Origin of the sequence: Rhodococcus sp. NPDC060090, from assembly GCF_042729855.1 — a bacterium.
Taxonomy (GTDB): domain Bacteria; phylum Actinomycetota; class Actinomycetes; order Mycobacteriales; family Mycobacteriaceae; genus Rhodococcus.
In genome coordinates this window covers 1-56,414 of sequence record NZ_JBHWXB010000023.1, presented here as the reverse complement: position 1 = coordinate 56,414, position 56,414 = coordinate 1, and the positions used below count along the sequence as shown (strand labels likewise).

The 56,414-nt window shown below is 66.6% G+C and carries 51 protein-coding genes and 2 pseudogenes (1 of these 53 running past the window's edge); 30 read left to right on the top strand and 23 right to left on the bottom strand.

From position 1 onward, the window contains the following. Window positions 1–561: the beginning of a winged helix-turn-helix domain-containing protein gene (locus ACFWCF_RS24320; RefSeq protein ID WP_378567145.1), read on the bottom strand. 654 nt of this gene lie to the left of the window's left edge; the window shows 561 of its 1,215 coding nt (coding positions 1–561); it begins with the start codon at window positions 559–561; its stop codon lies off the left edge, out of view. Window positions 562–633: 72 nt separating this feature from the next. Here ACFWCF_RS24320 and ACFWCF_RS24315 point away from each other — a divergent pair, with 72 nt between their 5' ends. Continuing rightward, window positions 634–801: a hypothetical protein gene (locus ACFWCF_RS24315; RefSeq protein WP_378567142.1), complete on the top strand. Its 168-nt coding sequence runs from the start codon at window positions 634–636 to the stop codon at window positions 799–801. A gap of 126 nt (window positions 802–927) precedes the next feature. Further along, window positions 928–1,473: a DUF1360 domain-containing protein gene (locus ACFWCF_RS24310; RefSeq protein ID WP_378567139.1), complete on the top strand. Its 546-nt coding sequence runs from the start codon at window positions 928–930 to the stop codon at window positions 1,471–1,473. A 79-nt stretch (window positions 1,474–1,552) separates the two neighbouring features. Here ACFWCF_RS24310 and ACFWCF_RS24305 read toward each other — a convergent pair whose 3' ends face one another. Then, entirely contained in the window at window positions 1,553–1,726 is a 174-nt protein-coding gene (locus ACFWCF_RS24305) for a hypothetical protein (protein WP_378567136.1), read from the bottom strand. A 202-nt stretch (window positions 1,727–1,928) separates the two neighbouring features. Here ACFWCF_RS24305 and ACFWCF_RS24300 point away from each other — a divergent pair, with 202 nt between their 5' ends. Continuing rightward, window positions 1,929–2,549, top strand: a complete 621-nt coding sequence (locus tag ACFWCF_RS24300) for a hypothetical protein (RefSeq protein WP_378567133.1) — start codon at window positions 1,929–1,931, stop codon at window positions 2,547–2,549. 167 nt (window positions 2,550–2,716) lie between these two features. On the opposite strand, the gene ACFWCF_RS24295 is transcribed toward ACFWCF_RS24300, so the two are convergent. Next, the gene (locus tag ACFWCF_RS24295; RefSeq protein WP_378567130.1) at window positions 2,717–3,133 is read right to left on the bottom strand and encodes a low affinity iron permease family protein; all 417 of its coding nucleotides are present in this window, start codon (window positions 3,131–3,133) and stop codon (window positions 2,717–2,719) included. 194 nt (window positions 3,134–3,327) lie between these two features. Between ACFWCF_RS24295 and ACFWCF_RS24290 the strand changes: the two genes are divergently transcribed. Next, window positions 3,328–3,753, top strand: a complete 426-nt coding sequence (locus ACFWCF_RS24290; protein WP_378567127.1) for a lipopolysaccharide assembly LapA domain-containing protein — start codon at window positions 3,328–3,330, stop codon at window positions 3,751–3,753. Between the two features lie 741 nt (window positions 3,754–4,494). Here the strand turns inward: ACFWCF_RS24290 and ACFWCF_RS24285 are convergent. Continuing rightward, entirely contained in the window at window positions 4,495–4,923 is a 429-nt protein-coding gene (locus tag ACFWCF_RS24285) for a universal stress protein (RefSeq protein WP_378567124.1), read from the bottom strand. A gap of 183 nt (window positions 4,924–5,106) precedes the next feature. Between ACFWCF_RS24285 and ACFWCF_RS24280 the strand changes: the two genes are divergently transcribed. After that, the gene (locus ACFWCF_RS24280; protein WP_378567121.1) at window positions 5,107–5,595 is read left to right on the top strand and encodes a hypothetical protein; all 489 of its coding nucleotides are present in this window, start codon (window positions 5,107–5,109) and stop codon (window positions 5,593–5,595) included. A gap of 69 nt (window positions 5,596–5,664) precedes the next feature. Here ACFWCF_RS24280 and ACFWCF_RS24275 read toward each other — a convergent pair whose 3' ends face one another. Beyond that, window positions 5,665–6,150 (bottom strand): SRPBCC domain-containing protein, encoded by a 486-nt coding sequence (locus tag ACFWCF_RS24275; protein WP_378567118.1) that lies wholly within the window; start codon window positions 6,148–6,150, stop codon window positions 5,665–5,667. A gap of 3 nt (window positions 6,151–6,153) precedes the next feature. Then, window positions 6,154–6,495 (bottom strand): ArsR/SmtB family transcription factor, encoded by a 342-nt coding sequence (locus tag ACFWCF_RS24270; RefSeq protein WP_378567115.1) that lies wholly within the window; start codon window positions 6,493–6,495, stop codon window positions 6,154–6,156. A 142-nt stretch (window positions 6,496–6,637) separates the two neighbouring features. Here ACFWCF_RS24270 and ACFWCF_RS24265 point away from each other — a divergent pair, with 142 nt between their 5' ends. From ACFWCF_RS24265 to ACFWCF_RS24255, 3 genes are all read left to right on the top strand, one after another. Next, on the top strand, window positions 6,638–6,913 hold the full coding sequence (locus tag ACFWCF_RS24265; protein ID WP_378567112.1) for a DUF2510 domain-containing protein: 276 nt from the start codon (window positions 6,638–6,640) through the stop codon (window positions 6,911–6,913). A gap of 626 nt (window positions 6,914–7,539) precedes the next feature. Further along, window positions 7,540–7,719, top strand: coding sequence for a hypothetical protein (locus ACFWCF_RS24260; RefSeq protein ID WP_378567109.1), 180 nt, complete (start codon window positions 7,540–7,542; stop codon window positions 7,717–7,719). A gap of 188 nt (window positions 7,720–7,907) precedes the next feature. Further along, window positions 7,908–8,288 carry a hypothetical protein gene (locus ACFWCF_RS24255; protein WP_378491324.1) on the top strand — a complete coding sequence of 127 codons (381 nt, stop codon included), beginning with the start codon at window positions 7,908–7,910 and terminating at the stop codon, window positions 8,286–8,288. On the opposite strand, the gene ACFWCF_RS24250 is transcribed toward ACFWCF_RS24255, so the two are convergent. The 3 genes from ACFWCF_RS24250 to ACFWCF_RS24240 all read right to left on the bottom strand — a co-directional run bounded on the left by ACFWCF_RS24250 (window position 8,289) and on the right by ACFWCF_RS24240 (window position 11,704). Next, entirely contained in the window at window positions 8,289–9,572 is a 1,284-nt protein-coding gene (locus ACFWCF_RS24250; RefSeq protein WP_378491325.1) for an RNA polymerase sigma factor, read from the bottom strand. It abuts the gene before it with no gap. Between the two features lie 3 nt (window positions 9,573–9,575). Next, window positions 9,576–10,007 carry a YciI family protein gene (locus ACFWCF_RS24245; protein ID WP_378491326.1) on the bottom strand — a complete coding sequence of 144 codons (432 nt, stop codon included), beginning with the start codon at window positions 10,005–10,007 and terminating at the stop codon, window positions 9,576–9,578. A gap of 125 nt (window positions 10,008–10,132) precedes the next feature. Next, window positions 10,133–11,704: a hypothetical protein gene (locus tag ACFWCF_RS24240; RefSeq protein WP_378567106.1), complete on the bottom strand. Its 1,572-nt coding sequence runs from the start codon at window positions 11,702–11,704 to the stop codon at window positions 10,133–10,135. Window positions 11,705–11,801: 97 nt separating this feature from the next. Here ACFWCF_RS24240 and ACFWCF_RS24235 point away from each other — a divergent pair, with 97 nt between their 5' ends. The 4 genes from ACFWCF_RS24235 to aroD all read left to right on the top strand — a co-directional run bounded on the left by ACFWCF_RS24235 (window position 11,802) and on the right by aroD (window position 15,323). After that, entirely contained in the window at window positions 11,802–12,125 is a 324-nt protein-coding gene (locus ACFWCF_RS24235; protein WP_378491328.1) for a hypothetical protein, read from the top strand. A 92-nt stretch (window positions 12,126–12,217) separates the two neighbouring features. Beyond that, a complete protein-coding gene (locus tag ACFWCF_RS24230; RefSeq protein WP_378567103.1) occupies window positions 12,218–12,850 on the top strand; it encodes a TetR family transcriptional regulator in 633 nt (210 codons plus the stop codon). Next, complete coding sequence (locus ACFWCF_RS24225) at window positions 12,847–14,490, top strand: MDR family MFS transporter (RefSeq protein WP_378567100.1); 1,644 nt, start codon at window positions 12,847–12,849, stop codon at window positions 14,488–14,490. Before ACFWCF_RS24230 ends, ACFWCF_RS24225 begins: the two co-directional genes overlap by 4 nt. A 62-nt stretch (window positions 14,491–14,552) precedes the next feature. Continuing rightward, the gene (gene aroD / locus ACFWCF_RS24220) at window positions 14,553–15,323 is read left to right on the top strand and encodes a type I 3-dehydroquinate dehydratase (protein WP_378567097.1); all 771 of its coding nucleotides are present in this window, start codon (window positions 14,553–14,555) and stop codon (window positions 15,321–15,323) included. A 2-nt stretch (window positions 15,324–15,325) separates the two neighbouring features. Here aroD and ACFWCF_RS24215 read toward each other — a convergent pair whose 3' ends face one another. Continuing rightward, window positions 15,326–16,252, bottom strand: a complete 927-nt coding sequence (locus ACFWCF_RS24215) for an alpha/beta fold hydrolase (RefSeq protein ID WP_378567094.1) — start codon at window positions 16,250–16,252, stop codon at window positions 15,326–15,328. A gap of 120 nt (window positions 16,253–16,372) precedes the next feature. On the opposite strand from ACFWCF_RS24215, the gene ACFWCF_RS24210 reads away from it, so the two are divergent. Together ACFWCF_RS24210 and ACFWCF_RS24205 are read left to right on the top strand one after the other, a co-directional pair. Next, on the top strand, window positions 16,373–17,719 hold the full coding sequence (locus ACFWCF_RS24210) for a cytochrome P450 (RefSeq protein ID WP_378491333.1): 1,347 nt from the start codon (window positions 16,373–16,375) through the stop codon (window positions 17,717–17,719). A 21-nt stretch (window positions 17,720–17,740) separates the two neighbouring features. Then, window positions 17,741–19,849 (top strand): thiamine pyrophosphate-dependent enzyme, encoded by a 2,109-nt coding sequence (locus ACFWCF_RS24205; protein WP_378567091.1) that lies wholly within the window; start codon window positions 17,741–17,743, stop codon window positions 19,847–19,849. 81 nt (window positions 19,850–19,930) lie between these two features. Here the strand turns inward: ACFWCF_RS24205 and ACFWCF_RS24200 are convergent, their stop codons facing one another. The 3 genes from ACFWCF_RS24200 to ACFWCF_RS24190 form a co-directional block, all read right to left on the bottom strand. Next, complete coding sequence (locus ACFWCF_RS24200; protein WP_378567088.1) at window positions 19,931–22,168, bottom strand: NADP-dependent isocitrate dehydrogenase; 2,238 nt, start codon at window positions 22,166–22,168, stop codon at window positions 19,931–19,933. Between the two features lie 158 nt (window positions 22,169–22,326). Further along, window positions 22,327–23,049 carry an HNH endonuclease family protein gene (locus ACFWCF_RS24195; RefSeq protein ID WP_378567085.1) on the bottom strand — a complete coding sequence of 241 codons (723 nt, stop codon included), beginning with the start codon at window positions 23,047–23,049 and terminating at the stop codon, window positions 22,327–22,329. A 3-nt stretch (window positions 23,050–23,052) separates the two neighbouring features. Next, window positions 23,053–24,075: a beta-ketoacyl-ACP synthase III gene (locus ACFWCF_RS24190; RefSeq protein ID WP_378491337.1), complete on the bottom strand. Its 1,023-nt coding sequence runs from the start codon at window positions 24,073–24,075 to the stop codon at window positions 23,053–23,055. 146 nt (window positions 24,076–24,221) lie between these two features. Here ACFWCF_RS24190 and ACFWCF_RS24185 point away from each other — a divergent pair, with 146 nt between their 5' ends. From ACFWCF_RS24185 to ACFWCF_RS24175, 3 genes and pseudogenes are all read left to right on the top strand, one after another. After that, window positions 24,222–24,830 carry a class I SAM-dependent methyltransferase gene (locus ACFWCF_RS24185; RefSeq protein WP_378567082.1) on the top strand — a complete coding sequence of 203 codons (609 nt, stop codon included), beginning with the start codon at window positions 24,222–24,224 and terminating at the stop codon, window positions 24,828–24,830. Window positions 24,831–24,925: 95 nt separating this feature from the next. Continuing rightward, window positions 24,926–26,761 carry an acyl-CoA dehydrogenase gene (locus tag ACFWCF_RS24180; protein ID WP_378567079.1) on the top strand — a complete coding sequence of 612 codons (1,836 nt, stop codon included), beginning with the start codon at window positions 24,926–24,928 and terminating at the stop codon, window positions 26,759–26,761. Between the two features lie 223 nt (window positions 26,762–26,984). Then, a pseudogene (locus ACFWCF_RS24175) lies at window positions 26,985–28,285 on the top strand (hemolysin family protein). A 7-nt stretch (window positions 28,286–28,292) separates the two neighbouring features. Here the strand turns inward: ACFWCF_RS24175 and ACFWCF_RS24170 are convergent. Together ACFWCF_RS24170 and ACFWCF_RS24165 are read right to left on the bottom strand one after the other, a co-directional pair. Next, window positions 28,293–30,497 (bottom strand): VanW family protein, encoded by a 2,205-nt coding sequence (locus tag ACFWCF_RS24170; RefSeq protein WP_378567076.1) that lies wholly within the window; start codon window positions 30,495–30,497, stop codon window positions 28,293–28,295. A 575-nt stretch (window positions 30,498–31,072) separates the two neighbouring features. Beyond that, window positions 31,073–32,413 (bottom strand): acetyl-CoA C-acetyltransferase, encoded by a 1,341-nt coding sequence (locus ACFWCF_RS24165; protein WP_378567073.1) that lies wholly within the window; start codon window positions 32,411–32,413, stop codon window positions 31,073–31,075. 108 nt (window positions 32,414–32,521) lie between these two features. Here ACFWCF_RS24165 and ACFWCF_RS24160 point away from each other — a divergent pair, with 108 nt between their 5' ends. Together ACFWCF_RS24160 and ACFWCF_RS24155 are read left to right on the top strand one after the other, a co-directional pair. After that, window positions 32,522–33,868: a 3-oxoacyl-ACP reductase gene (locus ACFWCF_RS24160; RefSeq protein ID WP_378567070.1), complete on the top strand. Its 1,347-nt coding sequence runs from the start codon at window positions 32,522–32,524 to the stop codon at window positions 33,866–33,868. Then, the gene (locus ACFWCF_RS24155) at window positions 33,868–34,725 is read left to right on the top strand and encodes a MaoC/PaaZ C-terminal domain-containing protein (RefSeq protein WP_378491343.1); all 858 of its coding nucleotides are present in this window, start codon (window positions 33,868–33,870) and stop codon (window positions 34,723–34,725) included. The genes ACFWCF_RS24160 and ACFWCF_RS24155 overlap by 1 nt, the downstream gene beginning before the upstream one ends. 61 nt (window positions 34,726–34,786) lie before the next feature. On the opposite strand, the gene ACFWCF_RS24150 is transcribed toward ACFWCF_RS24155, so the two are convergent. Together ACFWCF_RS24150 and ACFWCF_RS24145 are read right to left on the bottom strand one after the other, a co-directional pair. Beyond that, the gene (locus ACFWCF_RS24150) at window positions 34,787–35,395 is read right to left on the bottom strand and encodes a TetR/AcrR family transcriptional regulator (RefSeq protein WP_378491344.1); all 609 of its coding nucleotides are present in this window, start codon (window positions 35,393–35,395) and stop codon (window positions 34,787–34,789) included. 78 nt (window positions 35,396–35,473) lie between these two features. Then, entirely contained in the window at window positions 35,474–36,643 is a 1,170-nt protein-coding gene (locus tag ACFWCF_RS24145) for a glycoside hydrolase family 3 N-terminal domain-containing protein (RefSeq protein ID WP_378491345.1), read from the bottom strand. A 119-nt stretch (window positions 36,644–36,762) separates the two neighbouring features. Between ACFWCF_RS24145 and ACFWCF_RS24140 the strand changes: the two genes are divergently transcribed. The 4 genes from ACFWCF_RS24140 (at window position 36,763) to ACFWCF_RS24125 (ending at window position 43,030) form a co-directional block, all read left to right on the top strand. Continuing rightward, on the top strand, window positions 36,763–37,230 hold the full coding sequence (locus ACFWCF_RS24140) for a universal stress protein (protein WP_378491346.1): 468 nt from the start codon (window positions 36,763–36,765) through the stop codon (window positions 37,228–37,230). Between the two features lie 89 nt (window positions 37,231–37,319). Continuing rightward, window positions 37,320–38,402 carry an isochorismate synthase MenF gene (locus ACFWCF_RS24135; RefSeq protein ID WP_378567067.1) on the top strand — a complete coding sequence of 361 codons (1,083 nt, stop codon included), beginning with the start codon at window positions 37,320–37,322 and terminating at the stop codon, window positions 38,400–38,402. Window positions 38,403–38,499: 97 nt separating this feature from the next. Further along, window positions 38,500–38,673 (top strand): DUF2613 domain-containing protein, encoded by a 174-nt coding sequence (locus ACFWCF_RS24130; protein ID WP_378491348.1) that lies wholly within the window; start codon window positions 38,500–38,502, stop codon window positions 38,671–38,673. Between the two features lie 82 nt (window positions 38,674–38,755). After that, window positions 38,756–43,030, top strand: a complete 4,275-nt coding sequence (locus ACFWCF_RS24125) for an alpha-(1->3)-arabinofuranosyltransferase family protein (protein WP_378567171.1) — start codon at window positions 38,756–38,758, stop codon at window positions 43,028–43,030. Here ACFWCF_RS24125 and ACFWCF_RS24120 read toward each other — a convergent pair. Next, a pseudogene (locus ACFWCF_RS24120) lies at window positions 42,937–44,091 on the bottom strand (acyltransferase family protein); the annotation flags it as partial. The gene ACFWCF_RS24125 and the pseudogene ACFWCF_RS24120 sit on opposite strands and share 94 nt — an antisense overlap. Window positions 44,092–44,281: 190 nt before the next feature. Between ACFWCF_RS24120 and ACFWCF_RS24115 the strand changes: the two are divergent. Continuing rightward, window positions 44,282–45,529, top strand: coding sequence for a DUF3068 domain-containing protein (locus ACFWCF_RS24115; protein WP_378491350.1), 1,248 nt, complete (start codon window positions 44,282–44,284; stop codon window positions 45,527–45,529). 22 nt (window positions 45,530–45,551) lie between these two features. Here ACFWCF_RS24115 and ACFWCF_RS24110 read toward each other — a convergent pair whose 3' ends face one another. Further along, a complete protein-coding gene (locus ACFWCF_RS24110) occupies window positions 45,552–46,769 on the bottom strand; it encodes a polysaccharide biosynthesis protein (protein WP_378567064.1) in 1,218 nt (405 codons plus the stop codon). A 208-nt stretch (window positions 46,770–46,977) separates the two neighbouring features. Here ACFWCF_RS24110 and ACFWCF_RS24105 point away from each other — a divergent pair, with 208 nt between their 5' ends. Next, window positions 46,978–48,681, top strand: coding sequence for a hypothetical protein (locus tag ACFWCF_RS24105; protein ID WP_378567168.1), 1,704 nt, complete (start codon window positions 46,978–46,980; stop codon window positions 48,679–48,681). Here the strand turns inward: ACFWCF_RS24105 and ACFWCF_RS24100 are convergent. Beyond that, a complete protein-coding gene (locus ACFWCF_RS24100) occupies window positions 48,607–49,821 on the bottom strand; it encodes a glycosyltransferase family 4 protein (protein ID WP_378567062.1) in 1,215 nt (404 codons plus the stop codon). The two genes, ACFWCF_RS24105 and ACFWCF_RS24100, sit on opposite strands and share 75 nt — an antisense overlap. 159 nt (window positions 49,822–49,980) lie before the next feature. Between ACFWCF_RS24100 and ACFWCF_RS24095 the strand changes: the two genes are divergently transcribed. The 3 genes from ACFWCF_RS24095 (at window position 49,981) to ACFWCF_RS24085 (ending at window position 52,171) form a co-directional block, all read left to right on the top strand. Continuing rightward, the gene (locus ACFWCF_RS24095; RefSeq protein ID WP_378491362.1) at window positions 49,981–50,736 is read left to right on the top strand and encodes a class I SAM-dependent methyltransferase; all 756 of its coding nucleotides are present in this window, start codon (window positions 49,981–49,983) and stop codon (window positions 50,734–50,736) included. A gap of 17 nt (window positions 50,737–50,753) precedes the next feature. After that, complete coding sequence (locus ACFWCF_RS24090) at window positions 50,754–51,644, top strand: ROK family protein (protein WP_378567059.1); 891 nt, start codon at window positions 50,754–50,756, stop codon at window positions 51,642–51,644. A gap of 98 nt (window positions 51,645–51,742) precedes the next feature. Continuing rightward, a complete protein-coding gene (locus tag ACFWCF_RS24085; protein WP_378567056.1) occupies window positions 51,743–52,171 on the top strand; it encodes a CBS domain-containing protein in 429 nt (142 codons plus the stop codon). A gap of 18 nt (window positions 52,172–52,189) precedes the next feature. Here ACFWCF_RS24085 and ACFWCF_RS24080 read toward each other — a convergent pair whose 3' ends face one another. Next, window positions 52,190–52,540, bottom strand: a complete 351-nt coding sequence (locus ACFWCF_RS24080) for a hypothetical protein (RefSeq protein ID WP_378567053.1) — start codon at window positions 52,538–52,540, stop codon at window positions 52,190–52,192. Window positions 52,541–52,681: 141 nt separating this feature from the next. Between ACFWCF_RS24080 and ACFWCF_RS24075 the strand changes: the two genes are divergently transcribed. Next, entirely contained in the window at window positions 52,682–54,130 is a 1,449-nt protein-coding gene (locus tag ACFWCF_RS24075; RefSeq protein WP_378491356.1) for an aldehyde dehydrogenase, read from the top strand. 96 nt (window positions 54,131–54,226) lie between these two features. On the opposite strand, the gene epsC is transcribed toward ACFWCF_RS24075, so the two are convergent. Beyond that, the gene (gene epsC / locus ACFWCF_RS24070) at window positions 54,227–54,805 is read right to left on the bottom strand and encodes a serine O-acetyltransferase EpsC (protein ID WP_378491357.1); all 579 of its coding nucleotides are present in this window, start codon (window positions 54,803–54,805) and stop codon (window positions 54,227–54,229) included. 8 nt (window positions 54,806–54,813) lie between these two features. Beyond that, entirely contained in the window at window positions 54,814–55,749 is a 936-nt protein-coding gene (cysK, locus tag ACFWCF_RS24065) for a cysteine synthase A (RefSeq protein ID WP_378491358.1), read from the bottom strand. A 130-nt stretch (window positions 55,750–55,879) separates the two neighbouring features. Between cysK and ACFWCF_RS24060 the strand changes: the two genes are divergently transcribed. Further along, window positions 55,880–56,356 (top strand): VOC family protein, encoded by a 477-nt coding sequence (locus ACFWCF_RS24060; protein ID WP_378567051.1) that lies wholly within the window; start codon window positions 55,880–55,882, stop codon window positions 56,354–56,356. Window positions 56,357–56,414: the final 58 nt, after the last annotated feature.

Genomic DNA, 56,414 nt, shown 5'->3' with positions numbered 1-56,414 from the left:
CCGGTCTACCGACAGCTCCCCCACCGCGAAGAGTTGTTCGCAGACGATCTTGACGTCACTACGCCCCCACCAAGGTCCACGGCTGCCCGATGGCTCTACTTGGAGATGCTTTTCGATCTCGCCCGCCGACGCAGCACCGACCGAGGTGATCACGTCGAGGATGTCCCGGCTCATGGTCGGGTTGCGTTCGAGAACGCGTCGTTCGCCCTCCCACCGGCCCCCTTCGTAACGGTGCATACGCCATCTCATCAGCGACCAGTCTTCGACGGGGATCAGCGCAGCTTCGTGCGCCCAGTACTCGACAAGTGCGCGTGGCGTCCGTGGGCTGTGATGCCACGCCGCGGCGTCGAGGATGTCGCGGTCGTAGCCGCCGATCCTGCTGAATACCGGCATGTAGTGCGCGCGAACTGCCACGGAGACCGAGTCGATCTGCAGTAGGGCCGTCCGGTCGACGGTCTGCAGCACGCGCCGCCGAGTGGCCGGGCCTGCCGGACGCCGGCCGGTGAAGCCTTGGGCAGCAACAGCGGTGCGTCGGGCCGCCGCCGCGGTCATCTCGAACATGGGCCAACCATGCCATCCGCCCCCGACAGCACCGAGATCGGATCTCGCGGGTGCGCGTGCCATCATCTCCAGATGACGACGCAGAAGCGGTGGTATCGCAGGCCGATTGTTGGGGGCGCAATGTTCGGCCTCTTTGTAGTGATCGGAGCGTGGGCGCTCCAGCGGCTCAGCGACCGGCCTGCATTCGGCGCTGCCGAATGGGAGACAGATCCGATCGGGCGGGACGACCTGGCCGGATGAAGGAGTGTGCCCCAGACCGGAATCGGTCGGGAGGCCGAAGCCTCCACTGGTGGTTTCGGCCTCCTCGTCCCGGGTACCTGAGCCAGAGACGAGGAGGTACGGAGCCGCGTGATATGAGGAATGTAGATGGCGGATCGGACGACCACTCCGCGTGAGCTCACCGATAACTTTCGTAATATGTTGCAGGAGAATGCCAGTGCCTACAAATCTGGCGAAGACCGGCCGCTGCGCGGATACTCGACGGTGTTGGCCGCCTACAGCGTGCTGGTCACCATTGCCATCATCGCTGCCCGTGTCACCGGGAGGCACCTGCCCGACCGGCTCACCGGCCAGGATCTCGTCGTTCTCGCTCTCGGCACACACAAGCTGTCTCGCACCGTCACCAAAGATGCGGTGACCAGCCCCTTGCGTGCACCTTTCACCAGTTTCAAAGAGCACGGCGGCCCGGCCGAGGTGAACGAGGAAGCACGCGGTCCGCAAGGTCTGCGGCACAGTGTCGGCGAGCTGCTCACTTGTCCGTTCTGCTTCGATGTGTGGGTCGCGACCGCTTTCACGATCGGTATGGTCTTCGCGCCCAAGCCCACCCGGCTGGTGGCCGGATTGTTTGCCGCGCTCGCAGGCGCCGACTTTTTGCAGTTCGCCTATGCGAAGGCACAGCAGAACGCCGGCTGATCGAAGGAGTGCACGTGACAAGATCACCCCTGCGCGACGCGGGACGGCTATGTCGATCTGCGCAGCACGTGGGAAAGGATCAAATGCGGTTCATCGACATCTTCGCCGACGCCGTCCTGCCCAAGCTGGCGTGAACGCCCTCCTGGCCCGGACCCCCGCCTGCAGACCGGGCGTTCACCGCTGCCTGCATGAACGCGACAGAACTGAGAGCTCCGGCGAGGACGAGCAGCAACAAAGCGACGTTGAGAGTCATCGAATCGTCCTTCCAGAGCAGTTCGTGTAGTACCAGCTGTGATGCGGATCACGGCTACTGAGATCTTTGTACAAGACCTTCTTCGCCCGCGCTACTCGAACGTTCTCCGCCGCATCTCGCCCAGGCGACACCGAACACTGCGAGTACACCTCTGCGCTATTGGGTACGGCTTACGTCAGACCCGATAAACAGGAGCAATGCTATGCACTGGACCAACCGACCAGGGCACTGGACCAACCGACCAGGCGCTTCCCGAGATCGCCGCGCCGCGTTCATGGGTGCCCTCGCCACCGCGGCAGTGGTCGCGATCGCCGGGTGTGGTGCTGGACAAGTCACTCAGACCAGCAACCAGGAGGCCTCGATCAACGGCACCAACGCAGAAGTCGACGGGGTCGACCTGCGCAACGTCTACTTCCTGGCCGAACCCACCGACTCCGGAGAGGCCCGCTACGGACAGGTACGACTCGCCTTCACCGTGGTCAACAATTCGGCTGCCCCGGACCGGCTCGTCTCGGTCGAGTCACCGGCGGCAACGTCCATGACCATCGACGGCCCCGAAGAAGCACGCGAGATCCTTCCGGGGACCACGCTGGCTGCAGGGCAGCCCATCGAGCAGCTCGACACTGCCACCGCGCCCGATCAACCCGTGAGTGTCCGCGGCGAATTCCCCGCCGACGCGATCCGTCCCGGACTGACCTACCCGGTCACTTTCACCTTCGAACGGGTCGGCGCAGTCACGCTGAACGTGCCGTTCGATGCCTGGGTTCCCGCGGAACCCTTGCCGACCGAGCGGCCGCTGCCGCCACTGCCTGCCCATCCCTGAGCGCTGCCGCGAGTTCGATGACCGGATCCCGCGATCGAGGGCCCGCGGACCCTCTGCTCACGGCGGTCCCTCGAACGAAGGGTCGTAGCGGGTGAATCCGGGCTGCAGAATTGCAGCCGTTCAGCCGATACGCCGGGCGTTGCCTATTTCGCGAAGAAGGTGTGGGCTCATACACCTTCTTTGTCTTCGAGTCCGACCGCTTGCTGCAACTCCTCGCGGTCCTTCCGCAATTCCGGCCGCTCTTCTCCGAGCTGATACATCAGGTCGGCCAAGGCATCGGCGATGGCATTGAGTTTCTGTTGCAGAGCATCGTCGGAACGCTTCTGAGTGTTCTGCAACAGCGCTACGAGCAAGAACGTGATGATGGTCGTGGCGGTGTTGATGATCAGCTGCCAGGTATCGATGTTGCCGAGCACCAGAAACGACGGTGCCCACACCACGACGAGCACCACACAGAATGCGAAGAACCATGCGTGTGCAGCGAGGGAGCTGACTTTGGTGGCGAAACGATCGAAGACCGACAGTCGCCCTGACACCGCCGAGGGCATCTGGGCCTGCGGCTTCCCCTGAGCCGAGTTGTGCATGACTCCTCCTGCCCGATCCTTGGATCACGAGATACTTCGAGTGTGCTCCAAGAACTCGGCGGCCATCGTGCCTACCGACGGCGCTGGCAATACCGCCTCGGCATCGCCCTCTGCACCGGGCTCAGGCCGTACGCGACCGGGTCGCCGAACGGCACCGGGTATAACCGGAACGAAGTCTGGGTACTCCACCGGACATGGCAACCACATCGAGGGGCCCAGGAGATCCGAACCCCGATTCCTCGGCGTCCCCGCGCCGCAGCGACGTTCCCGCTCCCCCATCGGGCGTGGCACCGGATCCGGACGCCGTCGATGACCTGCATCCCGACCTCGCCCGAGGTAAGGGCATCAGGCGCACCCGCACCGGCGCACTCTGGACTGCCCTGGTGACCGGTGCACTCATCCTGCTGTTGCTGTTGGTGTTCATTCTGCAGAATCTCGACAGCATCACCCTCGAACTATTCGGATGGGACTTCTCGCTGCCTCTGGGCGTGGCCCTGCTGTTCGCTGCCATCGCCGGGGCGATCATCGTCGGAGCCGCCGGAGGCATACGGATTCTGCAGCTACGGCACGCCGCCAATAGACAACGTGCACTCAGCACCGGTCCGCGAGGTCGATCCTGACGATGCGGCCGACGCAATGCTCGCCCTGGCCGACGTGGTCGTCGACCGAGCTCGTCGGAGCTGGGTACGACGAACGGAGTGCCACAGCCGATTACGGCAATCGGGCTCCTGGTAGGGCAGGGACGTAAGCACGTTGCTGACCTACCAGGAGCTCGCCTGCATTCACTCGTCACACACCGACGCTGACCGAGTTCTCAGATGCATTCCGAAGACTGCCGTCCCCTGTGAACATCCTTCTGGTGTCTCTACGAACCGTATCTCTACGAACCACTGTCAGGGTGTCCACTTCCAGGGCCCGGTCTCAGGAACTCATTTTTCCGCTCACATCGGCACGACAGACAGCAACCAGGTGTAGAGCTCGACGAGCGGGGTGTGAATCGTCATGAATCCAGCTTCTACCAGTGCGCGCATGTTACTGCTCCTTGTCATCGACATCCGGGCCGACACAATTCGGCTCGGCGACGGCCTTGCACCGCCTATGGGTACTTCGGCGCCGGAACTCACCCGGATGGGTGGCAGCTCGGAGAAATCACGGGCATGATCGGTCCGGCCGCGTGCTGACGGACACCAACCCGTTCGACGACTCCGTGGTCGCCACGATCCGTCTGGCGTCTGCCGGACGTCGACGAGGCCTACACCAAGGCCCGAGAAGCGCAGAAGAAATGGGGCGCCAAGGGACCGATCTTCGGACGCGTCTGCCTTCCTCCGTTTGCGCTCCTGGAGAGTTGTTACACGGCAGGACTACGTCGTATGGACGACATAGACATCGCACGATGCGTGCGCGGCCACATCCCGCGCGATGCTTCCCAGCACGCGAACCGGCCCCTGCACTCGTCGGTTGCCGACGACGATCAAATCCGCCTCGAGGTTGTCCGCGACACGCACCAGGGCTTCCCCGGGCTTTCCTTCCTCGGCAGACGTGCTGATCCGTGCCGTCGGGATCTCTCCATGCAGGCGGGCGCTCACAGAGTCGGCGAGTTCCATGGCGCTCCGTTCGGTGGAGAGCAGGAACTCGTCACCGCCGACTTCCACTCGTTCCGCCTCGAACTTCCCGTAGGCCGACACCACCCGGAGTTCGGCGTCGAGCGCCACGGCGAGTTCGGCGGCACGCCGCGCGGCAGCAAAGGCCGACTCACTGTTGTCGACACCGGTGACGATCTGCTTGATCATGTTCAGAACTCCTGACAGCCGGAAAACGCGAATGTACTTATACGCCGAGATGATACGAAAACCTTTGCGCCTGGGCGTCCGATCGACACGCCGGCGTGTGGCTGTAATGAAATTCGTTCGCCTCTCGATATGGGGGCCATGAAGTATTCACATCGATTCACTTCAGTCGCCGCTGCCGGATTCATGGGTACTGCACTGCTCGTCGTCGCGCCCGGCATCGCCGGCGCCGCCGACCCATGCCAACTCGGGTGGTCGAATGTGGGACCACGAACCTGCGCCATGACAAACGTGCAGATGCCTCCGGTGCTGACGCTGGGGAACGGCATCTGCGCCGGCATCATGGTGCCGTCCGGAACGGCGTTCGACGGGCCTCTGGCGCAGTACTCGTCGGCTCCGGGCGCCTCCCATGCGATCGAACTCCGCATTTCGCAGGGCTTCTCACCGCTCGGCGAATGGGCACCGACCCTCTTGGCCTGCGACGTCACAGCGATCGTCGACTGGCACAACCTCGACACCGGCCGTAGTGGCTCGGTCAGTCAGTTCATTCCGGCACACCACACCAGCACGCGCCCCATGATCGTGCACGCATTCACGGGCCCGGGCCAGGTCCAACTCACCCTGCGGACCGACCGCCCGAGCATTCCGGTGTCGACTCAGGTCACCGTCCCCTGACCGCAACCACGATCGGGTGCCAGTGTCCGGCACCCGATCGTGGCGTTTCACGCTGCGTCTCGCAGTTGCTCAGGACGCCAGCAAGTCGTCGATCTGACCGATCGCCGACGACGCCCCCTCGACCACGCCCATCTCCAGCACCTTCTGCAGCGCATCGGCCGATTCGTACGTACTCACGTACGTCGCTCGGGTACCGCCGTCGTGCTCGACGAAGGTGAACACGTTCGCCGAGACTGGCAATTCCGGGTTCGGAGTGAAGTCCTCGTCGGAGAATCCGTCGGCGAATGAGAAACTCCGCGGCGGGTCGACTGCCGTGACCTGCCAGTATCCAGCGTATTTCTCGCCTTCAGGACCCGTCATGTAGTAGTTCGTCCTCCCACCCGGCCTGAGGTCGTGGTCGACCACGGTCGCCGGGTAACCCGGTGGGCCCCAGATCTTCTCCAGCTGACGTGGGTCGGCGTAGACCTGCCAGACCCGCGCCACAGGCGCGGCGAAATCGGCAGTGATGGTCAGGGTCAGGTTGTCGAGATCTTGTTCGACGTCGGTGACAGGCATGGTTCAGCCCTTCATGGTCGGGTCCGATGCGATGAGTTCGTCGATGCGCGCGATACGACCACGCCACACCTGCTCCAGCTCGGTGAGCATGGACGCCACCGATCGCACCGCTTCCACGTCGCCGCTCGCCAGTTGCTCGCGACCACTGCGTCGCTTGGTCAACAGGCCGGCTTTCTCCAGCACGGCAACGTGCTTCTGAACCGCGGCGAAACTCATCTCGTACTTCGCCGCGAGTGCGGAAACCGAGCTCTCACCCGCCAGTACCCGGCGCATGATGTCGCGTCGAGTTCGGTCGGCAAGGGCATGGAACAGGGCGTCGGCCCGGTCCTCGTCGTCTCCGTTCACGCCTCCAACATACAACCATATGGTTGTACGTTGTCAAGGTTTCGGGCCGTCCTTTTCACAGGGTGACGCACACCTCAATTTTCGGGCGTAACACCGCCTGATCCGGGCGGGATATTCAGCGGACGAAAGGACGAAGAAGCCCATGATCACGCCGCCGCCCGGCTGGTACTCCGACCCCCAGACTCCCCGTCTCATCCGCTGGTGGGACGGCGAACGGTGGACCGCGCATACCCACCTCGCCACCAGCTCCGGACCCCCAGCAGCAGTGGCGATTCAGTCGGAAGCACTGCCCACCGCCGAGGACACCCCGCGCGGCTGGTTGATCACGGCCGCAAAGATCGCGGGCGGGCTCTTCGTCATGCATCTGACCCTCGTCGCGTGCGACCGCCTCGCCCTCGGCCCACTCACTCTTCCCTGACGAACTGTCGCGCGCCCATGGTCTCCATCGAGTCACCTGTGCTCGAGGTGCCCGGCCGACCCTCAGCGGAGGCGCTCTACGCCGGAGCCGTCGACTTGGGTGATCGGGTACACGGCCGCGCGTCCGACGCGCCGTCGACCGGTTCCGTGGGTTCACGCTGTCGCTCGTGGTGGCGCAGCCGACACCGTCGATCTCCTCGTCGCCGACGAGTTCGCCTGGGAATCCGTGCAGCCGGCGTTACATCTTCGTAACACCGGGCGTAACGGGAAGGACACCGCGCCCACCGCATGTTACGGATCCCTTGCAAACCATCTGGTTTGCAACTCCCTCCTCCGACGGCGCCGCCCATGATGGACATCGGGTCGGAACCTCAGCCGCAATCGGAGGTACTTCGAATGGATGGCAGAAGAGTCCGGCGCGCAGCACTTGCTCTCGCAGCGCCGCTGGCACTACTGACGGGCTTGGCGCCGGCGGCGTCGGCGGATATCGAAACGACGGTGAGTTGGTCGGTATTCACCAAAGGGGATTCGGTGCAAGTCCGATTCAACTATCACCAAGCCCCTGACAGGAGCTCGCCCTATACGTGCGTGGCGTCGATACTGAGCGCAGGCAGCAGAAGCATCGACTTGAACACGGTCACGTACGGCGCCATCGAGTTCACGGGTGTCAGCGAAGGCACACACACCGTGAGTGCCACGTGCGAGAACAGCGATGGTAGCCAGCAAAGCGTCGGGAGGATCCTCTTCCACCTGCCCGGCCCCGACCGCTGGCACCTCGCCCGAACCCAGCACGCCGTCATCGATTGATCGTCACGGAAGTTTCCTCTCCTTCCACGGGTTTCCCCACCCACACGACCAACGGAAACCCGAACTCGGGGAGGAAACTTTCATCGGCTCGACAGAAGTCGGAGGATCGTCGGTTACGTCCGAATATCGATCGATATCGGTTCGGCGGAACCGTGGTGGAATACGCGTATCTGCGGTGGAATGGAGCGATGAACATCGCTGAAACGCCACCCACCGAACGACGCCGAAAGGCACTCCAGGCCATCAAGGACCTCGGGCGACAACGCAGCGATCATGCTGTCCTGAAAGTGCGATGCCCCAAGAGCCACACCGTTGCCGCCGTGTACAAGACCGAAGAAGGACCGGTGGTCGTGTGCGGAGTCGGACCGGGCGGCCACGGCTCCCGCGACCGTGAAGCCAACAATCGTGGCAACGATTCACTCGACGACAAGTTCATCGACACCGTCGAAGCCACCCAATTCGAGGACGACGAACTTCCGGCCGGTTGCGGTTGCGGGCCGCGCACGCTGTCCCGCAAGAAGCTGCAGGCCGCAGTCGCGGGCCACGAGCACATCGTGACCCTCACGTAGCTAATCCGGCCCGAGCGACTTCAGGTCCAGTTCATCCACCTTCGTGAGGAGGACGGCGCGTTCGCGTTCGTTCCCCGTCGCCTCGGCAGCGACGAGGAGCTCGGCCCGTGCCTCCTCGATACGCCCCAGCTGTGCAAGGAGATCACCCCGCACGCTCGGAAGGAGGTGATATCCGGCGAGCTTGCCCGACGCCACGATCTTGTCGACGTACTCGAGCGCGGGCCCCGGCCCGTACGCCATCGAGACCGCCGCCGCATGGTTGAGATCCACCACCGGTGACGGTGCCAGACGCTGTAGCGCCTCGTAGAGCAGTACGATTCGCTTCCAATCCGTATCCGAGAACTCTGCGGCACGCGCATGACACTCCGCAATCGCAGCCTGCAAACCGTAAGGTCCGCGGCCACGACCGATCGCGTCGGCGCGGTCCAGCGCCGCGAGACCGCGGGTGATCTGCCCGCGGTCCCACCTTGTGCGGTCCTGGTCCGCCAGCAGAATCGGTTCCCCCGACGCCGTGGTTCGTGCGGGGAACCGCGATGCCGTGAGCTCCATGAGTGCGACCAGTCCGTGTGCTTCCGGCTCGTTCGGGACGAGTTCGGCGAGGATCCTCGCGATCCGCAGCGCCTCCGCGCTGATGTCCGGTCGCAGCCACTCGTCGCCCGAGCCGGCCGCATACCCTTCGTTGAACACCAGATACAGCACGCCGAGCACCGCGGAGAGTCTGTGCGCGAATTCGTCGCGGCCCGGCACCTCGAACACCGCTTTCGCGGCCGTGAGCGTCTTCTTCGCGCGGACGATACGCTGCTGCACCGTCGACGTCGGTGTCAGGAACGCCCTTCCGATCTGTTCGGTCGTCAAACCGCCGACGAGACGAAGTGTCAACGCCACTTGCGCTTTCCGTCCCAGCACCGGGTGGCACGACATGAACATCAGGCGCAGGACGTCGTCGTCGATGCGGTCGGGATCCCACGACGGATCGTCGAACTGCGACGCATCATTCTCGAGTTCCCGTGCCATGCGCGCATGTCGCTCGTCGAGGCGTTCCTGCCGTCGCCAGGTGTCGATAGCGCGGCGGGTGGCGACGGAGGTCAGCCACGCCGCAGGGTTACGGGGGACCCCGGCGGCAGGCCACTGCTCGATCGCTTCGAGCAGTGCCTGCCCTGCGAGATCCTCGGCGAAGTCGAGGTCTCCGACCTTGCGGGTGAGGGTCGCGAGGATCTTCGCCGACTCGATCCGCCACACCGCGTCCACTGCGCGTCGCGCGCGAAGTGTCGCGTCTTCGGTCATCACTCAGCCGACGACCGGGCGATCGGTTCCGAGCTCGTCACGCCAGACCTGCTCTTTCTGGATGTACTCGTTGTCCTGGTCGAAGTCCTCGTTCTCGTGCACACGGCGCACCTCGAGCTTGCTGCCCGGTCCGAGGGGGCACCGCTTGGCCCACTCGGCGGCTTCCTCCTTGGTGGAGGTCTGGATGATCCAGAAGCCGTTGAACAGCTCCTTCGTCTCGCCGTACGGGCCGTCGGTGACGAGCGGTGTCTCGGAGTCGAAATCGACGACGAACCCTTCTTCCGCCTCGGCGAGCCCCTCACCGGCGAGGAGGACGCCTGCCTTGACGAGCGATTCGTTGTACCGGCCCATGGCGTTGATGATTTCGTTGAAATCCATGTTCTTCGACGCTTCGATGGCTGCGTCGGTGGCGCGCATGATCAGCATGTACTTCATGAGATTCTCCGTTCGTAGACCCTGTATCCGTGGACCGCCTTTCGGTCCCTGATGTCTACACGTCGAACAACGCAGACTCCGATCGACACGACAGAGGAAAAATCTCGAGAAAATCTTCGGAGCACTCACACGCCGCGGCGGAGGAGGCGCCGGAACACGTCGAGCACCTCGTCGGCCCACCCGAGTATCGAGAGCGCACTGTCGATGTTCTGCGGCGGACTCTGCACGAGGCTGTCCTGGCGGACGAGGCGGTCGAAGTCGACTGTCGTGTCGGTGCGCACCGTCCCGTTCGGGTGGCGGAACTCGACGCCTGTGCTCGCCATGATGCCGATGATCTCCTGCGCAAGGATTCCGTAGCCGACCGTGGTGGGGTGGACGCCGTCGAGTGAGAACAGGCCACCGGTCGCCCGTCCGCCTTCCCCGTCGGCGGTGAGGAACCGGGTGTCGGGGACGGGATCGAGCGCCGCGAGCGCAGGCGGCAGCGGATACGGCGTCCACCATGCGGGTCTGGCCTGCAGGTCGTCGCGGTAGCGGCGGGCCGCGAGGCGTTCGAGCACGCCGGCGACATCGAGCAGGTACCAGTCGCGTCCGTCGGCCCTGGCATCGGCGACGGCTTGCTGGATCGTGTTGTTGTAGTGGTCGATCGCGGTGTCGACCGCGTGTGCCTCCTCGCCGGTGATGTGTTCGTCGCGTGTCGCGTCGAAGTGCTGTTCGTCGATCCACGGGCGCGTGTAATAGGGGAAATAGCGTGAGCCGCTCTTGTCGCCGAGGCCACGTGCGATCGGGGCGATGGTGACGTGCGGGATCGTGCACAGGATGACGTGCCGCGCGGAGATCCGGCGCACCTGCGCCACGATCTCCGCGAATTCCGCGTCGAAGTGCTCGGGCCTGAAGATCGTGTAGTCGCCCTTGCGGTCGAGGTCGCGGAAATCGTCGCCGCTCCACGCGACACGCAGTTGGGTGACGGTGCCGAGCGCGTTGTTGGAACCGAGGAACACGACGAGCGTCTCGATACCGCTGTCGGTGCCGTCGTCGTGATCGTCTCCGAGGGCTGCGGCCGCGTCGAGCAACGTCATCGCTTCCTGCTCCGGCGCCCAGTGCGGGTAGACGTGCATGGCTGCGCGGTCGCCGTTGTTCTCGACGATCTGGTCGAGGAGGTTGTCGCTGGGTGTCGCGACACGTGCCTTGCAGTGCGCGGCGGTCTTCTCGAGGGCGTCGCGCAGGTCCCATCCGTAGCACGACAGATTGTGGTTGTAGGTGCCGATGATCGGCGCGATCGCGCCGGGGCCGCGTTCCCAGTAGTCCTCGACCTCGTCCATGAAGCCCCGAAGGGTGAACAGCGCGGCCGGAATCTCCCACGGCTTCAGTTGCGGGCCGTAGCGCTCTTCGAGGCGGCGCAGCATGAGTTCGACGTTCAGGGGCAGCCCGCCCGGTCCGCCGTAGCGGGGGTAGCGGAACGATTCGAGCACGCCGAGTTCGTACGCGACGATCGCGGGCACCGACACGTCGGTCCGATAGATGGCCGCGCTCTGGAAGCCCTGCAGGAGCGAGTCACCGATCGCCACGAACTTGTGTGGGGGTGTGCCGCGGGCCTCGACGTTCACCGTCACGCCGACAGTGGGATCGAATTCGGGCACACGCGGCGGCTCGGCCGCTTGTGCGACAACTTCTTTCGGTGTTCCCTCGGGAAGCCCCACCCCACGAGCGTGAGCCAGGCAGCTCACGATGTCAACGACCGGTGGGCGGGCCGCCGCCACGAGGACGGATCATGGTGTGGACACAGGAGGTGCAGACATGAGCGACGCCGACTTCGCCCACACCGATCGGGCGGAGAAGAACCGTCGGGACAAGGCCCTCGGGCTCGCACGGTTCGCGTGGCATCGGGGTATCACGGGCGCCGATCTGCTCGCGATGACCGACGACAACCGACGCCGGTTGGCACGCGCCGCCGATGCGCATCCGCCGCGGTCGATGGAGACGTGGACGCTCGTGGCGTCGCTGCTCGACGAGAAGGCCGCGTGGGCGCAGACGCATGCGGACCATCCGTCTGCGGCCCGGGATCACGTGGACGAACGGATCATGTGGGTCAAGCCTCCGACCCGATCGTGGTTCACCTGATGTCCAATTTTTGCACTCTATAGAATTCGGGTGCAATATTGCACCCCGTGAGCGAAGGTGCAATATTGTCGGGCGGTCCGCGGAGTCGGCGTATGCAACGCACCTACGACGAGCTCGTCGCGCAGGCGCGCACCCTCACGGCCGAGCGTGGGCTCGCAGGGTTCACGGTCGAGGAACTGTGCGACCGCGTCGGGATCTCGCGACGCACCTTCTTCAACTACTTCCCCACCAAGGAAGACGCGGTGTTCGGCGAATACGACACGGGTTTCCCGCAGAAGGAGCAGGACGAGTTCGTCGCACGCGGCGCGGGCGACCATGCCGGCCTCTCCCCCACTCTGCTCAGTGACATCGCGCGCCTCGTGATCACCCGAGCCCGCCACAACGACTTCACCCGGCAGCGACACCAGTTGTTCCGAGACATCGTCCGCGCCGAGCCGCATCTGATGGCGAAACTCATGGCGGTCGGCGAATCCCAGCAGCGCGACTTCGCACGACTCGTGGCGGCGCGGGAGGGATTACCTCCGGACGATCCGCTGCCGAACGCGATCGTGGGCGTCACTCTGTCGCTCACCTTCCAGACCGTCGACGAGTTCTTCAGCGACGACAACGACCATTCCTTCGAAGAACTCCTGGAACGCAACATCGCGATCGCTCGACAATTCTTCGGCCAGCCCCTGCGCCTCCCCGATCCGACAGCCCGCCCCGATCCGACAGGAAGCCCGTGACCACCACCACCGACGAACCTTTGGTTCTGACCCAGAAACGCATCTGGATCATCTTCAGCGCGCTGATCGCGGGCATGCTCCTGGCCAGCCTCGACCAGACCATCGTCTCCACCGCCATGCCGACGATCGTCGGCCAGCTCGGTGGCGTCGAGCACCAGGCGTGGATCACCACCGCGTACCTGCTCGCCACCACGATCGTCATGCCCATCTACGGCAAGCTCGGCGACGTCTTCGGTCGCCGCCACCTGTTCCTCATCGCGATCGCGATCTTCACCCTCGCCTCGGTGGGCTGCGCGTTCACCGATGACTTCTGGACCTTCGTGGTGTTCCGTGCCATGCAGGGTCTCGGCGGCGGCGGCCTGATGATCTTGTCGCAGGCGATCATCGCCGACATCGTCCCGGCCAGCGAACGCGGCAAGTACATGGGCCCGCTGGGCGCGATCTTCGGTCTCGCAGCCGTCGGCGGACCGCTGCTCGGCGGATTCTTCGTCGACCACCTGTCGTGGGAGTGGTGCTTCTACATCAACATCCCGATCGGCATCATCGCGTTCCTCATCTCGTGGTTCATGCTGACCCTGCCGGTCAAGAAGCCCACCAAGAAGATCGACATCCCCGGTATCGTGGCGCTCTCCATCGCGACGACCTGCCTGATCTTCTTCACCGACTTCGGCGGCAGCGCCGATCGCGGCTGGTCCGATCCGATGACGTGGATGTTCGGCGCCGGACTCGTCATCGCAGTGTGCCTGTTCGTGCTCATCGAGTCTCGCGTACAGGACCCGATCATTCCGCTGTCGCTGTTCCGCAACTCGATCTTCGTCAACGCCACCGCGATCGGGTTCGTCCTCGGTCTCGGGATGTTCGCGGCGATCGCGTTCATGCCGACGTTCCTGCAGATGTCGTCCGGCACGTCGGCGGCGGTGTCCGGCCTGTTGCTGCTGCCGATGATGGCCGGCCTGATGCTCACGACGATCACCTCGGGCCTTCTCATCGCGAAGACCCAGCGGTACAAGATCTATCCGATCGTCGGTACCGCCGTCACCGTGGTCGGGATGCTGTGGATGACCACGCTGCAGGGCAACACTCCACTGTGGGTCGTCTGCGCGATGCTGTTCGTCTTCGGGTTCGGTCTCGGCCTGATCATGCAGGTCGTGGTGCTCGTCGTGCAGAACGCGGTACCCGTCGACGAGATCGGCACCGCCACCAGCACCAACAACTACTTCCGCGAGGTCGGTGGCGCGCTGGGTGTCGCGATCTTCGGCACGATCTTCACCAACAATCTCTCGGAGAACCTGACCACGGTGTTCACCGAGGGCGGTGCCGACCCCGAGCAGGCCGGTCAGGCCACCGCGACCCTGGACCCCGCCGTGATGAAGCAGCTCCCCGAGCCGATCCAGGACGGCATCGTCAACGCCTACGCCGACTCGCTGGCTCCGGTGTTCTGGTACCTGGTGCCGTTCCTGATCATCGCGTTCCTGCTCGCGTGGCTCGTCAAGGAGATCCCGCTGTCCGACGAGGCGGGCATGATCGCGCGCGGTGAGGCCGTGGCGGATCCGAACAAGGCCCATGCCTCCGTTGATGCGGCGGATGCCGTGGTCTCGCAGGCCTCCGGCGATGCGGATCTACCGGACCGCAGACCCTGACGTCCCGGTTGCCTGTGATCGAATAGTGCTTCGGTCACAGGCAACCAGCACAGGAGTCGACGATGGGTGAAGCGATCACACCGGTCCGTGTCAAAGGTGTGACGATCGGCAAGGGCGCCCCCACGGTGTTCGTGCCCATCACCGGATCCACACCGGAGGCACTTCGCGACCAGGTCGACGCCCTCGACGGACGGGCCGACCTCGTCGAGTGGCGCGTCGACTTCTTCACCGCCCTCGACGATCCGGATGCCGTCGTCACGCAGGCTCGCACCCTCGCGGAACAACTCGACGGTGTGCCGCTCCTGGCCACGTTCCGCACCGCACACGAGGGCGGGGAAGCGTCGATCGACGACGAGAACTACGCCACCCTCTGTGTCGCGCTCGCCGGATCGGGAGCGGTCGACCTCGTCGACGTCGAGTACCGCCGCGACCCCGCCGCCGTGCGGCGGATCATCGAGGCCGCGCATGCTCACGGTGTCGCGGTGGTCGCGTCGAACCACGACTTCGACGGCACCCCCGCCCGCGACGACCTCGTCGCGCGGTTGCGCGCCATGCAGGAGTCAGGCGCCGACATCTGCAAGATCGCGGTGATGCCGAATTCCACCGCCGATGTCCTGACGTTGCTCGATGCCACCCGCGTCATGCACGAAGAACACGCGACAGTCCCGATCATCACCATGTCGATGGGTGGGCGCGGCGTGATCTCACGGCTGGCCGGTCAGGTGTTCGGTTCGGCCGCGACGTTCGGGATGGTGGGGACGCCGTCGGCACCCGGCCAGATCGATGCTGCCGAACTCAAGACGGTGCTCGCTCTCCTCGACCGGTCGCAGTAGCACTACTGCTGCGCGTCGGCCTGGTCCCAGAGATCCAGAACGGTCGTCAGGATCTCCTCCGACGCACCGAGACCGCCGAGGTGGCTTTCGCCGTGCAGGTGATGGAACTCCGCGTTCGGCAGCAGATCCACCATGTGCAGGCCGTGTTCGAACGGGATGATGTGGTCGGTGTCGCCGTGCCACCATCGCACCGGCACCTTCACGTCCGGCACCCGGAATCCCCAGTCGCGTGTGAACACGACGATGTCGGCGAACGGCGCGCCCATCTGCTTGCGGCTGCCGTTGAGCAGATCGTCGAGGAACATCGCCTTGAACTCGGGGCGGGCCAGCAGCCGCCGATCGGCTTCCGGCGACAGCCGCCCGTACAGATCGATGATCGGTGACGCGAACGGTTTCACGACGCGGATCGCCGCACTCGTCGCCGCGCCGATCGGTATTCCTCCCCTGGCCAACAGCGGCGCGACGAGGGCTCCGAGCTGCATCAGACCACCCGAGATCGCGTCGGGGCCGACGACGGGCGGGACCCCGCCGAGCACCGCGGCACCCATGACGCGTTCGGGCATCGCGTAGGCGGATGCGAGGGTGTAGGGACCACCGCCGGAGAGCCCGACGATGCCCATCCGATCGATGCCGAGGGTGTCGGCGACGATCCGAAGGTCGTCGGCGAACGCCAGGACATTGTCGTAGGTATGTGCTGTCGACGAGCCGATCCCGGGACGGTCCAATCCGATCAGACGCACATTTCGACGATCGGCGAACGCACGGGCCTCCATCGGGATCTGCCGACGCGCTCCCGGCGTGCCGTGCAACCAGAACACCGTGCGACCCTGCGCAGATCCGAACTCGGCGAAGCCGAGCCTGCGTCCTCCCCCGACCGCGACAGTGCCTTCCAGTTTCGGACGTGCGACGTCGACCATGCGGGCCAGCATGACATGTTCCTCACGTAACGCGCGCGACCGGGGCGACCCTCGAATTCACCCCCGATAACTGTGACTGGCATTACAGTTATCTGACAACAGGGTATGTCAGATCCAACCGTGGAGTTCACCGTGACGAAGACGCTGGCCCCCGCCCCTCCCGGGCTCACGCCGGTCCCCGGCGACAAGGGACTGCCGTACATCGGGTACGCCCTCGACTACATGCGCAACCCGTTGAAGGCATACGACAAGCGCTACCGCGAACACGGACCCGTGTCGTGGTTCCAATTCGCCGGCAACTCGTGGGTGGTGCTCATCGGGCCCGACGCGTGCGGCGCCGCGCTGCAGAACCGCGACCGCGCACTCGTCAACGGCGGCGGGTGGCGGGTACTCATCGGCCCGTTCTTCGACCGCGGCCTGATGCTGCTCGACGGGGACGAACACACCGCGCACCGGCGGATCATGTCGCAGGCCTTCACTCGCGATCGCATCGCCCGATACACCGAGTCCATGCACCCGGCGATCGAGAAGACCCTCGACACCTGGCGGCCCCGAGAAGGTTTCCGCGCGTATCCGGCCATCAAGGAACTCACCCTCGGTCTCGCCACCTCCATCTTCATGGGCGGCGCAGAGGGGTCGTCGGCGCGTGAGATGGACGAGGTCAACAAGGCATTCATCGGATGCGTCCAGGCATCGACTGCCATCCTGCGCCACCCGCTGCCCGGCACCCGATGGCGGCGAGGCGTGCAGGGCCGCGCGCGGCTCGAGGAGTTCTTCCGCCGCTATCTGCCCGCGCGGCGTGCACATGAGGGCGACGACCTGTTCTCGGTGCTGTGCCACGTCGAATCCGAAGACGGTGAACGATTCTCGGACGACGACGTCGTCAACCACATGATCTTCCTGATGATGGCAGCGCACGACACGTCGACGATCACGTTGTCCACCGCCATGCAGTACCTCGGGCAGTACCCCGAATGGCAGCAGGCGTGCCGCGACGAGTCGGAGGCACTCGGTACGAACACTCCGGCGTTCGAGCAACTCGACCAGCTCACCACACTCGATCTCGTCATCAAAGAATGCCAGCGACTCGTCACCCCGGTGCCCGGCATCGTGCGCCGCGCGGCCGCCGACACCGAGATCCTCGGGCATTTCATCCCGAAGGGCACGCTGATCAACGTCGGCCTGCACTACAGCCACCACATGGCCGATCTGTGGCCCGATCCCGAACATTTCGATCCGGGGCGTTTCTCCCCCGAGCGCCGGGAGGACCGCGTGCACAAGTACGCATGGTCGCCGTTCGGTGGCGGTGCCCACCGATGCCTCGGCATGCATTTCTCCGGAGCGGAGATCAAGACGGTGCTCCATCACCTGTTGCTGCGCTACCGCTGGCACGTGCCTGCCGACTACGTGGCGCCGATGAACTTCACCTCGTTGCCTTTCCCGAACGACGGTCAGCCGATCGACCTCCGGGTGCGGTGACACCGAGGTACAACAGAGGACATGACGGCGGAGCCGCTCGACGACCACTTCCACACGGCGATCCGGGCCCTCCGGACGGGAACCCCCGACCGCAGGATCGACGACGCACTGCTGCTCGACTGTTTCGACGCGCAACTGCAGTCGCGTCACCTCGATTTCGCGGCACGGGAGATGCAACGTCGCGGCGAGGGTTTCTACACGATCGGCTCCGCGGGCCACGAATCGAATGCCGCACTGGGGCTACTCACTCGTGTCACCGATCCCGCTCTGCTGCATTACCGTTCGGGTGGCTTCTATGCTGCGCGCGCGTCACTGAAAGACGGCACCACGCCGATCCGCGACGTACTCGCCGGGTGCGCCGCGTCGACCCTCGACCCGATCTCTGCGGGCCGTCACAAGGTGTTCGGCAATCCGGCGCTGAGCGTTCTGCCGCAGACCTCGACGATCGCGTCGCATCTTCCGCGTTCCGTCGGGCTCGCGCTGGCACTGGCCCGTATGCACAAGCTCGGACTCGACTGCACCTGGCCGTCGGATGCGGTGGTGGTGTGCAGTTTCGGCGACGCCTCGGCGAATCATTCGACGGCGGTGGGCTCGCTGAACGCCGCCGCGTACTGCACGTATCGCGGTCTGCCGGTGCCGCTGCTGCTGGTGTGCGAGGACAACGGTCTCGGAATCAGCGTGCGCAGTCCCGACGGCTGGATCGAGCAGGCACTCTCGCGGTATCCGGGCATCACGTACCGCTCGGTGGACGGCGACGACGCGGTCTCCACTCTCGTCACCACCGGTGAACTCGTCGAGCAGGTCCGCGCGACACGTTCCCCTGCGATCCTGCACCTGAAGACGGTCCGCTTCCTCGGTCATGCGGGGTCGGACGTCGAGAGCGCCTACCGCAGCCGCGACGAGATCATCGCCGACCATGCACGCGACCCGCTGCTCGCGACGGCCGCCGAACTCGTCGCCCGGGGTCGCTGCACCCCCGCCGAGATCATCGAACGCTACGAATCGGTACGCGCCGACGTCCACGAGGTCGCCGACGCACTGCGTCATCCCCCGCGGCTCGAATCCGCCGCCCAGGTGATGCGTCCGCTGCACGTCCACGGCCGGGGGCATCCAGTCGACGACACACATCCGCTGCCACCGGATCCGCTGACGCTCGCGCAGGCCGTCAACCGCACTCTCGGACACATCCTCGAGGAGTTCCCGCAGGCCTGCGTGTTCGGTGAGGACGTGGGAGTCAAGGGCGGTGTGTACGGGGTGACGCGCGGCATGCAGGAGCACTTCGGCGCGCTCCGGGTGTTCGACACACTGCTCGACGAACAGACGATCCTGGGTACCGCGCTCGGTTTCGCGGTGGCAGGGATGCTTCCGATCCCCGAGATCCAATATCTCGCCTACCTGCACAATGCGCAGGATCAAGTGCGCGGAGAGGGGGCAACACTGAAGTTCTTCTCCGACAGCAATTTCGGTAATCCGATGGTGGTGCGCATTGCAGGCCTGCCGTATCAGCGCGGCTTCGGTGGCCACTTCCACAACGACAATTCCGTGGCGGCACTGCGCGATATCCCCGGATTGGTTCTCGCGGTCCCGTCCGATCCCGCGACGGCAGGTGGTCTGCTTCGCGCCTGTATTTCCTTGGCCCGCACCGAAGGCCGCGTGTGCGTGTTCGTGGAGCCGATCGCGCTCTACCACCAACGCGATCTCTACGATGAGGACGACGGACTGTGGCAGCAGTTCCCCGACCCCGCGCCGGTCGCGCCCGGCACGGTGCGTACCTACGGGCAGGGCCGGGACGTGCTGGTGGTGACCTTCGGCAACGGTGTGCGCATGAGCCTGCGCGCCGGCCGCCGCGCGCAACGGGTCGCGGCGACGGTGCTCGATCTGCAGTGGCTCGCACCGTTGCCGCTGACCGCGCTCACCGAGCACGCGATGCAGTTCCCGCGAGTGCTGGTCGTCGACGAGACACGCCGCAGCGGATCCGTCGCGGAGTCGGTGATCGCCGCACTCGTCGACGCGGACTATCCGGGACGGATCGCCCGCGTCACGAGCCGCGACAGTTTCGTGCCGTTGGGTCCGGCAGCAGCGCATGTGCTCCTGTCGGAGGACGAGATCGTCGACGCGTTGCTCGCCTGACCAGGCCCCACGAAACGTGACACCCATCGCGAACATCGATCGTCCGCAATGGGTGTCAGAGGATTTACAGCCGGTCGGAGATCAGACCTGCACGGACGCCAATGCGTCGTTCAGCGTCTTGCTCGGGCGCATCACGGCGTCGACCTTCTCGCTGTCCAGCTGGTAGTAGCCACCGATGTCGACGGACGCGCCCTGCACCTCGAGGAGCTCGCGCACGATGGTGTCCTCGTTCTCGGCCAAGGTCTGGGCGAGCGGCGCGAAGCGTGCCGCCAGTTCCTTGTCCTCGGTCTGCGCAGCGAGTTCCTGCGCCCAGTACAGCGCGAGGTAGAACTGGCTGCCCCGGTTGTCGAGCTCGCCGGTCTTGCGGGACGGGTTCTTGTTCTCGTCCAGCAGCTTGCCGGTCGCGGCGTCGAGAGCGTCGGCCAGGATCTTGGCGTGCTGGTTGTCGTTCTTGATGCCGAGATCCTCGAGGCTGACCGCCAACGCCAGGTATTCACCGAGTGAATCCCAGCGCAGGTGGTTCTCCTCGACCAGCTGCTTGACGTGCTTGGGGGCCGAGCCGCCCGCGCCCGTCTCGTACATGCCGCCGCCTGCCATCAGCGGGACGACGGAGAGCATCTTCGCGCTGGTGCCGAGTTCCAGGATCGGGAACAGGTCGGTGAGGTAGTCGCGCAGGATGTTGCCTGTCGCGGCGATGGTGTCCTTGCCGCGGATCAGGCGCTCGAGGGTGTAGCGCATCGAACGCACCTGCGACATGATCTGGATGTCGAGGCCCTCGGTGTCGTGGTCCTGCAGGTAGAGCTCGACCTTCTTGATCAGCTCGTTCTCGTGCGGGCGGTACGGGTCGAGCCAGAACAGGACCGGCATACCGGAGTTGCGTGCCCGGGTGACGGCGAGCTTGACCCAGTCGCGGATGGGTGCATCCTTGACGGTGCACATGCGCCAGATGTCGCCGGCCTCGACCTGCTGGGTGAGCAGAACCTCACCGGTATCGGCATCGACGAAGTTGGCGGCGCCGGCCTGCGGGATTTCGAAGGTCTTGTCGTGCGAGCCGTATTCCTCGGCCTTCTGCGCCATGAGACCGACGTTGGGGACGGTGCCCATGGTGGTCGGGTCGAACGCGCCGTTGGTCTTACAGAAGTTGATGATCTCCTGGTAGATGCGCGCGAAGGTGGACTCCGGCATCACTGCCTTGGCGTCCTTGGTCCGTCCGTCGGCGCCGTACATCTTTCCGCCGAGGCGGATCATCGCGGGCATCGAGGCGTCGACGATGACGTCGCTGGGCGAATGGAAGTTCGAGATGCCGTTGGCGGAGTCGACCATCGCCAGCTCGGGACGGTGCTCGTGGCAGTTGTGCAGATCGTTGATGATCTCTTCGCGCTGCGTGCTGGGCAGCGTCTCGATCTTGTCGTAGAGGTCGACGAGGCCGTTGTTGACGTTGACGCCCAGCTCGTCGAACAGCGCCTGATGCTTGGCGAAGGCGTCCTTGTAGAAGGTCTTCACCGCGTGACCGAAGACGATGGGGTGCGAGACCTTCATCATCGTCGCCTTGACGTGCAGGGAGAACATCACGCCGGTCTTGCGCGCATCCTCCATCTGCTCCTCGTAGAACTCGAGCAGGGCCTTCTTGCTCATGAACATGCTGTCCACGATGTCGCCCGCGCCCAGCGACACCTCGGGCTTGAGAACGACCGTCTCGCCACTGTCGGTGACGAGCTCCATGCGGATCTTGCGGGCCTTGTCGAGCGTCATCGACTTCTCGCCGTGGTAGAAGTCGCCGTGCTGCATGTGCGCGACGTGACTGCGCGACGCCATCGACCACTCGCCCATGCTGTGGGGGTGCTTGCGGGCGTATTCCTTCACAGCACGGGGTGCGCGCCGGTCGGAGTTTCCTTCACGCAGGACCGGGTTGACGGCACTGCCGAGGATCTTGCCGTAGCGCTCGCGAATGTCGCGTTCTTCGTCGGTCTTGGGGTCGTCCGGGAAATCCGGAATCGCGTAGCCCTTGCCCTGCAACTCCTTGATCGCGGCGAGGAGCTGCGGTACGGACGCACTGATATTGGGCAGCTTGATGATGTTGGTCTCGGGAAGCTGCGTCAGACGCCCCAGCTCAGCGAGGGTGTCCGGCACGCGCTGCTCTTCGGTGAGGCGGTCTGCGAACGTGGCCAGGATCCGCGCCGACACCGAAATGTCGCTGGACTCGACCTCGATGCCCGCGGCACCGGCGAAGGTGCGCACGATCGGCAGGAAGGCGTGTGTCGCGAGTAGCGGCGCCTCGTCTGTCAACGTGTAGATGATTTTCGGTTTATCGGCGCTCATGGCGGTTCTCCCACGTCGTATCGGTCCGATTCCGAACAGCACCGGGTGTGGCCACCGGAATCGCGTCGCGTATCAGGTTACGTGCGACACAACGATGATATTCAAGAGTCACGAGCGTGGGTGAGGGCCCGTCTGTGCTCCACCGCACCGGGACCGATTCAGCAGGCCGTGAGGACCCTGGACATCGCGTCGTGTTCGGCGGGCGTGACCCACAGCTCGTAGACGGTCTTGACCTCGATCTGCTGCGCCACGTAGTCGCAGTGGTATCCGGGGTTGGGCGGAAGCCACTGCGCAGCGTCGGAGTCGCCCTTGGACTGATTGGTCGGACCGTCGACGGCAATCAGATTGCGCGGATCGTTCGCCAGGTCGCGGCGCCGCTGCTCATCGAGTTGCTGCGCGCCCGTCTTCCACGCGTTGGACAGGGCAACGACGTGGTCGATCTGCACCTGCGACGACGTGGCACTGCCGCGGCGGAAGAAGATCTCGGTGCCTGTGTACGGGTCGTGGAGCGTGCCCGTACGCACGGTGCAGTCCTTCGTGGCGGGCTCGAGAGAGATGTGCACCAGGTCGCGCTTGAGAATGTCGTTTCGGGTGTCGCAACCGTTCTTGCCGAACTCGACGGTGACGCTGTCGGTCCACGCGGAGCCGAACATCCCCCGTTCGTAGCCGCTCTGCGACGCGGCGTCGCGCACCGGAAGCATCGCGAGCGCCTGGAGTGCCGCCGAACCGCTGTAGGTCGGCGACGGGCCGGTGCCGCCCGAAGAGGCGGCACCGGACGAGTCGGAGTCGTACGGCTCGAGGAGAACCACGGCCACGGAGACCACGACGAAACAGAGCAACCACAGCCACCGGGGCACCGGTGACTTCTTTGCACTTGCCATGGATCAGTGAGCCAGCGGCGGCATCTTGACGACCTGACCCGCATAGGACAGGCCCGCACCGAAGGCCAGCAGTAGCGCGGTGGCGCCGGGCTCGACCTGACCGGTGCGCAGCATCTTCTCCATGGCGAGCGGGATGGACGCCGCGGAGGTGTTGCCGGTCTCGATGATGTCGTCGGCGACCGCGACGGTGTCGGGCAGCTCGAGCTGTCGGACGATGACGTCGTTGATCCGCAGGTTCGCCTGGTGCGGCACGAACGCGTCGAGATCCGCGAGCGCGACACCGGCCTTGTCGGCGACCTGACGGACGTACTTGCTCATCTCGAAGGCCGCCCAGCGGAACACCGCGGTGCCTTCCATGATGATCCAGGGACGCGGCTGGGTGGGGTTCTGTGCGAAGTCGACCCAGTCGGGTTCCTGCCGGATCGCGTTGCCCTGGGAGCCGTCGGAGCCCCACACGGTGGGGCCGATGCCCACTTCGTCGGACGCGCCCACGACCACGGCGCCCGCGCCGTCACCGAAGATGAATCGCACGGAGCGGTCGGTGGGGTTGGTGGCATCGCTCATCCGCTCGACGCCGACGACGAGCACGTTCGTCGCCGAACCTGCCCGAACCAGATCGGATGCCACACCCAGCGCGTAGCAGAAGCCTGCGCAGCCGGCCTGGATGTCGAGTGCAGCGGCGCCGCTCGTGCCGATCTTGTCGGCGACGAGCGCAGCGGCCTGCGGGGTCTGGAAACCGTAGGTGGAGCACGCGATGATCACGGTGTCGATCTGAGCGCCGGTGAGCTCGGCGGCTTCGAGCGCCTTCTCTGCGGCACTGACCGACATGTCGACGATCGTCTCTTCGGGGTGTGCCTTCGCGAATCGACGCTCCTTGATGCCGGAACGCGACTGGATCCACTCGTCGCTCGAGTCGATCAGGCGGCAGATCTCCTCATTCGTGACGACACGTTCGGGGCGGTGGACGCCCAGCCCGAGCAGCACGCTGTTCCGCAACGGCGTTGGAGCGGCGATCTGTGCACCCATCCGGCGAACTCCTCTACATCATCGTGGCGCTGCTGTCCTAGCAACGCCGTTCGGACACGGTATCGCGGGTCGAAACTACCCTCCGCGACACCCCTGTTGGAACTCGTTCCAGGGGACCCCGGAGGGCATGGAGCTACCGTTCCCCCATGGACGCACAGGAATGGGACGAGAAGTACCGGGCGGCAGATCTGGTGTGGGGAGCTCCACCGAACCCTGTCGTCGTCGAGTTCGCCACCGCCCTCCCGCACGGCCGCGCACTCGACCTCGGGTGCGGGGAGGGGCGTCATTCCCTCTGGCTCGCGACCCGCGGTTGGGAAGTAGTAGGTACCGACTTCTCCGAAGTGGCCCTGGACAAGGCGCGGCAGGTCGCGGCACAGGCACCGAAACGGTCGCGCGACCGCCTGCAATACACCCAGTCGGACGTGACTCAGGGCACATTTTCCGGCAACTATGATCTGATACTCGCCGTATTCCTACACTTCCCCGCAGCAGAGCGCAGAGCCCTGATCGAGAATGCGATCAATTCACTGAAACCTGAAGGAATCCTCATATTTCTGGGCCACGACCGGACGAATATCGAAGACGGAGTCGGCGGACCCCAGGACAGTGAAATCCTTTACACACCAACAGATATCGTCGAAGAAATCGACGGAAGGCTGGAAATCCGGGCGGCCGAGCGGAGATTCCGGGAAACAGTTTCCGGAACTGCCGTCGACGCACTCGTCGTTGCCCGTAAAATCGGCCTTGGCAGTTAGTTGCCTGACGAGTAACATAGAGATGTTACCGACGAGTAATAAACTTGGGCGGTACTAGGAAGACACCGGACCGCACTGGGAGACAGAGCACAGACATGGGCCATTACAAGAGCAACCTCCGCGACCTCGAGTTCAACCTGTTCGAGTTCCTGAAGATTCAGAAGGTCCTCGAAGCCGGCACTTTCGGCGACCTCGACGAAGAGACCGCACGCGGCATCCTCTCCGAGGTCAAGGCCCTCGCCGAGGGTCCGGCCGCCGAAGGCTTCGCCGACGCCGACCGCAACCCCCCGGTCTTCGATCCGGACACCCACACCGTGACCCTCCCGGAGCCGTTCAAGAAGTCCTTCCGCGCCTGGTGGGACGCCGGATACTGGTCCATGGGCATCCCCGAGGGGATCGGCGGCACCGCATCGCCGCGCAGCTTCCTGTGGGCGGTCAACGAGATGATGCTCGGCGCTCAGCCCGCAGCGTTCATGTACGCGGCAGGCCCCGCCTTCGCCGGTGTGCTGTTCGAGAACGGCACCGACGAGCAGAAGAAGTGGGCCACCACCTGCGTCGAGCGCGGTTGGGGCGCCACCATGGTCCTCACCGAACCCGATGCAGGCTCCGATGTGGGCGCGGGCCGCACCAAGGCCATCAAGCAGGACGACGGCTCCTGGCACATCGAGGGCGTCAAGCGCTTCATCACCTCGGCCGACTCCGACGACCTGTTCGAGAACATCTTCCACCTCGTCCTTGCGCGCCCCGAGGGCGCCGGACCGGGCACCAAGGGCCTGTCCCTGTTCTTCGTCCCGAAGACCCACTTCGACTTCGAGAAGAACGAGATGGGCGAGCGCAACGGCGTCTTCGTCACCAACGTCGAGCACAAGATGGGCATCAAGGCCTCCGCGACCTGCGAACTCACCTTCGGCGGCCACGGCGTTCCCGCCCAGGGCTGGCTCGTCGGCGAGGTCCACAACGGCATCGCGCAGATGTTCGACGTCATCGAGCACGCCCGCATGATGGTGGGCACCAAGGCCATCGCGACCCTGTCGACCGGCTACCTCAACGCCCTCGACTACGCCAAGGAGCGCATCCAGGGCGCCGACCTGACCCAGATGTCCGACAAGGCCGCCCCGCGCGTGTCGATCATGCATCACCCGGACGTCCGCCGGTCGCTCGCGATGCAGAAGGCCTACTCCGAGGGCCTGCGCGCCGTGTACCTCTACACCGCCGCGCATCAGGACGACGTCGTCGCCGAGCAGGTCTCGGGCGCCGACGCCGAACTCGCGCACCGCATCAACGACCTGCTCCTTCCGGTTGTCAAGGGCTGCGGCTCCGAACGGGCCTACCAGTACCTGACGGATTCGCTGCAGACCTTCGGTGGTTCGGGCTTCCTGCAGGACTACCCGATCGAGCAGTACATCCGCGACGCGAAGATCGACTCCCTGTACGAGGGCACCACCGCGATCCAGGCGCAGGACTTCTTCTTCCGCAAGATCGCCCGCGACCGCGGCGTGGCCCTCGCGCACGTCGCCGGGCAGGTCAAGAAGTTCCTCGACTCCGACACGGCCGACCAGCGCCTCAAGCCCGAGCGCGCACTGCTGGCCACAGCACTCGAAGACGCCCAGACGATGGTCGCGACCCTCACCCAGTTCCTCATGGGTGCGCAGGAGCAGCCCACCGAGCTGTACAAGGTGGGCCTCGGCTCCGTCCGCTTCCTCGAGTCGTTCGGCGACCTGCTCATCGGCTGGCTGCTTCTCGAGCACGCCGAGATCGCGCTGGCCGCGCTCGATGCGAATCCGGATGCGAAGGACAAGGCGTTCTACGAGGGCAAGGTCGCAGCGGCGTCCTTCTTCGCGAAGAACGTGCTGCCCACCCTGACCACGTCGCGGGGCATCATCGCCAACGTCGACCTCGACATCATGGAGCTCGACGAAGCCGGGTTCTGATGCCTGCGTAACACTCGGACAAGACAGTGGCTCCCGCCGTTTCGGCGGGAGCCACTGTCGTATCGTCCGGCGGCAGCAGGACCGGCTTCGGTTATGTCGCCGAACCGTTGATCGGCGGACACCGCTGTCCTTTCCCTAGACTGGAGACCACTCGGTGAGGAGAAAGGACCATGGACGACGGCCCGAAACCCACGTCAGCACTCACTGACACGGGCAGCACGGTATGACCGCCGACACGCTCGTCAACCTTGCCCTGGTGCTGGTGTTCGTGCTCGTCGGCGGGGTGTTCGCCGCTACCGAGATCGCGCTGGTGACCTTGCGCGAAAGCCAACTGCGGGAACTCGAACGACGCAGCGCCCGCGGTCGTCGCACAGCTGAACTGGCCCGGAACCCCAACCGGTTCCTGTCTGCGGTGCAGATCGGTGTCACCGTCGCCGGCTTCTTCTCCGCCGCATACGGCGCCTCGACCCTGGCGCCCGACCTGGCCCCGACCCTGCAGAGATGGGGGCTCTCCGGCAGCGCGGCCAATGCGATCGCGTTGATCGGCACCACCTTGGTCATCGCCTACCTCTCGCTCGTGCTCGGCGAACTGGTCCCCAAACGCATCGCCCTGCAACGCTCCACCGGGATGTCATTGGCCACCGCACCTGCCCTGGACCGCTTCGCCACCGTCATGCGCCCGGTGATCTGGCTGCTGTCGATCTCCACCGATGCGCTGGTGAGGCTGCTCGGGGCCGACCCGTCCCGCACGAATGAGGAGATCACTCACGAAGAGCTGCGCGATCTGCTCGTCGGTCACAACGCACTGCCCGAGGACGAACGGCAGGTGCACTCGGAGGTTTTCGACGCCGGCGCTCGGCATCTGACCGAGGTGATGCGCCCCCGCACCGACGTCGACTTTCTCACCGCCGACACCCCGATCCCGACGCCCGCACCATCGCGCTGGCCAAGGCACACAGCCGCTACCCGGTCACCGCCGACACGGTCGACCACGTGATCGGCTTCGTGCATCTACGTGATCTGCTGCTCGCCGACACCGACACCGACACCGACACCGAGGTCGAGGTCGGCGTCGTTGCCGATCTATGCCGCCCGATCCTGGCGCTGCCCGGCTCCAAAGCCGCACTCGCCTCGTTGACGGTCATGCGCCGCAACAATGCCCAGATCGCCCTGATCGTCGACGAGTACGGCGGTACTGCCGGCATCGTGACCGTCGAGGACATCGTCGAAGAGATCGTCGGCGAAATCGGCGACGAGTTCGATCCTGCCGACGAACCTTCCGAGACGACCGCGCTTTCGCGCAGCCGGTACATCGACGGGTGGTTGCACGTCGACGACTTCTCCCGCGACACGAGCATCGCCCTCCCCGATGGGCCTTACGAGACCGTTGCGGGCTACATCCTGCACCGTCTGCAACACCTGCCGGACCTCGGTGAAAGCGTGAGCGTCGACGGGCACCGGCTCGCGGTCAGCGAACTCGACGGTCACCGCATCGCGCGACTACGGCTGACCCGCCGACTGTGACGCCCCGTCAGTACTCGAGGCCGGCACCGGAGAAGTCCGGTACGAAATCTCCCGCAGACGGGCGAGACGCAGCAGGCTCCTCGGTTTCCGGTGCCGCCGGGGCTTCGGACTCGGTTTCTGCCGGTGCCGGTGCCGGTGCCGGTGCCGGTGCCGCACCAGGCGCTGAGGCGGGCGCTGACGGCCGGTCGGCGCCCGCCGGCTCGTCTTCGCCGGGCTTCGGTTCCGGGCTCACACACTTGACGACGGGCACCGGGTCGTAACGAACCGTCCGAGTCTTGTTCGAGACCTGCGTACCGGTCTGCGCGTCGGTGACGATGCGGGTGTCGGTGACGGTGAAGCCCTGCGCGCCGCTGGACGGGATACATGCCTCGCCCGCAGGCAGCGTGATCGTGTTCGGCGACGTGTAGTTGGTGCGGTCACCGGTGATGGACTGCACGTCGACCGTCTTGGTGCCCCACAGCCGGACCGTGACGTCCGAAGGCGTCCAGATCGTCTGGATCAGCACGCCGGTCGTCTCCGACGGGTTGCGGAACGCCAGATCGATCGCGCCCTCGTAGACCGTCGCCTCACGCGCAGCCGGGTAGCGGGAGATGTAGTAGCTGTGCTCGGTGTGGTCGACGTCCTCCATGCCCGCGAAGTACGACGCGTTGTACAGAGTGGTCGCGAGCTGGCTGATGCCGCCACCCACTGCCTTGCCCGGACGGCCCGCTTCGATGATGCCGGACTCCACATAGCCTTCCGCCGCACCGCGCGGACCCGTGTAGCCGTTGAGCGAGAACGTCTCCCCCGGCTTCACGAGGGCACCGTTGATCTCGCCGGCGGCCAGCCGGATGTTCACACCGGATGCGTATTCGAATCCACCGGACGTGAACTCGCCGATCACCTCGTTGATCCCGAGTTTCTCGGCGGCCTCGGTCGTGAGCTTCGGATCGGCCGACTCGTACACGGCCTCGACGGTCCGCCCCTCCTCCATCGCAAGCAGCTGCGGCAGCGACTCGAGTGTCTTCTCCCAGTCGACGAGATTGCCCTCGGTCCCCGGCACGACCGAGGGGCGACCGCCGTCGAGGACGATCTGCGCGTCCTTCGGCTCCGTCTCCGTCGCCTCGAGCTGCGGCGCCAGAATGCCGATGGCGGCCTCGGGGTGATACTGCGGATCCAGACCACCGGAGCCGTCCGGCGCGAAGGACAATACCGCGCCGATGTCCTGGCGCGGCAAGGTCGCCACAGCGCCGTCGAGGCCGGTGACCGAGAGATCCGCCGCCACCGCGGGAACCGCGATCTCGGCAAGCGCCCGATCGAGACCCTCACGAGTGACCGTGACATCCACGCTCTCGACCGGCAGCGACACGTCGCCGAAGGGCCAGCGCTCAGCGAAGACATCCGACGCCGCTTCCGCATCGAGACGCTGGCCGGGCTGTGGGGTGACCGGGACGGGGGTGCCGTCCTCGAACACGATGTTGCCTTCGCGCGGCTCGTGTGCGGCGGCAGCGGTCACCAGATCGATCGACGCGGCGAGCGCTGCGTCGTCGCGGGTGGACACCACGCCGACCTCGTCGTTGCCGAAGAACGACGCCAGGCGCGTGAACGGATTGAGAGGCTGCTCGCCCACGCGAGCGAGCGTGGCGTCCCAATCGATCGCCAGCCCGGCCTCCGACGGCACGATCTCGCCGCTGGTGTCTCCTGCGGTGACCGCGACGGGAGTGTCGAGCCGCGAACCCAATTCTTCACGCAGAGTCGCTTCGGCATCGCCGCGAGACTCACCGCCGATCTCGACACCGGCGACGGTGACGCCGCGCGGCACCTCTCCCGAGCTCATTGCGAGATCTGCGACGTACAGGACGGCGAGGACAGCAGCGACACCACCGACGACGAGCGCAACCGTGCGCTTCGGCACATTCGACCACGGCTTGTCGGGACCCGACGGTCCGCCCGGGCCACCCCCCGGTGGAGGCGCGACCGGCGGCGGTCCGGCGGGTGGCGGTGGTGCGGCCGGGGGCGACGCAGGTGGCATCGCGGTCGTCGCGGCCGACGCCGGCGGCATCTTGATCTGCGGCATCTGTTCGGTGGGAGCATCCGACTCGGGCGGATTCTGCTCTGAGGGTTTCCGTTCCGACGGCTTCTGCTCCGACGGCATCTGCTCCGACGGCATCTTCACGACCGGGATGACGGTGGTGGGCGCTTCCGACGCGGTATCGGTCGACGCGAGAGACACTGTGGGCGCAGAGGACTCATCGGCCCCTGATACCTCAGGCGTACCTGGAGCCTCAGCAGAGGCAGGAGCCTCAGAGGTCTCGGCTGTGTCGGTGGATTCGACCGGACCGGTGGGTGCAGTTCGGAAAACCGGTGCCGTGGCTGCGTCGGACCCGTCGGCAGCGCTCTTCCCTTCCGGGAGTGCCGCTTCGCTCTTTTCCCGTGTCGCAGCGCCTTCCTGCTCTGTGACAGCGTCGACCTCCGTCGCATCGTCGGCCGGGTGCGCCTCGTGCGAGTGTGGTTGGGTCGGGAGAACGTCGTCGTGTGTAGCCTCGGGCTCGTTCGTCCCGTTGTTGCCGCTCACCGATGTCCCTTCAGACGGGGCACGCTCGTCGTACTCTGCGCGCCGGATACCGGTTCTCCAGGGTAACGCCCGGGGGTGAACGGTCTACGAGCGGAATACGCAGAGACCCCGCTGGGCTACCAGGTCGGGGGTCAGGTAGCCCAGCAGGGTCGTCTGTTCTATCGCCGTGTCGACGGGGGTGTTACACGCATGTCGAAGAATTTCTCGAATGTGAGCCACTCCCCCCCCGGAGATCACGCCTCGAGGATTGCCGTCACACCCTGGCCGCCCGCAGCGCAGATCGAGATGAGGCCACGTACGGGCTTGCCCGTCTCCTGCTTCTTCTCGTGCAGCATCTTCGCGAGTGCAGCGACGATGCGGCCGCCGGTCGCGGCGAAGGGATGACCCGCGGCGAGCGAGGATCCGTTGACGTTGAGCTTGCTGCGGTCGATCGATCCGAGCGGAGCGTCGAGACCGAGCCGTTGCGTGCAATACTCCTCCGACTCGAACGCCTGCAGCGTGGCGAGGACCACCGACGCGAACGCCTCGTGGATCTCGTAGAAGTCGAAATCCTGCAGAGTGAGCCCGTTGCGCTGCAGCAGACGGGGGATGGCGTAGGTGGGAGCCATGAGCAGGCCGTCGCCACCGTGGACGTAATCGACGGCCGCGGTCTCGGAGTCGACGAGGTACGCGAGGACCGGCAGGTTCCGCTCGGCCGCCCATTCCTCTGTCGACAACAGGGCCGCCGACGCGCCGTCGGTGAGCGGGGTGGAGTTGCCTGCCGTCATGGTGGCGTCGCCGAGCTCGGTGCCGAACACCGGCTTCAACGTCGACAGCTTCTCCACGGACGAATCCGGACGCAGGTTGTCGTCGCGGGTGAGCCCCAGGAACGGGGTGACGAGGTCGTCGAAGAATCCGCGGTCGTAGGCGGCGGCCATGTTGTGGTGGCTCGCGGCGGCGAGTTCGTCCTGGTCTTCGCGGCGGACCCCGAACTCCTTCGCGGTGATCGCAGCGTGCTCGCCCATCGACAGGCCGGTGCGCGGTTCGCCGTTCCGTGGGATCTCGATGCCGAGCATCGACGGGCGCACATTGCCGAGCAGTTTGACGCGAGCGGCCGTCGTGCGGGCGCGGTTGAGCGAGAGCAGGAACTCGCGCAGTGGGTTGCTCACCGCGATCGGGGCATCGGAGGTGGTATCGACGCCGCCGCCGATTCCTGCGTCGATGCGACCGGCGGCGATCGCGTCGCCCACCGAGACGATCGACTGCAGGCCCGTGCCGCATGCCTGCTGCAGGTCCCACGCGGGCGTGTAGGGGCTCAGTGCGCTACCGAGAACGCTTTCACGGACGAGATTGAAGTCGCGGCTGTGTTTGAGCACCGCGCCGCCGACGACTGCACCGAGGCGCTCGCCCTGCAGGTTGAAGCGGCTGACGAGACCGTCGAGGGTCGCGGTGAACATGTCCTGGTTGGACGCGCGTGCGTACGTGCGATCCGAACGTGCGAACGGGATCCGGTTGCCACCGAGAACGGCGACGCGACGCTGCTGCGTGGCACGAGCGATGTGACGCTGCTGCGTGGTTCGGGCATTGGTGGTCACTGATATCTCCCGGATTCGGATGGACTGAACTGTGGCTACTATTCTTACTCAGGAGTAAGTTAGTTGTCGACCACAGCATCGACGACCGAATTCGAAGAAGGTGGAAACGTGGCTGACGCCAAGGGCGCCCCCAAGCTCTATTCCCAGCTCATCTCGTCCGCACCCGGCTCTTTCCTCGCGAAGCAGTTCGGTCTGCCACAGCCCGAGAAGCTTCGCCGCTACCAGCCCGGCGAGCCCGCGCTCCCCGGACCCGTCCTCGTCGGCGGCAACGGCCGCCTCGTGGAACCGATCCGCACACTGCTGAGCGACTACACGTTCGCAGACCCGGCCGACACCGTGTTCGGTGCCCTCGTGTTCGACGCTACCGGTATCAGTGACGCCGCGGGCCTGGAACAGCTCCTCACGTTCTTCCAGCCCGCGATCCGCAACCTCGCTCCCAGCGGACGCGTGGTCGTCCTCGGCACCACACCCGAGCAGGTGACGTCGGTCGACGAGCAGATCGCGCAGCGCGCGCTCGAAGGCTTCACGCGCAGTCTCGGCAAGGAACTGCGCCGCGGTGCCACCATCCAACTCGTGTACGTCTCACCGAAGGCCTCGACGGGGCTCTCCGGCGTCGAGTCGACACTGCGATTCCTGCTGTCCGCCAAATCTGCGTTCGTCGACGGCCAGGTCGTCCGCGTCGGCGACGACGACGCCACCGCCCCCGCGTCGTGGACCAAGCCGCTCGAGGGCAAGGTCGCTGTCGTGACCGGCGCCGCGCGCGGCATCGGCGCGACGATCGCCGAGGTCCTCGCCCGCGACGGCGCCACCGTCATCGCAGCGGACGTACCGGCTGCCGGTGAGGCGCTGTCGCAGACCGCCAACCGCGTGGGTGGCACGTCCTTCCCGCTCGACGTCACCGCGGCCGACGCGGGCGACAAGCTCGCTGCATATCTGCTCGAGCGACACGGCGGCGCCGACATCATCGTCCACAACGCAGGCATCACCCGCGACAAGCTGCTCGCCAACATGGACGGCAGCAAGTGGAACTCCGTGATGGCCGTGAACCTCATTGCCCCGCAGAAGATCACCGAGGTGCTCGTCGAGAAGGGGGCACTGAAGGAAGGCGGTCGCGTGATCGACGTGTCGTCGATCGCGGGTATCGCGGGCAACCGTGGCCAGACCAACTACGGCGCGTCCAAGGCAGGCGTCATCGGCCTCGTGCAGGCCACCGCGCCCGTGCTCGCGAAGAAGAACATCACCATCAACGCTGTCGCGCCGGGCTTCATCGAAACCGCGATGACCGCTGCGATCCCGCTCGCGACCCGCGAGGGCGGCCGCCTGATGAGCTCGCTGAGCCAGGGCGGTGAGACCGTCGACGTCGCCGAGACCGTGGCGTGGTTCGCGAGCCCCGCGTCGAGCGCCGTCACCGGGCAGGTCGTGCGTGTGTGCGGCCAGTCCATGCTGGGGGCTTGATGAGCGAGATCGAACTGTCGGCGAGCCCGTCGATCCTCGACGTCTACGGTCGCGCCGTGCTCTCGGCGCTGCCCGTCGTCGGCGCATCCGGCGATTCACTGCCCGACGACACGCTGGTACTCCGCGGGCTGCGGGTCGATCCCGACAATCTCGCCGAGTACGCGAAGGTGTGCGGGCTGCGTTTCGGCGACACGTTGCCGCTGACGTACCCGTTCATCCTCACGTTCCCGCTCGTGATGAAACTGATGGTGTCCAAGGGCTTTCCGTTCTCTGCGGTCGGTTCGGTGCACGCCGAGAACGTGATCGAGCAGCTGCGGCCGATCTCCACGACCGAGCCTCTCGATCTGCGTGTGCACGCCGAGAACATGCGTGAACACCGCAAGGGACTGCTCGTCGATCTCGTCACCGTCGTCAACGTGGGACGCGAGACGGTGTGGCGCCAGACGTCGACGTTCCTGCATCAGCAGCGCACATCGCTGTCCGGTGAGCCGAAGCCGGAGCCGAAGGACGACGAGATTCCGGCCGTCGCCACCTCCACGCTGCGCGTCGACCAGAAGACGATCGACAAGTACGCAGCGGTGTCGGGCGATCGCAATCCGATCCACGTGTCGTCGCTGGGCGCCAAGGCGTTCGGGTTCCCGAAGTCCATCGCGCACGGCATGTGGACCGCCGCGGCCACGCTGTCGATGGTGGAGGGCCGGATCCCCGAGAAGGTCACCTACTCGGTGCGGTTCGGCAAGCCGGTGCTCCTGCCGTCGTCGCTGAGCCTCTACGCGCAGCGCGAGGGTGACGGGTGGGATCTCGCGGTGCGGCACCCGAAGAAGCAGTACCCGCACCTCACGGCGACACTGCGCTGAATCTCGGTGTGCCGGGGCGCGATGGGGGCGTCCCGGCGCACTGTCCGGTGAAGAGGTCCGATCAGCCCTGCTGGTCGGACTTCTTCTTGCCCGCCAGACCGCGCCACGCAAGGTTCTCGAGCAGGTCGGCCGCCTTCTCGACCTCGATCTCGCCACCCGCGACACGGTCGGCGACAGCTTCGCCCGCACCGACGAGCGCGACGGCCATGATCTGGAAGTCGGTGCCGGGTTCCGGGTCGCGCGTGCTGGATTCGAGAAGGTGGGCGGTCAGCTCGATCAACTGATCACGGCTGTTCTGCACCTGTCCGGCGAACGCCTGCTGCCCGAATGCCTGGCGGTAGAGCACCATCCACGAGCTGCGGTGGGCGTCGACGAAACCGAGGAACGACTCCAGTGCCACGCGCAGCTGTTCGCGCGGCGACAGCGACAGGTCGCCTGCGGGCTTGAGCGCCTCGACGAACGCTTGCCCCTCGCGACTGATGCACGCGGCGAACAGTTCGTCCTTCGACCCGTAGTAGAGGTAGAGCATCGGCTTCGAAATCGACGCGCGCGCTGCGATCGAATCCATGGACGTGTCGTGAAATCCGTTCTCGGAGAACACATCCACTGCGGCGTCGAGCATCTGCTGCTCCCGTACCGCACGGGGCAGTCGCTTGGTACCGCCAGCCATGGCTCCTCCACACCTACGTCTCGAACGTTTTCTTACTCTACGGTAGGTAGCCGGAGTTCACCGGACGAACCGGACTTGTCAGCACTCGAGCGCACCTTTGGCACGGGCCACCGTGCGCACGGACTCGTCGACCTGCGCCGCGGGCAGCTCACCCGAGACCACCGCGCGCTCGAGATGGTCGAGGACCGCCGGAACCTGATCGGTGGTCAGCCACAACGCCTGATCGACGCCCGCAACCAATGCCGCCTCGACGGCTTCGGTGATCGGATACGAGTCGGTGATCGCCTGCATCCCCGACAAGTCGTCGGTGAAGATCATGCCGTCGAAGGGACGCCCGCCGTAGCCGGTGCCGGTCCGAAGCAGATCCACCGCGGCGGGGCTGATACTCGCAGGCAGGCCCTCGGTCAGGCCGGGAACGTCGAGATGACCCAACATCACCGCGACGTCGGACGAGACGAGTTCCCGATACGGCACAAGGTCGGATGCCACGAGTTCCTGGATCGGCGGGGTCGTCACAGCACCGGTGTGCGAATCGCCGGACGCCGAACCGTGGCCGGGGAAGTGCTTGAGCACCGGCATGATGCCTGCATCCTGGAGACCGCGGGCGTAGGCACCTGCGTAGTCGGTGACGACTGCCGGATCGTCCGAGAAGGAACGGTCGCCGATCACGGAATTGTCGGGCTGGCTGCTCACGTCGACGTCGGGCGCGTAGTCGACGGTGATGCCGAGCTCACGCAACTCCCGGCCCCGCTCGAGTGCCATCTGATAGGTCTCGTCGACGGTCATCGTCTGCGCGGTGACGCGGGCCGACGGGTCGGGGCCGAGTAGTTCCCCCACCCGCGACACGCGGCCGCCCTCTTCGTCGATCGTCACCATCAGCGGCAGCGGACTCTGCGCCGCGACCCCGGGGATCTGACGCTCCGCGAGCATCGCGGGATCGGTCCAGCTCCCGACGAAGATGCCGCCGATCTGTTCTGCCCCGATCACGGCCAGCGCGTCGTCGGCGCCGGTGACCCCGACGTTGAGCAGCTGCGCCAATTTCTGACGCAGTGACAGCGACGCGAGCAGGTCGTCGCCGCACGCCTCGGCCGGGGGGGACGATGCAGCTGTCGCAGAGGACCGAGGTGCCGTCGACTGCGCGGTCGCGGACGGCTCCGATGTCGGGTCGTCGGCAGTGTCGTCGGCACCGCAGGCCGTAACCGCGAGTGCCGAGGCGAGGACAACGGCGAGGCTGTGTCGGATCCGCATGATGCTCGACGGTAGTCGACTCACACAGGGGCCTCCCCACCACCCGCGTAGCGAGGTATCGTGCACGCAACCATCACCGACATGAGAGCTTTCACGTACACGACCTGGAGGAGTGCACGTTGGCCGCAGACTTGATCCTCATCGCCTACGACGGATCCGAGAACTCCAAGCGCGCCGTGCAATACGCGGGTCGTTTCCTCGAGTCGTGCCGCGCCATCGTCGTCACCGCGTGGGAGCCGATGGTCCGCCAGGCTGCGCGGATGTCGGGGTTGTCGGGCGTGATGCAGCCCGAGTGGGTACCGGACGAGGACAACGAGGACGTGGCGCTCTCCGACGCGAAGGTCACCAACCGGGAGGGCCTCGAGCTTGCCAACTCGCTCGGCCTGCACGCCGAGGGCCGCACCGTCGAGGTCGTCAACGCGGTGTGGACGGCGATCGTCGAGGCCGCCGACGAACTGGATGTCGACATCATCGTCACAGGCACCCGCGGCACGACGGGGCTGCGTTCGCTGTTGCAGTCCTCGGTCGCCGACCACGTGCTCCGGCACAGCCACCGGCCCGTGCTGATCGTGCCGCCGGGCCGCTGACGCCTGCGTCTCCGGGCACTGACGCCGACGTCACAGAATCCCACCGCACTACATGAGGAATCGTGTGCGGGCGATATCGTCGTCTCACCATGGACGGATTCCTGCTTTCGCGCGCCGATCGCTCAGTACACGCCCTCGGAACGCGGCGCCTGTTCTCCGATGTCATTTCCGCGTCGACGGCGTTGCGCCGCGGCAAGGCCGATCTGATCGCCGGGGCGCTGCCGTTCAACCCCGACCGGCCTGCGGGGCTGACGGAACCCGAAAGCGTCGTGGTCACCGACGGACCGTGGGTAGCTCCCACCTGCCTGCCCGACCTTCCTGAGGTGCGGATGACCGCGCAGATCCCCGTTCCCCGCGTGCATGTCGCGCGGGTGCGTTCCCTCATCGAGCGCCTCGACCTCGGCGAGTTCGAGAAGGTGGTCGCGGCGCGGCGCGTGGCACTCGAGGCCGACGAACCGATCGACCCACTGTCGCTGGCCGCGCGCATGATCGACCGGCATCCGGGCGCGACGACGTACGCGCTCGACCTCAGCGCAGCGGAAGAACGGTACTGGGGTCACACCTTGGTCGGCGCGACTCCGGAACTGCTGGTCAGTGTGCGCGGCGACACCGTGACGTGCCGTCCGCTCGCAGGCACCGCCGCCCGACGCACCGATCCGGATGCCGACCGTGAGGCCGGTGAGGCGTTGCTGGCGTCGCCGAAGAACCGGGCCGAGCACGCATTCGTCATCGACTGGATCCGGGCACGGCTTGCCCCGCTGTGCAGCGACCTCGACATCCCCGCCGGGCCGGAACTGACGTCGACTCCGGACGTGTGGCATCTCGCGACCCCGATCACCGGCACACTGCGCGATCCGGGCACCGATGCGCTCACCGTCGCCGCGGCCCTGCATCCGACGCCCGCGGTCGCGGGAACGCCCACCGAGGCTGCACTCGCCGCGATCCGGACGATGGAAGGCGACCGCCGTTTCTACGGCGGCGCGGTCGGCTGGTGCGACTCTAACGGTGACGGTGACTGGCTCGTCGCCATCCGCTGCGCCGAGATCAGCTCGGACGGACTGCGGGCCGTCGCGTGGGCGGGTGGCGGCATCGTTGCGGATTCCGATCCCGATGACGAGCTCGCCGAGACCACCGCGAAGCTGCGCACCTTACTGGGCACCATCGGACTCTGAGTGGTGGGACGGTGCGCTGCCGCCGTCCGCCCCATCCGGAGTGATACCTTGACGCGGAACCAAACGACGCGAGTCGATCGATGATGGGGAGATGGGCATGGGGAAGTTCCTTGGCGCGGGCTTGATCAGCGCGGTGGCCGGTGCCGTAGTAGGTGCCGTCGCGATATTCGGAGTCACGGCCGCGGTATCCGAGACCTCACGTCCCGAGATCGATCGCAGCGGCAACGCTGATTCGTCTCTTCTGAACCAAGTTGAGTACGGCAGCCGCTGACGGCGCCGGCAACGCTTCGAGTTCACGTACGCACGGCGCTGCGGAACCTTCCGGCGTCGAGTCTTCACCGTCCACAGAACCGCTGTCGCGGCGGTGGCTGTATGTTGTCGCCGCCGTCGCGTTCGTTCTGTCGTTCACGCAGGTCCCCGGTCTGGTCGTTGCGGATACCAAATACGACCTGACGCAGAACCCGATCGGTTTCCTCACACGGGCCGCTCACCAGTGGAGCAGTCTGGCGCCGCTCGGGCAGGTCCAGAACCAGGCGTACGGGTACTTCTTCCCGCACGGTTCGTTCTTCGCGCTCGGGCAGCTGCTGCACATCCCCCCGTGGATCACGCAGCGACTGTGGTGGATGTTGCTGCTGGTCGCGGGTTTCTGGGGCCTGATCCGGCTCGCCGAAGCGCTCGGGGTCGGCAATCGTGGCTCGCGGGTGATCGCGGCGACCGTGTTCGTGTTGTCGCCGCGCGTCCTGACGACCCTCGGATCCATCTCGTCGGAGGCGCATCCGCTGATGCTCGCGCCGTGGGTGCTACTGCCCGTGGTGCGGTATCTGAACGGGCACGAAGCGCTCTCGCACCGTGCCCTCGCCGCGCAGTCCGCCGTCGCCGTCGCCCTGATGGGCGCGATCAACGCCGTCGCCACCGCTGCTGCGTGTCTCGTCGCCGGCCTGTGGTGGGTCGCGCACCGGCCGAACCGCCGCTGGTGGCGTTTCACCGTGTGGTGGCTTCCGCTGTGCATGGTCGCGGTGACGTGGTGGGTGGTGCCGCTGCTGCTGCTCGGGAAGGTCAGTCCCCCGTTTCTGGACTTCATCGAGTCGTCCGGGGTGACCACCCAATGGACGTCGCTGGCAGAGGTGCTGCGCGGCACCAGTAGCTGGACGCCGTTCGTGTCGCCGGAACGCATCGCCGGTGCCGTGCTCGTCACCCAGCCCGCCGCGGTGCTCGTCACCGGTCTGCTCGCCGCCGCGGGCCTCGCGGGTCTGGCGATGCGGACGATGCCCGCGCGCGGCAGGTGGACACTGATCCTGTTCGTCGGTATCGCAGGTCTCGGTGCCGGATACGTCGGCGAGCTGAGTTCCCCGCTCGCCGACCAGGTTCGTCTGTTCCTCGATTCCACGGGCGCGCCGCTGCGCAACGTGCACAAACTCGAGCCGCTCGTGCGGCTTCCTCTCGTCCTCGGCCTCGCACATCTGCTGCGGTGGGTGCCGCTGCCCGGGGCGGTGCCGTGGCGGCAGGCCCGCACCGCGTTCGCGCATCCGGAACGCAACCCGATGGTCGCCTTCTCCACGTTGATTCTGGTCGCCGCGACTCTCGCGACGTCGCTCGCGTGGACTGGGAAACTCGCACCTCGCGGCGCATACGACGAGGTGCCCGAGTACTGGCACGAGACCGCGCAGTGGCTCGACGAGCACACCAGCGAACGCGGCGAACGCGCCCTGCTCCTGCCGGGAGCGCCGTTCGGCAGCCAGATCTGGGGCCTGACCCGCGACGAACCGATCCAGGCTCTCGCGTCCACGCCGTGGGCCTCACGCGACGCGGTGCCGTTGGTGCCGCCGGGCGCGATCCGGGCGCTCGATTCGGTGCAGCGGCTCATCGCCGACGGTCGCCCGTCCCCCGGACTCGCGGCGACACTGCGCGGCATGGGCATCGGGTACCTGGTGGTGCGCAACGATCTCGATCCCGAGACCTCCCCCTCGGCACGTCCGGCGCTGGTACACCGGGCCGTCGAGGGATCACCGGGTATCGAGCGGGTCGCCGAATTCGGCTCGGAGATCGAGCGGGTCCAGCCCGACGACGTCGTCGCCGACGCCGACCTGCGCCCGGTGTATCGGGCGGTCGAGATCTACCGGGTCGACGAACCGGCGGACGCCCCCGTCGGGCCGTACGCGGTGGACGCCGCGTCGGTCCCCGTCGTGCAGGGCGGCCCCGAGTCGTTGCTGAGTCTGAACACCACCGACACCACCTTTGTGGGGCCGCGGGTGTTCGCGGCGGACAGTGCACGTGCGGGACGGGAACCGGACACACTGACCGTGACCGACACCCCCACCGATCGCGAAACCGACTACGGGCAGGTCGATCACCATTCGTCGACGATCCGCGCCGAGGGCGACGAACGCCGCACGCACAATCTGGTGCCCGACTATCCCGTGCCCGACACCGAACTCGTGCAGGCCGAATGGGAGGGTGCACGGATCAGTGTGTCGAGCGCGGCGTCGGACGCCACGCAGCTCGGTGGGACGTCGGTCGGCAGTGGGCCCGCCGCCGCAATCGACGACGATCCGACCACCGGTTGGCACAGCAACGGGCTCGAATCCGCACTCGGACAATGGCTGCAACTCGACCTCGACACCCCGATCGACGCGGGCATCCTGCATCTGACGACGAGCTCGGGCGCGCTGGGTGCACCGGTGAAGTGGCTCGAGGTGACCACCGACCGGGGCAGTACCGCCGTCCGTGTCGAGAAGCCGGGACAGGCGCAGACCGTGGCGTTGCCGCTGGGCACGACGTCGTGGATCAGGATCACCGCGACATACGCCGAGGGAGGTGGTCGCGGCAACCAGTTCGGGCTGTCCGAGGTCGCGCTCGAGGACCACACCGACCGCGCCGACCCGCAGTTCCTCGACATCCGGCGACGCATCGTCGTGCCAGAACCTGCTGACGGCGTGGCTGTGCGCGGCTGGGACCTCCGGCAGGAGTTCCCGGGTCGCGGCAGTTGCGTCGACACCCCCGACCGAGTGCGGTGTGCGTTCGGGTTGGCCGCAGCGCCGGAGGAACCGAACCTGTTCACCCGCACCCTGAATGTGCCTGCCGAGTCGTGGGTTACCCCGCAGTTGTGGGTGCGGGGCCGGCCGGGCCCGGCGCTCGACGATGTGATCGACCGGTCCGATCGGGTCATCGCCCGCGGTGCCGCCGACGTGGTGGATCTGCAGGGCTCGGCGTTCGCCACGACCGACGGCGATCCGCGCACCTCGTGGACCGCGGAGGAGAGATCCCTCGAGTCCGGTGCGCCGCATCCCACTCTCACCCTCGAGTTGCCGTCGCCGCAGGTGGTGACCGGTCTGGATCTCGCGACATCGGTGGGGGCGCTCCCCGCCGCACCCACCCGGGTCGCGGTGAATCTCGGTAACGGCCCGCAGGTCCGGGAACTCGGTGAGGACTCCACGGCGACATTCGGTGCCGATGGCACGGCGATCGAGCTGACACCGCATCTCACCGACAGGGTGCAACTCACCATCGTCGATCACGTCGACACGATCGATCGCACCATTCTCGGGTTCGCGAAGGAGACGCCGCCGGGGCTCGCCGAGATCACCGTTCTCGGCGAGGACGGTCCGATCGGCGCGCAGGATCCGGTCTACGACAAGGCCGTCACCGTCGGATGTGAGTCCGGACCGGTGATCACCATCGACGGACGCAGTTACCGCACCTCGGTCACCGGCACCGTCCGCGATCTCGCGGAGGGCGCGGAGGTGCCCGCCACCCTGTGCGACACCGACACCGTCGGAATGTCGGCGGGCCGGGTCGACGTGGACGTCGAGCCTGGCACCGCGTTCGTGGCCTCGAGCCTGCAGTTACCCCTCGTGGGTGCGGAATCGCCTCGTCCCGATCCGGTGGAACTCGAGACGCGGACATGGACCGAGAACCTGCGTGAAGTGCAGGTGCCCGCGTCCGATTCGGAGCAGCTGATCGTGGTGCCGGAGAGCACGAACATCGGGTGGACCGCATCCGCGCCGGACGGTACCGAGTTGACGTCGATCGTCGTCGACGGGTGGCAGCAGGGTTGGATCGTGCCCGCAGGGACGGACGGCATCGTCACCCTCGAATTCGCGACCGATCGCTGGTACCGCCTGGGCATCTTCGGTGGCCTGCTGCTCCTTCTCCCTCTGTTCGCCCTCGCGTTCCTGCCCCGCCGTTTTCTGCCCAGCCGTCTTCTGTCCCGCCGACCGATAGCCGACGCCGGTCCGGCACCACGGACGTGGCATTCGACCACGGTCGGTCTCGTCGGGGTGGCGGCCGCCTCGGTCGTCATCGCCGGCTGGGTGGGTGTCGCAGTGGCGGCTCTGGGGACGGCAGGTGTGGTCGCGGCGTCGGCACGGTGGGGTTCGACGGCGGCGTCGCGGATCCTCGTCGGCGTCGCAGGCGGGTCGACGATGTTCGCTATGGCCCTGCTGTCGACGGGGCCGTGGCGCTCACCCGACGGCTACGTCGGGCATTCGTTCCTGATTCAGTTCGCGGCGCTGGTGGGGCTGGTCGCGGTCGGGGTCGCGGCAGCAGGCACAGCGGCGGTGCCCGGGGTACGGCGTCGGCGTTCCCAGCGGCGGAACGCGCGCCGAGCCGGTTCTTCGACGAACGCGTAACTCGCGGACGCCACCCCGACACTCAGCACGACCGTCACGACCAGCACGAACCAGAAGCGCCCTTGGAACGCGGGGATTCCGAACACCGGCATGACGATGGCGAGCACGGCGAGATGCCAGATGAAGATGCCGTACGACCAGCGACCGATCGTCAGGGCGAGCGGGCTTCCCAGGATGCGATGCTCTGTCCGCGGCGCGAGCACGATCGGAGCAAGCAACGCGAAACTCAGGACGGTACCCAGCACGATCTTGCCGTTGTACTCCCACGGCTCGAGGGTGGTGAGGGTCTCCGGACCTGCGAGCGGCGTGGTCGCGAGCCCGAACGCGACGAATGCCACGACCGCCATGATGCGTCGTCTTGCCGCGAGCCGGTGCACCCAGGTGGGCGGATGCACCACGAGTTCGGCGAGGATCAGGCCCGCCGCGAACCATGGGACGTAGCCGGGCAACCAGTTGTCGTGATTGATGTGGTCCTGTGTCGGGACGGGGAGCCACACCCATGCCAGCGACAGCACGGCCGCGCCCAGCAGGATCGGGATCCGGAAGCGGGCGGCGTCACCGCGCAGACGACTCACCGACCAGGCGATCAGAGGCAGCGCCATATAGAAAGCCACCTCCACCGACAGACTCCACATCTGAGTGAGGCCCTCGGTGAGGGTCAACGGAACGAATACCTGTACCAGAGCGAGGTTGGCCCACCACACCGTCAGGCCTCCCCCTGCGCCGGGAAGCAGCCAGAGGATGAGGATCACCGCCACCCAGTAGGCGGGCAGAATCCGGGCGGCGCGCGAGAGGAAGTACCGACGCGTCGACGGCCGCTCGCCCACTCCACGCGCGGCCGCGGCGTGCGGTCGCCACAGCAGGAACCCCGAGAGCGCGAAGAACAGTGCCACCGCGAGATCGAAACGGCCCCACACCCTGCCGATCCACGGATCCTGGATCGCTCCGGTCTGGAATGCGACGTGGGTGATCAGTACACCCACGGCGGCGACTCCTCGCACACCTTCCAGCGCGGGGAAGAAACCTGTCGAGGAGCGGGACGAAATGTCGGGAGCGGTCATCGTCGACCAGTGTGCCGTGTAGTGGCCGATTGGAGAAGTGTGGCCTCGCGGCGTGCGGTCGCGCATCACCGAACCCCGGGCTGTTAGTGTCTGGGCTCACGTGGTGTTCGTGGGTCGGATGCCAGACGATCCGTGCAGCCCTGCTGCCGGTGGGGGTACTCGATGCAACCGTTGAGTGAGGAGATACAGCATGGCTGAGCGTTCCAGCTCGGGCCGGATACTGGCGATGATACTCGTGGGCCTGGGGGCATTCCTTCTGGTCGTCGCGATTCTGATTCCGACCTACACGGTCGGGAAGATGAAGAAAACGCCGCTCGACCTCGAGGTGACCACAATCGCCGAAGGCACCGGCGACATTCTGAATTCGCGTGCACTGCTCGCCGGCAACGCCCAGGTCGACACCGACGTCCCGATCGTGGCTCAGCGCTTCGTCACGGTCGAGGACCCGGCGAACGCCGAGATCATGACGCTCCAGGCCGGTCAGACGGTGCGCCGTCTCGACATGCAGGGCGACACCGGGTTGGTGTCCGCGATCGTCGACCGCCTCACGATCGACCGGGTGTCGTCGATGCCGGTGTCGAAGGAGGAGTACCCGGATCGCGTGAGCACGATCCAGACGTCCGCGGATTCGCCGGGCGAAGAGATCGACAACCGCGAAGGTCTGCAGTACAAGTTCCCGTTCGATGTCGAGCAGGAGTCGTACCCGTACTACGACATCAATGCGCGTGAGACCTACCCCATCGACTTCGTCGGTGAGGAAGAGATCAACGGCATGCCCGTCTACCGCTTCACGCAGGAGATCGGCCCGGTCGACATGTCGGAGGCCGACCCGAGCGTCCCGACGTACAAGCTGGAACTGCCTGCCTCGACGTGGGGAGTCGGTGAAGGCGACGAGCCCATCGAGATGACCCGCTGGTACAACAACGTCCGCGACCTGTGGGTCGACCCGATCACCGGTGTCGTCGTCAAGGGTCAGGAAGCACAGGACCAGTACTACGCACGTGAGGCGGACACTCCCGAGGTCACCGTCCTCAACGTGACGCTGCCGTTCGACGAGCCGACCATCGAGTTCCAGCTCGAGCAGGCCCGCGACGGTCAGGATCAGCTGTCGCTCTTCGGCAGGACGCTGCCGCTCATCGCCGGGATCATCGGCGTCATCCTGCTCATCGTCGGCTTCGTCCTCGGTCTCCGCGGTGGCGGAAACGGTGGTCGCCGTGCCGCCGCGACGGGCCGCCCGGCTCCCGCCGGTCCGGCCTCGGCCGCAGCAGCGGGTGCAGGTGGTGCGCATGCCGCCGACACGCGCGACTACACGGACGACCGCACCGAGGTCATTCCGCGCTCCGATCTCCCGCAGGAGCCCGAACAGCGTGACTGGACGACCGACCGGACGCAGGAAATTCCGCGCACAGACCTGAACAAGCCCCCCACTCAGGACTGATCAGCACCGCACGAACGCCGTCTCACACCTCACGGTGCGGGGCGGCGTTCGCGTGGTCGAGCCGAGAAGTTTTCGCCGCCGCGGAAGCCCCGCGGACAGCGAGGACGGACACCACCGCGGCCGTGACGGCGGCGACTCCGACGGCCACCGCGATGAACTGCTCCATCGTCGACGCGACCGTCGCCATCAGCACGGCCTCGACCGTGAGACCCACCCACGCGACACCTGCCAGAGAGGTGCGGTCCCCGGCGATCGCAGACAGCAACGCACCCTGCAGCACCGCGAGGCATGCTCCCTGCAGCGCGAACAACCACAGCAGGGACTGGACGGGTTCGTAGGCGTCGCCCACGAGAAGCGGCACGACGGGCGCGCAGAGGGCCGCTGCCGCGACGAGCGCGGCGCCGAGTCCTACCAGCACCGCCAGCGCCGAACGCACCGCAGACGCAGACTCCGCCGGGTTCGCCATCCGCGGGTACAGCACCACCCCCACGGCCTGGGGCAACCAGAACGCGACCTTCGTCGCGACCGCGCCGAGCGCATAGAGACCCGCGGAGTCGGCATCGAGCAGCATGCGCGCAAGCAGCAGGTCTAGCGACGTCAGCGCGATCAACGCGAGTTGGACCTGCGACGCGCGCAGCACCGCCGCAGCGCCCGGTATGTGGGGCCCAGCGTCCGCCCCTCCCGCAGGGTGTCGGGGTTCGCCGCGGCCCACGAACAGCGCGGCGGCCACCGCGACCACCCCCGTACCCACGGCGCCTGCGAGCAATGCGGCACCCGGGCCACCTCCCGCGGCGAGCACCGCGACGGCGGGGACGACCTTCGCGATCCCGGCGGCGGCGAGCACGACACTCAGCGCCGCGAAACGGGCGCGTCCCTGCAGCAGTCCCTGTTCGGTTGCGAGAAGTACCAGCAGCGGCGCGGTCACCAGCGACCCGAACGCGCCCGCGATGCTCGTGTCCAGCGCCCACGACACCACCGGCACAAGGGCCAGGGCGACGACGGCAGCGATCAACGCGCATCGGTAGCCGAGGCGCCGCAGCACCGCGGTGTCCGCTCCGTGCACGGCTTCACGCGCGATGACGGTCTGCAATGCCAACGCCGGGACGGCGAGCACCAATTGGGCCGCGAGCAGGCTCGCGAACTCCCCGTACCCGGCGGGCCCGAGCCATCGTCCCGCAGGCAGATGCAGCAGGTAGGACGCGATGTTGGCGGTCATGGCACCGAGGGTCACCATCGTCATTCCTGCCACCTCGGTTCCGGTTCCGGAGCGGCGCGTCGTGTTCTCTGGCGGCATCCGCCCATCCTCGCACCCGTGCGCACCGTAGTCTGCGGCCATGTCCACGCAAGGTTTGCATCGCCATCGCGCGACGACACGCGGGCAGACTCTCGCGCCGACGGTCGTTCCGGCGCTGTGGTCGCTCGCCTTGACCGTCGTCGTGCTCGGTCCGATGTTCACCTCCCCCGGCTATCTACTGCTGCGCGACGCGGTGAGCACGCCCCGCTCGTACCTCACGGATTCGGCGCTGGGATTGTCCGATGCCGCGGCCCGCGCGGTTCCGCAGGATGCGTTGCTCGCGTGGGTGACGACCGTCGTCGACGGCGGTGTCGCGGTGACCGCGATCCTCGCCGCGTCACTGTGGGCGGCGGGATTCGGTGCGGCGCGGCTCGTTTCGGTTCTGCTACCCGGTTCCGGTGTGCCCGCGCAGGTGACGGCGGTGACCGTCGCGATCTGGAACCCGTACGTCGGTGAACGGTTGCTGCAGGGGCACTGGAGTCTTCTCGCCGGGTACGCCGCACTGCCGTGGGCGGTATGCGCGGCGGTCGCGGTGCGGCGACAGACGAACGGCGGATGGTGGGCACTCGCATTCTGGCTCGGGGTCGCGGGACTGACGCCGACCGGTGTGCTGCTCGCCGGGGTGACCGCGGTCCTGGTCCTCGCGATGCCCGGTGGCCGCGTGTCGCGGGTGGGACGGCTCGCAGGCGGCGTCGCGCTGATCGTGGCGGTGTCGGCGCCCTGGCTCGTCGCAACCGCGCTGTCCGGTGGTGGTACCGAAGCCGACCCTGCGGGTGTGAGCGCGTTCGCGGCCCGCGCGGAGCCGCTGCTGGGCACGATCGGATCGGTCGCCGGGCTCGGCGGCATCTGGAATGCCGATGCGGTACCGGACTCGCGCACGACACCGTGGGCGCTCGTCGGGACCGTTCTGCTGCTCGCGGTCGTCGCGTGCGGACTGCCCGCGCTGTGGCGTCGACGCCGGCACCCGGTGGTCGTCGCGCTCGCGGTCGTCGCGGCCGTCGCGGTGCTCGGCCCGGTGCTCGGCGCCACCGCGCCGGGTCTGCGGCTCGGGGAGTGGGCGATGGTGCACGTCCCCGGGGCCGGGTTGCTGCGCGACACCCAGAAGTGGGTGGCGCCTGCGATGCCGCTCTACGCACTGGCCGCGGCCGCCGGAGTCGGAACACTGCGCCGCCACTTCACTCCCGACCGTGCCCGCCGCGACATCGCGTGGGCGGCGCTGTCGGTCGTCGCGGTGATCGGTGCGCTTCCCGATCTCGCGTGGGGTGTCGGCGGCCAGGTCCGGCCCGTCCGGTATCCCGACGGGTGGCAGCAGGTCGCGAGCATCGTCACGTCGGACGCGGGCGACGTCGCGGTGCTGCCCGCGGGCATGTTCCGCCGGTTCGAGTATTCCGGCCCGGCGCCGGTCCTCGATCCGACGCCCCGCATGGTGCGCGCCGACGTGTTGCAGACCGGCACTCTCATCGTCGAAGGCGGCGCGGTCGGTGGTGAAGGGAGTCGTGCCGTCGATGTCGAGCAACTGCTGCTCGGCGGCGCGGATCCCTCCGAGCTGGCGGCCCGGGGCGTCGGGTGGGTCCTCGTCGAGCACGGCACCCCCGGAGACGACGGCCTGTCGGAAGAGACCCTCGACATGCTCACCCAGGTCTACGGCGACAACGATCTGACGCTGTATCAGGTCGACGGCGCGTGGGTGCGGGAGACGCCGGACCGGACCGTGGCGATCCTCGCGCACGTGCTGCTGGTGCTGGTGGTCGCGGCCGGAGCTATCGGCATGCTCGGAACCCGCCTACATACCCGCATATCGGAGTTGCTCCGCGCCTTCGCTGCTTTCTTCCGCCGCAATCCGGGGAAACAGACCTGACGCCCGCTGACCCGACGCGACGCTGGTCAGCACCTCGAACACACCGGTACCGGTTGCCTCCCAAGAGAACTCACCAGCCCTGATCCGGGCCTTGTCGCCCAGCTCGGTGCGGCGTTCGGCATCACCGAGCAGTTCCGCAACCGCGGCGGTGAGGTCATCTGCGGAGTCGACGAGGACTCCGGTGACGCCGTCCACGATCGAGTCCGTCAGGCCCTTCGAACTGCGATATCCGATGGTCGGGACACCGTGCTGGGCGGCCTCGATCACTGCGAGTCCCCAGCCTTCCTTGCGGGAGGGCATCACGTGCAGCCAGGACCGCGCCAGCACCTCGTGCTTGCGGTCTTCCGAGACGTGGCCGTGGAAGGTGACGGCATCCTCGATGCCCAGATCTGCAGCGACATCGCGCAGGTTCTGTTCCCACCAGCCGCCACCGACGACGTCGAGGTGCAGACCGGGGATGCGGCCACGCAACGCTGCAACCGCGCCGAGTGCATCCTCGATCTGCTTGTGCGGCACGAGCCGCGACAGCACGCACACGCTCGGATGCGCGGTACGGGTGTGCTCACCGCCGGGTGCGACCCCGGTGGGGATGTCGTCGGCGCCGTTGCGGACCACCGCGATGCGGTCGTGGCCGACGCCGAGCATCCGCAGTTCGTCCGACGACGGCAGCGACACCGTCAGGTACTGGTTGCGGCGATGCACCCGCGGCGACACCGTGGATTCGATCCACCAGCCCAGTTTCGCCATCGCGCGGCCCGCGACGGGCCACTGCTCGCGGTGGCAATGGTGCACGAGCACGGTGACGGGGGCGCCGGCGACGAATCGGGAGAAGAACGGGATGCCGTTCTGGGTGTCGATGACGGCGTCGGGGCGGATGCCCTTCAACGGGCCGAATCCGAGACGTCCGGCGGCGATCGCGGCGAGCGCTCGAGGGTACACACCGAGACGGCCACCACCTCGGCTCACGTCGATACCGTCGATGCTGTCGCGCTTACTCGCCCCGGGGTACGACGCGGTGCGCAGCGTGACCTTGATGCCGCGGGCGGCGAGTTGCGCACCGACCTGCTCGAGATAGCGCTCGCTGCCACCTCCTTGCGGGTGCCCGCTATCGCGCCAACAGAGCAGCAGAACCTCCCGCACGCGGATAACCCCCCGGTGGTAGCGCACACGTCCGTGTCGGACGCGATGGATGTCACGGACACAGTAGCGGGTGCGCGAGGTGGAGCACGAGCACGACGGAGTCGCGGCCGGGCACTACTGTGGTTCGACGTGCCATTCACGACCACGTCCGACCCCCGTGTGACCCGACTGTTCGAGCGTCGCGCCACCCTGCGGCGTTCCATCGGCCTGCTCGGCAGTTTCCGTTTCGAGCAGACCGCACCCGACAGGTTCTACGGCGGTCTCGCCCGCGACACCGTCGACCTCGTCGGTGATCTCTACACGGGGCTGACCGGGGATTCTCTTGCGGGCACCACCGTCGTCGACGTCGGAGGTGGGCCCGGCTACTTCGCCGACGCCTTCGACGAGGCGGGGTCGCGGTATGTGCCGATCGAGCCGGACCCGTCCGAGATGCACGCGGCGGGACTGCAGGTCGGTGGCGCGATCCGCGGGTCGGGTCTCGCACTGCCGCTGCGCACCGGGTCGGTGGATGTGTGCGTGTCGTCGAATGTCGCCGAACATGTCGCGCAACCGTGGGTGATGGCCGACGAGATGCTGCGGGTGACGCGACCCGGCGGGCTGATGGTGCTCTCGTACACGCTGTGGTGGGGGCCGTTCGGTGGACACGAGACGGGTCCGTGGCACGCGTTCGGCGGCGAGTACGCAGCACGGCGCTATGCCCGTAAGCACGGGAAGGAACCGAAGAACCGCTACGGCCTGTCGCTGTTCGACGTGGGCTGCACCGAGGGGCTCCGCTGGGCCCGGTCGACGCCCGACGGTGAACTGCTCGCCGCATTCCCCCGGTATCACCCGCGGTGGGCGTGGCCGCTCGTTCAGGTGCCGGGTATACGAGAGTTCCTGGTGAGCAACCTGGTGCTCGTGCTGCGCCGACGCTGATCACCTAATCTCACGAGATGACCGCATTGGCTCTCGACGTGGGTGGCACGAAGTTCGCTGCGGCATTCGTCGCGGACGACGGAACACCCGTCGAGCCGAAGACCGTGCCCGTACCCGCGACCTCGGTGTGGGACACCTGCGCCGCGCTGCTGCGCGAGGTCGCCGATACCGAACCGATCACAGCGGTGGGGATCGCGTCGGCAGGGCCCGTCGATGTCCAGGGCGGGACCGTCGCGCCCATCAACATGCCCGAATGGTCGCGAGGATTTCCGCTGGTGGAGGCTGTGCGCAGCCTGTTCCCGACCGCGCGCGTCGCGTTGGCGATGGACGGTGCTGCCGCGACGTTGGCCGAGCAGCGATTCGGTGCAGGTCGAGGGACGGACGATCTACTCGGAGTGGTGCTGGGCACCGGTATCGGCGGGGGCATCGTGCTCGGTGGTCGCCTCGTGTCCGGCCGCACCGGAAACGCCGGGCACATCGGCCACATGGTCTCGGCGTACGGCTCAGAGAGGTGCGCGTGCGGCGGAGCGGGCTGCATCGAGACAGTGTCCAGCGGGACCGCCGCGGTGAAGTGGGCGCGTGCACGCGGCTGGGGAGGCAGGGACGGCGCGGCGCTCGCGGCGGATGCGCAGGCAGGAAGCGGTGTCGCGGCCGCGGCACTCGAGCGCGCGGGCACCGCGCTCGGTCAGGTCATCGCGTCGGCGGCGGCACTGACGGATGTGTCGCTCGCCGTCGTCGGCGGTGGGTTCGCGCAAGCGGGGACGCCGCTGTGGCGTCCGATGCTGGCATCCGCGGCGCGGCAGGCCCGTCTGGGGTTCATCCGGGATCTGCGGATCGTGCCGGCCTCGCTGGGTGCACTGGGGACACTCGCCGGTGCCTCCGCGCTCACGCAGGTCACGAGTAGGTAACCATTCGGCGGCGCACGGGTCCCGAGGACCTACCCTGACTGGACCAGCGCTACCTCGACAAGCCCAACGGGCCCGGTGGGACGGATCGGTGGTATCCGATGAGGATTGCCGAAATTTTGCGGAACAAGGGTTCGGCGGTGCAGACGGTTCCCCCGGGAACCACGGTCTGTGAGCTGCTCGGGGATTTCGCGCGCCACAATATCGGGGCGATGGTCGTCGTCGACGGTACTGCCGTCGTCGGTATCGTCACTGAGCGTGACGTCGTCCGGCAGCTCCACGAGCGGGGGCCGTCGATACTCGTCGCCACAGCATCCGAGGTCATGACGGCCGATGTGGCAACGTGCCTGCCCACCGACAGCGTGGACAGTCTGGCCGAGACCATGACCGAGCGACGCATCCGGCACCTGCCGGTGGTGGTCGAAGGACATCTGGTGGGGATCGTCAGTATCGGCGACGTGGTCAAGAGCCGGATCGACGAACTGCAGGCCGAACGCGACCAGCTCCGGTCGTACATCCATCACGGCTGACGCCGACCTGCATCGGGGTCACTCGGCCGGGCGGTCGAGCACGCTCACGCTCATCCCGAACGGCAGGAATCGCGCCGACCTCGCCGGGTCGACGTTGCCCTTGAGACTGCGGAGCGCTTCGAGCTCCGAGGGATACACCTGGTCGATGCGGGCGACGCCGTCCGCGTCCGCCGTGTAGACGACCCACACGCCGTCCCCCGCGTCGCCGGTGGTCTCGGGTCGCGGCTGCTGCTGCGGTCCCGCAGGCGCGATGGGTTGTTCGAGGAAAGCGAAGATCCGGTCCTTGAAATCGCGCAGTTCTTCCCCGGCCTCACGGACGACCCGGTCGATGTCGTCGGGGTCGAACCCGAACGGATTGTTCTCTGCCATGTCTGCTCCTGACGGTCGGCATCCTCCAGTGTGGGCATCACTGCGCCGCCGCGCCACCATCGGCACGGATGCACCCTTTCGCAAATGTGGAACGTGTTCTAGTGTCGGGGTGATCCGGCGTGAACTGACGAGGGGTGAATGATGACCGACTACGACAAGGTGTTCATCGGCGGCACATGGGTGGCGCCGTCGACCGACGAGAGGCTCGAGGTGTTCTCCCCGGCCACGGAGGAACGGGTCGGTTCGGTACCCGTCGCCGGACCGAAGGACGTCGACGCCGCGGTCGCCGCGGCACGCACCGCCTTCGACGACGGACCGTGGCCGCGCATGACCCCGGCCGAACGCGCGCAGGTGATCGGCAAAGCCGCGGCGCTCCTCGAGGAACGCGGTGCTCAGATCGCCGAGATCGTCTCGTCCGAGATGGGGCAGCCCGCCGCGTCGGTGCAGATGATGCAGATGACGCCGTCGCTGGCGACACTGAACTTCTATGCAGGACTGGCAGATTCGTTCCAGTGGGTCGACGAACGCAACGGCCCCTTCGGACGGACGCGGGTCACCCGCGAACCCGTCGGCGTGGTCGGCGCAGTCATCGCGTGGAATGTGCCGTTGTTCCTGTGCGCCAACAAACTCGGTCCCGCACTGCTCGCCGGTTGCACCGTGGTCCTCAAACCCGCACCCGAATCACCGCTCGCTGTCAACGTGATCGCCGAGATCTTCGCCGAGGCAGGCCTCCCCGAAGGTGTGCTGTCGGTCGTGCCCGGCGGCGCCGAGACCGGTGAACATCTCGTCTCACATCCCGACATCGACAAGATCACCTTCACCGGGTCCACCGCGGTCGGCAAGCACATCGGCCAGATCGCGGCGCGCAACCTCAAGCGTTGCTCGCTCGAACTCGGCGGCAAGTCCGCCGCGATCATCCTCGACGACGCCGACCTCGATTCGACCATCGCGATGCTCGTCATGTCCGGCCTGATGAACACCGGCCAGGCCTGCGTCGGCCAGACCCGCATCCTCGCACCGCGTTCACGCTACGACGAGGTCGTCGAGAAGATCGTCGCCACCGCCGCGTTCTTCCCCGTCGGCCCGCCGTCCGACGAGGCCGCTCAGCTCGGCCCCCTGATCTCCGCCAAGCAGCGCGACCGCGTCGAGGACTACATCAAGAAGGGTCTCGACGAGGGCGCGCGCCTCGTGCTCGGCGGTGGCCGACCCGCAGGTCTCGACAAGGGCTACTTCGTCGAACCCACCGTCTTCGCCGACGTCGACAACTCGATGACCATCGCCCGCGAGGAGATCTTCGGGCCGGTCCTGTCGGTGCTGCCGTACGACAGCGTCGACGACGCCATCAAGATCGCGAACGATTCCGAGTACGGCCTCGCCGGTTCGGTGTACACCACCGATGTGGAGAAGGGCCTCGACGTCGCATCGCGGGTCCGCACGGGAACTTACGGAATCAATTGGTACGCATTCGATCCCGGCTCACCGTTCGGCGGATTCAAGAACTCCGGCATCGGTCGCGAGAACGGCCCCGAAGGACTCGAGGCGTTCTGCGAGACCAAGTCGGTGCTGTACCCGCCCGGCTACCAGGGCTGAGTCTCGCCAGTCGGTGACCGAGTAGACGCTCGAAATGACGGTGGGTGTACCGATATTCGGTACACCCACCGTCATTTCAGGCACTTTCGTACGAGCTCAGATGTACATCGCCGGGTCGATGTAGGTGGTCGGATCCACCAGCGGCTCATGCTTCTTCCGCGACCGGACCGTCGCGGGGATCCCCGTCGCGATCGAATCGGCAGGCACATCGTGCGTGACGACCGCATTGGCTCCGATCGCGCTGTCGTCGCCGATCACGACCGGTCCGAGAACCTTCGCTCCCGCACCGACCGTGACGCGATCACCGAGCGTCGGATGCCGCTTCTCCTTTGCGAGCGACCGGCCACCGAGCGTCACACCGTGATACAGCATGACGTCGTCGCCGACCTCCGCCGTTTCCCCGATGACCACACCCATACCGTGGTCGATGAAGAAGCGCCGGCCGATCGTCGCGCCGGGATGGATCTCGATTCCCGTGAGGAACCGGGTGAACTGCGACAGGATCCGCGCCGGCCCCTTCAGTGCGGGCACCGCCCACATCCGGTGCGCAATGCGATGCGACCAGATCGCGTGCAACCCGGAGTAGACGACCGCGTTCTCCACATCGCTGCGCGCAGCAGGGTCATGGCCGCGCGCAGCCTGCAGATCCTCGCGGAGAGTACGGAAAATGCTCACGGCGACGATCAGTCCCGAATGTGCTCGAACAGCGGCGTCGAGATGTAGCGCTCGCCGAAGTCGGGCACGACCACGACGATCAGCTTGCCTGCGTTCTCCGGACGCTTGGCGATCTCGAGAGCGGCCCACACGTTCGCACCTGCCGACACGCCGCCGAGGATGCCCTCGTCGGTGCCGAGCGCGCGACCGATCTTCACGGCGTCGTCGAACTGGACGTCGATGATCTCGTCGTAGATCTCCCGGTCGAGGACCTCGGGAACGAAGTTGGCGCCGAGGCCCTGGATCTTGTGGGGTCCGGGGTTGCCGCCGGTGAGGATCGGCGAATCAGCAGGCTCGACACCGACGATCTGCACGCCGGGCTTGCGGGCCTTGAGGTTGCGGCCGACGCCGGTGAGTGTGCCACCCGTACCGATGCCCGCGACGAAGATGTCGATCTCGCCTGCGGTGTCGTTCCAGACCTCTTCACCGGTGGTGTCGTGGTGGATCTGCGGGTTTGCGGGGTTCGCGAACTGGCTCGCCGACACAGCGTTCTCGGTCGACTCGACGATCTCCTTCGCCTTCGCGACCGCACCGGCCATGCCCTCGGCACCCGGCGTGAGGACGATCTCGGCGCCGTAGGCGCGGAGCATGACGCGACGCTCGGTCGACATCGTCTCCGGCATCGTCAGGATCACCTTGTAGCCGCGCGCAGCGCCGACCATCGCGAGCGCGATACCGGTGTTGCCGGAGGTGCCTTCGACGATGGTGCCGCCGGGCTTCAGTTCGCCGGACTTCTCGGCGGCGTCGATGATCGCCACGCCGATGCGGTCCTTGACGCTGTTGGCCGGGTTGTAGAACTCGAGCTTGGCGGCGACAGTTGCGCCGAGGCCCTCGGTCAGTCGGTTGAGTTTGACGATCGGGGTACGACCGACGAGTTCGGTGACATTGTTGTAGATCCCGCTCATAGCTGATCCTCTCCCGGCCACCAACGACCGGCTGTGGTGTGCGATATACCTATTGCATCATGTTGCCCACGACGCACCCTGTCGGGTTCCTTCAATACAGGGACGGCCCTCAGGTCCAACACTGGGAAACATGACGAATTCCGTGAATCCCATTCCCGAGGGCTACACCACTCTGACGCCGTTCCTCGTCGTCGACGGCGGTGCGAAAGCGATCGAGTTCTACATCGCCGCATTCGGTGCGAGACTCGTCGACCGCATGGACGGGCCCGACGGTGCCGTGATGCACGCCGAACTCGACTTCGGCAACGGACGCCTGCAGCTGAGCGACCCGCACCCGTCGATGGGCCTGCATGCCCCGGACGGCACGAACAACGTCAACCATTCCTACGCGCTGTACTGCGCGGATGTCGACGCCACCTTCTCTCGCGCCGTGTCGCTGGGGGCGCAGGTGTTCGAGGAACCGTCGACGTTCGTCACCGGCGATCGCTTCGCCTCCGTCCTGGACCCGTTCGGACACCGCTGGGCCGTGATGACGCGCGTCGAGGATGTCTCTTCGGCCGAGGCGCAGCGTCGGCTCGACGAGTGGGCGGCCACGCAGAACGTGTGAACAATATAAGCCGAATGCCACCTTCGGTCAGTTGAACTGACCGAAGGTGGCATTCGGC

What these genes read in the sequence shown, in the direction of transcription:
- ACFWCF_RS24315 (WP_378567142.1), top strand. Translation starts at nt 634, where the DNA reads ATGACGACGCAGAAGCGGTGGTATCGCAGGCCGATTGTTGGGGGCGCA.
- ACFWCF_RS24310 (WP_378567139.1), top strand. Translation starts at nt 928, where the DNA reads ATGGCGGATCGGACGACCACTCCGCGTGAGCTCACCGATAACTTTCGT.
- ACFWCF_RS24305 (WP_378567136.1), bottom strand. Translation starts at nt 1,726, where the DNA reads ATGACTCTCAACGTCGCTTTGTTGCTGCTCGTCCTCGCCGGAGCTCTC.
- ACFWCF_RS24300 (WP_378567133.1), top strand. Translation starts at nt 1,929, where the DNA reads ATGCACTGGACCAACCGACCAGGGCACTGGACCAACCGACCAGGCGCT.
- ACFWCF_RS24295 (WP_378567130.1), bottom strand. Translation starts at nt 3,133, where the DNA reads ATGCACAACTCGGCTCAGGGGAAGCCGCAGGCCCAGATGCCCTCGGCG.
- ACFWCF_RS24290 (WP_378567127.1), top strand. Translation starts at nt 3,328, where the DNA reads ATGGCAACCACATCGAGGGGCCCAGGAGATCCGAACCCCGATTCCTCG.
- ACFWCF_RS24285 (WP_378567124.1), bottom strand. Translation starts at nt 4,923, where the DNA reads ATGATCAAGCAGATCGTCACCGGTGTCGACAACAGTGAGTCGGCCTTT.
- ACFWCF_RS24280 (WP_378567121.1), top strand. Translation starts at nt 5,107, where the DNA reads ATGGGTACTGCACTGCTCGTCGTCGCGCCCGGCATCGCCGGCGCCGCC.
- ACFWCF_RS24275 (WP_378567118.1), bottom strand. Translation starts at nt 6,150, where the DNA reads ATGCCTGTCACCGACGTCGAACAAGATCTCGACAACCTGACCCTGACC.
- ACFWCF_RS24265 (WP_378567112.1), top strand. Translation starts at nt 6,638, where the DNA reads ATGATCACGCCGCCGCCCGGCTGGTACTCCGACCCCCAGACTCCCCGT.
- ACFWCF_RS24255 (WP_378491324.1), top strand. Translation starts at nt 7,908, where the DNA reads ATGAACATCGCTGAAACGCCACCCACCGAACGACGCCGAAAGGCACTC.
- ACFWCF_RS24250 (WP_378491325.1), bottom strand. Translation starts at nt 9,572, where the DNA reads ATGACCGAAGACGCGACACTTCGCGCGCGACGCGCAGTGGACGCGGTG.
- ACFWCF_RS24245 (WP_378491326.1), bottom strand. Translation starts at nt 10,007, where the DNA reads ATGAAGTACATGCTGATCATGCGCGCCACCGACGCAGCCATCGAAGCG.
- ACFWCF_RS24235 (WP_378491328.1), top strand. Translation starts at nt 11,802, where the DNA reads ATGAGCGACGCCGACTTCGCCCACACCGATCGGGCGGAGAAGAACCGT.
- ACFWCF_RS24230 (WP_378567103.1), top strand. Translation starts at nt 12,218, where the DNA reads ATGCAACGCACCTACGACGAGCTCGTCGCGCAGGCGCGCACCCTCACG.
- aroD (WP_378567097.1), top strand. Translation starts at nt 14,553, where the DNA reads ATGGGTGAAGCGATCACACCGGTCCGTGTCAAAGGTGTGACGATCGGC.
- ACFWCF_RS24215 (WP_378567094.1), bottom strand. Translation starts at nt 16,252, where the DNA reads ATGCTGGCCCGCATGGTCGACGTCGCACGTCCGAAACTGGAAGGCACT.
- ACFWCF_RS24205 (WP_378567091.1), top strand. Translation starts at nt 17,741, where the DNA reads ATGACGGCGGAGCCGCTCGACGACCACTTCCACACGGCGATCCGGGCC.
- ACFWCF_RS24200 (WP_378567088.1), bottom strand. Translation starts at nt 22,168, where the DNA reads ATGAGCGCCGATAAACCGAAAATCATCTACACGTTGACAGACGAGGCG.
- ACFWCF_RS24195 (WP_378567085.1), bottom strand. Translation starts at nt 23,049, where the DNA reads ATGGCAAGTGCAAAGAAGTCACCGGTGCCCCGGTGGCTGTGGTTGCTC.
- ACFWCF_RS24190 (WP_378491337.1), bottom strand. Translation starts at nt 24,075, where the DNA reads ATGGGTGCACAGATCGCCGCTCCAACGCCGTTGCGGAACAGCGTGCTG.
- ACFWCF_RS24185 (WP_378567082.1), top strand. Translation starts at nt 24,222, where the DNA reads ATGGACGCACAGGAATGGGACGAGAAGTACCGGGCGGCAGATCTGGTG.
- ACFWCF_RS24180 (WP_378567079.1), top strand. Translation starts at nt 24,926, where the DNA reads ATGGGCCATTACAAGAGCAACCTCCGCGACCTCGAGTTCAACCTGTTC.
- ACFWCF_RS24155 (WP_378491343.1), top strand. Translation starts at nt 33,868, where the DNA reads ATGAGCGAGATCGAACTGTCGGCGAGCCCGTCGATCCTCGACGTCTAC.
- ACFWCF_RS24150 (WP_378491344.1), bottom strand. Translation starts at nt 35,395, where the DNA reads ATGGCTGGCGGTACCAAGCGACTGCCCCGTGCGGTACGGGAGCAGCAG.
- ACFWCF_RS24145 (WP_378491345.1), bottom strand. Translation starts at nt 36,643, where the DNA reads ATGCGGATCCGACACAGCCTCGCCGTTGTCCTCGCCTCGGCACTCGCG.
- ACFWCF_RS24135 (WP_378567067.1), top strand. Translation starts at nt 37,320, where the DNA reads ATGGACGGATTCCTGCTTTCGCGCGCCGATCGCTCAGTACACGCCCTC.
- ACFWCF_RS24130 (WP_378491348.1), top strand. Translation starts at nt 38,500, where the DNA reads ATGGGGAAGTTCCTTGGCGCGGGCTTGATCAGCGCGGTGGCCGGTGCC.
- ACFWCF_RS24115 (WP_378491350.1), top strand. Translation starts at nt 44,282, where the DNA reads ATGGCTGAGCGTTCCAGCTCGGGCCGGATACTGGCGATGATACTCGTG.
- ACFWCF_RS24110 (WP_378567064.1), bottom strand. Translation starts at nt 46,769, where the DNA reads ATGACGATGGTGACCCTCGGTGCCATGACCGCCAACATCGCGTCCTAC.
- ACFWCF_RS24105 (WP_378567168.1), top strand. Translation starts at nt 46,978, where the DNA reads ATGTTCACCTCCCCCGGCTATCTACTGCTGCGCGACGCGGTGAGCACG.
- ACFWCF_RS24090 (WP_378567059.1), top strand. Translation starts at nt 50,754, where the DNA reads ATGACCGCATTGGCTCTCGACGTGGGTGGCACGAAGTTCGCTGCGGCA.
- ACFWCF_RS24085 (WP_378567056.1), top strand. Translation starts at nt 51,743, where the DNA reads ATGAGGATTGCCGAAATTTTGCGGAACAAGGGTTCGGCGGTGCAGACG.
- ACFWCF_RS24080 (WP_378567053.1), bottom strand. Translation starts at nt 52,540, where the DNA reads ATGGCAGAGAACAATCCGTTCGGGTTCGACCCCGACGACATCGACCGG.
- ACFWCF_RS24075 (WP_378491356.1), top strand. Translation starts at nt 52,682, where the DNA reads ATGACCGACTACGACAAGGTGTTCATCGGCGGCACATGGGTGGCGCCG.
- cysK (WP_378491358.1), bottom strand. Translation starts at nt 55,749, where the DNA reads ATGAGCGGGATCTACAACAATGTCACCGAACTCGTCGGTCGTACCCCG.
- ACFWCF_RS24060 (WP_378567051.1), top strand. Translation starts at nt 55,880, where the DNA reads ATGACGAATTCCGTGAATCCCATTCCCGAGGGCTACACCACTCTGACG.